Annotated in this window: 51 protein-coding genes, 1 tRNA gene and 1 riboswitch (1 of these 53 cut by a window edge); of the genes, 20 read left to right on the forward strand and 32 right to left on the reverse strand. The window is 57.7% G+C overall.

The features are described from left to right. The coding region (locus ACE1BR_RS11965; RefSeq protein WP_374870525.1) for a PepSY-associated TM helix domain-containing protein at positions 1–393 on the forward strand (393 nt) is incomplete at its 5' end. 443 nt (positions 394–836) lie between these two features. On the opposite strand, the gene exuR is transcribed toward ACE1BR_RS11965, so the two are convergent. From exuR to ACE1BR_RS11985, 4 genes are all read right to left on the reverse strand, one after another. Continuing rightward, entirely contained in the window at positions 837–1,625 is a 789-nt protein-coding gene (gene exuR / locus ACE1BR_RS11970) for a transcriptional regulator ExuR (RefSeq protein WP_374870657.1), read from the reverse strand. A 123-nt stretch (positions 1,626–1,748) separates the two neighbouring features. Continuing rightward, entirely contained in the window at positions 1,749–3,050 is a 1,302-nt protein-coding gene (locus ACE1BR_RS11975; RefSeq protein WP_234662672.1) for a TRAP transporter large permease, read from the reverse strand. Then, on the reverse strand, positions 3,050–3,571 hold the full coding sequence (locus ACE1BR_RS11980; protein WP_101325412.1) for a TRAP transporter small permease: 522 nt from the start codon (positions 3,569–3,571) through the stop codon (positions 3,050–3,052). The genes ACE1BR_RS11975 and ACE1BR_RS11980 overlap by 1 nt, the downstream gene beginning before the upstream one ends. A 45-nt stretch (positions 3,572–3,616) precedes the next feature. Continuing rightward, positions 3,617–4,606, reverse strand: coding sequence for a TRAP transporter substrate-binding protein (locus tag ACE1BR_RS11985; RefSeq protein WP_374870528.1), 990 nt, complete (start codon positions 4,604–4,606; stop codon positions 3,617–3,619). A gap of 428 nt (positions 4,607–5,034) precedes the next feature. On the opposite strand from ACE1BR_RS11985, the gene uxaC reads away from it, so the two are divergent. The 6 genes from uxaC to ACE1BR_RS12015 all read left to right on the forward strand — a co-directional run bounded on the left by uxaC (position 5,035) and on the right by ACE1BR_RS12015 (position 11,698). Next, positions 5,035–6,447, forward strand: a complete 1,413-nt coding sequence (gene uxaC, locus ACE1BR_RS11990) for a glucuronate isomerase (protein ID WP_374870530.1) — start codon at positions 5,035–5,037, stop codon at positions 6,445–6,447. 119 nt (positions 6,448–6,566) lie between these two features. Then, positions 6,567–8,030 (forward strand): tagaturonate reductase, encoded by a 1,464-nt coding sequence (locus ACE1BR_RS11995; protein WP_374870532.1) that lies wholly within the window; start codon positions 6,567–6,569, stop codon positions 8,028–8,030. Between the two features lie 12 nt (positions 8,031–8,042). Then, positions 8,043–9,530 (forward strand): UxaA family hydrolase, encoded by a 1,488-nt coding sequence (locus ACE1BR_RS12000; protein ID WP_374870534.1) that lies wholly within the window; start codon positions 8,043–8,045, stop codon positions 9,528–9,530. Continuing rightward, positions 9,527–10,075, forward strand: coding sequence for a YgjV family protein (locus ACE1BR_RS12005; RefSeq protein ID WP_101325417.1), 549 nt, complete (start codon positions 9,527–9,529; stop codon positions 10,073–10,075). The genes ACE1BR_RS12000 and ACE1BR_RS12005 overlap by 4 nt, the downstream gene beginning before the upstream one ends. Positions 10,076–10,095: 20 nt before the next feature. Next, the gene (locus ACE1BR_RS12010; protein WP_374870536.1) at positions 10,096–11,085 is read left to right on the forward strand and encodes a sugar kinase; all 990 of its coding nucleotides are present in this window, start codon (positions 10,096–10,098) and stop codon (positions 11,083–11,085) included. Continuing rightward, positions 11,078–11,698 carry a bifunctional 4-hydroxy-2-oxoglutarate aldolase/2-dehydro-3-deoxy-phosphogluconate aldolase gene (locus ACE1BR_RS12015; RefSeq protein WP_374870538.1) on the forward strand — a complete coding sequence of 207 codons (621 nt, stop codon included), beginning with the start codon at positions 11,078–11,080 and terminating at the stop codon, positions 11,696–11,698. The genes ACE1BR_RS12010 and ACE1BR_RS12015 overlap by 8 nt, the downstream gene beginning before the upstream one ends. Before the next feature lie 222 nt (positions 11,699–11,920). On the opposite strand, the gene ACE1BR_RS12020 is transcribed toward ACE1BR_RS12015, so the two are convergent. The 7 genes from ACE1BR_RS12020 to hsdR form a co-directional block, all read right to left on the reverse strand. Then, the gene (locus ACE1BR_RS12020; RefSeq protein WP_374870540.1) at positions 11,921–12,139 is read right to left on the reverse strand and encodes a hypothetical protein; all 219 of its coding nucleotides are present in this window, start codon (positions 12,137–12,139) and stop codon (positions 11,921–11,923) included. Between the two features lie 94 nt (positions 12,140–12,233). After that, complete coding sequence (locus ACE1BR_RS12025) at positions 12,234–12,836, reverse strand: hypothetical protein (RefSeq protein ID WP_374870542.1); 603 nt, start codon at positions 12,834–12,836, stop codon at positions 12,234–12,236. Positions 12,837–12,856: 20 nt separating this feature from the next. Beyond that, positions 12,857–13,639: a hypothetical protein gene (locus ACE1BR_RS12030; RefSeq protein WP_374870544.1), complete on the reverse strand. Its 783-nt coding sequence runs from the start codon at positions 13,637–13,639 to the stop codon at positions 12,857–12,859. Positions 13,640–13,856: 217 nt separating this feature from the next. Then, positions 13,857–14,825: an Abi family protein gene (locus tag ACE1BR_RS12035; protein WP_374870546.1), complete on the reverse strand. Its 969-nt coding sequence runs from the start codon at positions 14,823–14,825 to the stop codon at positions 13,857–13,859. Continuing rightward, the gene (locus ACE1BR_RS12040; RefSeq protein WP_374870548.1) at positions 14,825–16,594 is read right to left on the reverse strand and encodes a restriction endonuclease subunit S; all 1,770 of its coding nucleotides are present in this window, start codon (positions 16,592–16,594) and stop codon (positions 14,825–14,827) included. The genes ACE1BR_RS12035 and ACE1BR_RS12040 overlap by 1 nt, the downstream gene beginning before the upstream one ends. Continuing rightward, positions 16,594–18,096, reverse strand: coding sequence for an N-6 DNA methylase (locus ACE1BR_RS12045; protein WP_374870550.1), 1,503 nt, complete (start codon positions 18,094–18,096; stop codon positions 16,594–16,596). Before ACE1BR_RS12045 ends, ACE1BR_RS12040 begins: the two co-directional genes overlap by 1 nt. Positions 18,097–18,205: 109 nt before the next feature. After that, a complete protein-coding gene (hsdR, locus tag ACE1BR_RS12050) occupies positions 18,206–20,671 on the reverse strand; it encodes an EcoAI/FtnUII family type I restriction enzme subunit R (RefSeq protein ID WP_374870552.1) in 2,466 nt (821 codons plus the stop codon). A 484-nt stretch (positions 20,672–21,155) separates the two neighbouring features. Between hsdR and ACE1BR_RS12055 the strand changes: the two genes are divergently transcribed. After that, a complete protein-coding gene (locus tag ACE1BR_RS12055) occupies positions 21,156–22,964 on the forward strand; it encodes a hypothetical protein (protein WP_374870554.1) in 1,809 nt (602 codons plus the stop codon). 1,069 nt (positions 22,965–24,033) lie between these two features. Here the strand turns inward: ACE1BR_RS12055 and ACE1BR_RS12060 are convergent. From ACE1BR_RS12060 to ACE1BR_RS12085, 6 genes are all read right to left on the reverse strand, one after another. Further along, positions 24,034–24,528 carry a hypothetical protein gene (locus tag ACE1BR_RS12060; protein WP_374870556.1) on the reverse strand — a complete coding sequence of 165 codons (495 nt, stop codon included), beginning with the start codon at positions 24,526–24,528 and terminating at the stop codon, positions 24,034–24,036. Between the two features lie 339 nt (positions 24,529–24,867). Further along, positions 24,868–26,379 carry a helicase RepA family protein gene (locus ACE1BR_RS12065; RefSeq protein ID WP_374870558.1) on the reverse strand — a complete coding sequence of 504 codons (1,512 nt, stop codon included), beginning with the start codon at positions 26,377–26,379 and terminating at the stop codon, positions 24,868–24,870. Positions 26,380–26,883: 504 nt separating this feature from the next. Next, on the reverse strand, positions 26,884–27,129 hold the full coding sequence (locus tag ACE1BR_RS12070; protein WP_374870560.1) for a hypothetical protein: 246 nt from the start codon (positions 27,127–27,129) through the stop codon (positions 26,884–26,886). Positions 27,130–27,253: 124 nt separating this feature from the next. Beyond that, positions 27,254–28,258, reverse strand: coding sequence for a hypothetical protein (locus ACE1BR_RS12075; protein ID WP_374870562.1), 1,005 nt, complete (start codon positions 28,256–28,258; stop codon positions 27,254–27,256). Positions 28,259–28,354: 96 nt separating this feature from the next. Next, complete coding sequence (locus ACE1BR_RS12080) at positions 28,355–29,374, reverse strand: tyrosine-type recombinase/integrase (protein ID WP_374870564.1); 1,020 nt, start codon at positions 29,372–29,374, stop codon at positions 28,355–28,357. A 112-nt stretch (positions 29,375–29,486) separates the two neighbouring features. Next, positions 29,487–29,572, reverse strand: a tRNA-Leu gene (locus ACE1BR_RS12085). A gap of 143 nt (positions 29,573–29,715) precedes the next feature. Between ACE1BR_RS12085 and ACE1BR_RS12090 the strand changes: the two genes are divergently transcribed. After that, positions 29,716–30,249, forward strand: a complete 534-nt coding sequence (locus tag ACE1BR_RS12090) for an RDD family protein (RefSeq protein ID WP_374870566.1) — start codon at positions 29,716–29,718, stop codon at positions 30,247–30,249. Between the two features lie 67 nt (positions 30,250–30,316). Here the strand turns inward: ACE1BR_RS12090 and lptG are convergent, their stop codons facing one another. Both lptG and lptF read right to left on the reverse strand, forming a co-directional pair. Beyond that, positions 30,317–31,387 carry an LPS export ABC transporter permease LptG gene (lptG, locus tag ACE1BR_RS12095; RefSeq protein ID WP_374870568.1) on the reverse strand — a complete coding sequence of 357 codons (1,071 nt, stop codon included), beginning with the start codon at positions 31,385–31,387 and terminating at the stop codon, positions 30,317–30,319. Between the two features lie 25 nt (positions 31,388–31,412). After that, complete coding sequence (lptF, locus tag ACE1BR_RS12100; protein WP_374870570.1) at positions 31,413–32,525, reverse strand: LPS export ABC transporter permease LptF; 1,113 nt, start codon at positions 32,523–32,525, stop codon at positions 31,413–31,415. 172 nt (positions 32,526–32,697) lie between these two features. On the opposite strand from lptF, the gene pepA reads away from it, so the two are divergent. The 3 genes from pepA to ACE1BR_RS12115 all read left to right on the forward strand — a co-directional run bounded on the left by pepA (position 32,698) and on the right by ACE1BR_RS12115 (position 37,784). Then, positions 32,698–34,206, forward strand: a complete 1,509-nt coding sequence (gene pepA / locus ACE1BR_RS12105; protein ID WP_033138248.1) for a leucyl aminopeptidase — start codon at positions 32,698–32,700, stop codon at positions 34,204–34,206. A gap of 175 nt (positions 34,207–34,381) precedes the next feature. Next, complete coding sequence (locus ACE1BR_RS12110) at positions 34,382–34,837, forward strand: DNA polymerase III subunit chi (protein WP_374870572.1); 456 nt, start codon at positions 34,382–34,384, stop codon at positions 34,835–34,837. A gap of 64 nt (positions 34,838–34,901) precedes the next feature. Further along, on the forward strand, positions 34,902–37,784 hold the full coding sequence (locus ACE1BR_RS12115; protein ID WP_374870574.1) for a valine--tRNA ligase: 2,883 nt from the start codon (positions 34,902–34,904) through the stop codon (positions 37,782–37,784). Between the two features lie 68 nt (positions 37,785–37,852). On the opposite strand, the gene ACE1BR_RS12120 is transcribed toward ACE1BR_RS12115, so the two are convergent. Beyond that, positions 37,853–38,839 (reverse strand): sodium:calcium antiporter, encoded by a 987-nt coding sequence (locus ACE1BR_RS12120; protein WP_374870576.1) that lies wholly within the window; start codon positions 38,837–38,839, stop codon positions 37,853–37,855. A gap of 88 nt (positions 38,840–38,927) precedes the next feature. Then, positions 38,928–39,034, reverse strand: a riboswitch (yybP-ykoY riboswitch). Positions 39,035–39,206: 172 nt separating this feature from the next. Here ACE1BR_RS12120 and ACE1BR_RS12125 point away from each other — a divergent pair. After that, positions 39,207–39,794 carry a superinfection exclusion B family protein gene (locus tag ACE1BR_RS12125; protein ID WP_005336432.1) on the forward strand — a complete coding sequence of 196 codons (588 nt, stop codon included), beginning with the start codon at positions 39,207–39,209 and terminating at the stop codon, positions 39,792–39,794. A gap of 96 nt (positions 39,795–39,890) precedes the next feature. Here the strand turns inward: ACE1BR_RS12125 and ACE1BR_RS12130 are convergent, their stop codons facing one another. From ACE1BR_RS12130 to ACE1BR_RS12140, 3 genes are all read right to left on the reverse strand, one after another. Then, on the reverse strand, positions 39,891–40,745 hold the full coding sequence (locus ACE1BR_RS12130) for a GyrI-like domain-containing protein (RefSeq protein WP_374870659.1): 855 nt from the start codon (positions 40,743–40,745) through the stop codon (positions 39,891–39,893). Positions 40,746–40,749: 4 nt separating this feature from the next. Further along, the gene (locus tag ACE1BR_RS12135; protein WP_374870578.1) at positions 40,750–41,247 is read right to left on the reverse strand and encodes a GNAT family N-acetyltransferase; all 498 of its coding nucleotides are present in this window, start codon (positions 41,245–41,247) and stop codon (positions 40,750–40,752) included. A 405-nt stretch (positions 41,248–41,652) separates the two neighbouring features. After that, the gene (locus ACE1BR_RS12140; RefSeq protein WP_374870580.1) at positions 41,653–41,970 is read right to left on the reverse strand and encodes a DUF1496 domain-containing protein; all 318 of its coding nucleotides are present in this window, start codon (positions 41,968–41,970) and stop codon (positions 41,653–41,655) included. Between the two features lie 222 nt (positions 41,971–42,192). Between ACE1BR_RS12140 and ACE1BR_RS12145 the strand changes: the two genes are divergently transcribed. Together ACE1BR_RS12145 and ACE1BR_RS12150 are read left to right on the forward strand one after the other, a co-directional pair. Next, on the forward strand, positions 42,193–43,239 hold the full coding sequence (locus tag ACE1BR_RS12145; RefSeq protein WP_374870582.1) for a hypothetical protein: 1,047 nt from the start codon (positions 42,193–42,195) through the stop codon (positions 43,237–43,239). 110 nt (positions 43,240–43,349) lie between these two features. Beyond that, positions 43,350–44,126, forward strand: coding sequence for a substrate-binding periplasmic protein (locus ACE1BR_RS12150; RefSeq protein ID WP_374870584.1), 777 nt, complete (start codon positions 43,350–43,352; stop codon positions 44,124–44,126). Between the two features lie 28 nt (positions 44,127–44,154). On the opposite strand, the gene ACE1BR_RS12155 is transcribed toward ACE1BR_RS12150, so the two are convergent. Beyond that, positions 44,155–44,988 carry a helix-turn-helix transcriptional regulator gene (locus tag ACE1BR_RS12155; RefSeq protein WP_374870586.1) on the reverse strand — a complete coding sequence of 278 codons (834 nt, stop codon included), beginning with the start codon at positions 44,986–44,988 and terminating at the stop codon, positions 44,155–44,157. Positions 44,989–45,145: 157 nt separating this feature from the next. On the opposite strand from ACE1BR_RS12155, the gene tyrS reads away from it, so the two are divergent. After that, positions 45,146–46,411, forward strand: a complete 1,266-nt coding sequence (gene tyrS / locus ACE1BR_RS12160) for a tyrosine--tRNA ligase (RefSeq protein ID WP_374870588.1) — start codon at positions 45,146–45,148, stop codon at positions 46,409–46,411. 107 nt (positions 46,412–46,518) lie between these two features. Here tyrS and ACE1BR_RS12165 read toward each other — a convergent pair whose 3' ends face one another. From ACE1BR_RS12165 to sgrR, 3 genes are read right to left on the reverse strand one after another with little or no spacing between them, the layout of a single operon-like run. Continuing rightward, the gene (locus ACE1BR_RS12165) at positions 46,519–47,232 is read right to left on the reverse strand and encodes a hypothetical protein (RefSeq protein WP_374870590.1); all 714 of its coding nucleotides are present in this window, start codon (positions 47,230–47,232) and stop codon (positions 46,519–46,521) included. Between the two features lie 30 nt (positions 47,233–47,262). After that, positions 47,263–47,658 carry an acyl-CoA thioesterase gene (locus tag ACE1BR_RS12170; RefSeq protein ID WP_374870592.1) on the reverse strand — a complete coding sequence of 132 codons (396 nt, stop codon included), beginning with the start codon at positions 47,656–47,658 and terminating at the stop codon, positions 47,263–47,265. Positions 47,659–47,708: 50 nt separating this feature from the next. Continuing rightward, positions 47,709–49,427: an HTH-type transcriptional regulator SgrR gene (gene sgrR, locus ACE1BR_RS12175; RefSeq protein WP_374870594.1), complete on the reverse strand. Its 1,719-nt coding sequence runs from the start codon at positions 49,425–49,427 to the stop codon at positions 47,709–47,711. Between the two features lie 100 nt (positions 49,428–49,527). On the opposite strand from sgrR, the gene ACE1BR_RS12180 reads away from it, so the two are divergent. The 3 genes from ACE1BR_RS12180 (at position 49,528) to ACE1BR_RS12190 (ending at position 51,857) form a co-directional block, all read left to right on the forward strand. Continuing rightward, positions 49,528–49,704 (forward strand): hypothetical protein, encoded by a 177-nt coding sequence (locus tag ACE1BR_RS12180; RefSeq protein WP_374870596.1) that lies wholly within the window; start codon positions 49,528–49,530, stop codon positions 49,702–49,704. A 151-nt stretch (positions 49,705–49,855) separates the two neighbouring features. Next, entirely contained in the window at positions 49,856–51,124 is a 1,269-nt protein-coding gene (locus ACE1BR_RS12185; RefSeq protein WP_124241464.1) for an O-acetylhomoserine aminocarboxypropyltransferase/cysteine synthase family protein, read from the forward strand. Between the two features lie 106 nt (positions 51,125–51,230). Then, on the forward strand, positions 51,231–51,857 hold the full coding sequence (locus ACE1BR_RS12190) for a glutathione S-transferase family protein (protein ID WP_374870598.1): 627 nt from the start codon (positions 51,231–51,233) through the stop codon (positions 51,855–51,857). 66 nt (positions 51,858–51,923) lie between these two features. Here the strand turns inward: ACE1BR_RS12190 and ACE1BR_RS12195 are convergent, their stop codons facing one another. Next, entirely contained in the window at positions 51,924–52,823 is a 900-nt protein-coding gene (locus ACE1BR_RS12195) for a DMT family transporter (protein ID WP_374870600.1), read from the reverse strand. A 72-nt stretch (positions 52,824–52,895) separates the two neighbouring features. Then, a complete protein-coding gene (locus ACE1BR_RS12200; RefSeq protein ID WP_374870602.1) occupies positions 52,896–53,336 on the reverse strand; it encodes a DUF2214 family protein in 441 nt (146 codons plus the stop codon). 83 nt (positions 53,337–53,419) lie between these two features. Between ACE1BR_RS12200 and ACE1BR_RS12205 the strand changes: the two genes are divergently transcribed. Then, positions 53,420–55,048 (forward strand): diguanylate cyclase, encoded by a 1,629-nt coding sequence (locus ACE1BR_RS12205; RefSeq protein ID WP_374870604.1) that lies wholly within the window; start codon positions 53,420–53,422, stop codon positions 55,046–55,048. Positions 55,049–55,156: 108 nt separating this feature from the next. Here ACE1BR_RS12205 and ACE1BR_RS12210 read toward each other — a convergent pair whose 3' ends face one another. The 3 genes in view from ACE1BR_RS12210 to ACE1BR_RS12220 are tightly spaced (at most 39 nt apart) and all read right to left on the reverse strand, a layout consistent with a single transcriptional unit that may run on beyond the window. Next, positions 55,157–55,810 (reverse strand): HAD family hydrolase, encoded by a 654-nt coding sequence (locus ACE1BR_RS12210; RefSeq protein WP_374870606.1) that lies wholly within the window; start codon positions 55,808–55,810, stop codon positions 55,157–55,159. Positions 55,811–55,849: 39 nt separating this feature from the next. Continuing rightward, complete coding sequence (locus ACE1BR_RS12215; RefSeq protein WP_374870608.1) at positions 55,850–56,857, reverse strand: ABC transporter ATP-binding protein; 1,008 nt, start codon at positions 56,855–56,857, stop codon at positions 55,850–55,852. Between the two features lie 6 nt (positions 56,858–56,863). Further along, positions 56,864–57,259, reverse strand: the 3' portion of a protein-coding gene (locus ACE1BR_RS12220; RefSeq protein WP_204382471.1) for an ABC transporter permease. Its footprint extends 381 nt past the window's final position; 396 of the gene's 777 nt are visible here — the last part of the coding sequence; its start codon lies beyond the right edge, outside the window — the gene reads right to left on this strand; its stop codon occupies positions 56,864–56,866.

The following is a 57,259-nucleotide window of genomic DNA, read 5'->3' on the forward strand; positions in this document are numbered from 1 at the left end:
CACTATCACGATACCTTTGTCGACGGGCGAACCATGATCACCCCGGCCCAGACCCTGCCCACCCCGAACGGCCCACTCACCCTGCCCGCCAAATGGGAGATGCGCGGCGTCACCCTGAGCCAGAGCGTCGCCGCCAGCTATGTCGATGGCACCTTGCTGGTGCGCACCGATCTGCAGCAAGCCAACTTTGCCGCTAGCCTCAACCGGCTGCATCGCGGCATGGGCACCGGCCTCGGCTGGCAGCTGTTTGGCGATATCGCCGCCCTGGCCCTGCTGCTGCTCGCCCTCACCAGCCTGTTTATGTGGACCAAGCTGCACGGCACACCCAGAGCCATCATTGCCCTGACACTCGCAGGCACCCTCGGCACCCTGCTGTTTGCCCTGCTGGGATAGCGCTTCAGTGCGGCAAGGCATGAAAAAAACAGCAATAGAAACAGTCAGCTGGCGGTGATGCCGTCAGCAACCACATCAAGAAAAAGAAATAACGGAAAGCGGGAAAAGAGAAGGGATACCAAGAGGTAACGGGAAGTGCGGCCTGTTCAGCAGTAACGCACCAATGCGCAAGAACGCCAAAAAACAAAAGGCCATCATTGCTGATGGCCTTTTGTCATGAATTTGATGGTGCCCGGGGTCGGACTCGAACCGACACGGTTATTCACCGGCGGATTTTGAATCCAGAAACTGCGGTTTCCTATGGATAGTACAACTCGTAAGTCATTGAATCAAGTTAGGTTGAGTTGTTTCAGGTTGGATCAAGTTGAGGTGGGTTTGCACACTTTGCACATTTTTACCCACCAAAATCACACGCCCGCAACTAACAAAACTCGGTAATCTTCTCACGCTACTCCGTTGATAGCTTCCATTGTCAAATGAACGACAGGATTCTCGCAAAAAAGATAACGATCATCATTCATCTCATCGTCAAAGGTGGTGGCCTGGAAGAGCATGTGCTTAGTGTTCTCTAGGTGCTGCCACATGGCGAGCTTAGCTGCTTGGGGATCTTTCCGCATTAAGGCCTTGAGGATCTGATCGTGATCGTCGCACCAACTGGCGATAGCCTTGTCGTCGATATGCTCGTGCAACTTACGCCAGTAGGGGTTGCGCTCGCGGTGGAGCCAAAGCTGCTCTGTCAGGATCACAAGCACCGAATTCTGGGTCGCTTTGGCGACCTGGATATGAAACTGCTTGTCCCATTCAGAGTCACGGGCCCTGTCCTCGTTGCGAGCCAAGGCCTGGATCTTAAGCAACTCCATTATGTCCTGCTTGGTCACCTGGGTCGCGGCAAACTCAGCGATGTTGCTCTCCAGCAATTGGCGAGCCTGCAGCAGCTCGAACGGGCCTGCAGTCAGCAGGGCATCATCTAGGGTCGGAGCAGGTGTGTCGATCTGGCTCTCTTGGGCAATCACGTGGATGCCCGACCCTTTCTGCACAGCCACCAGCCCTTCGACCTCCAGCATGATAATGGCCTCGCGCACCACGGTGCGACTCACCTCCATCTCTTCGGCGATGAGTCGCTCCGCCGGCAGCCGTTCGCCAACCTTGTAACGCTGACTCGCAATCCGTTGTTTCAGCTCGGCGGCGACTTTCTGATAGAGCCGTTTCGACTCGAATACATCCACATTCATGTCACTCACACCCAGACCCCTTTGCCGCAAACGCCAAGCATAGTGCTCGACGCAATAACCTGTTATACCAATTTAACTCAAAATGAACAGATGAGCCAGAGACTCACCTGCTCAACGCACGTATCAATGCATGCCGAATAGGCCCGGCAAGAAGAGGCTCAGAGACGGTATATAGGTCACAGCCAACAGGCTCAAAAGCAGCACGAAGAAGAAGGGCAGCATGGGCTTGATGAGGGCTTGCAATTTGACGCCCGAGACAGAACAACCAACGAACAAAGCACTGCCGACCGGGGGCGTACAGAGGCCAATGCAGAGGTTGAAGATCATCATGATGCCAAAATGCACCGGATCCATGCCCAGTTCAGTGACGATCGGTAGGAAAATGGGGGTGAAAATCAGCACCGCTGGGGTCATGTCCATGAACACACCAACAATCAACAGTATCACGTTGATGATAAGCAAGATAACCAGCGGGTTATCAGACACATTCATCAAGGCATCGCTGATGGTATAAGGGATGTCGGCATTGGTCATTGCCCAAGACATGCCCACCGAGATGCCAATCAGCAGCAGCACTATGGCTGTGGTGATGACGGAATCGAGCATGATGCTAGGTAAGTCCTTGAGCTTGACCTCGCGGTAGATGATCACCGAAAGCACGAAGGTGTAAACCACGGCGATGGCAGAAGCCTCGGTGGCGGTGAAGATGCCGCCGAGTATGCCGCCCATTACCACCACGACCAGCAGCAGGCTGGGAATAGCATCCCAGAAAGCGCGCATCACCATGGTAAATGAAGGACGTTCGGCAATCGGATAACCACGACGCTTAGCGATGATGGCACCCACCACCATGATGCTGACCCCCATCAGGATGCCAGGTACATAGCCCGCCATGAACAGGGTCGCCACCGAGATACCGCCAGCGGTCAGGGCATAAATGATCAACACGTTGGAGGGCGGAATCAACAGGCCGGAGATACAGGACGTAACGTTGATGGCAGCAGAGTAAGCCGGGTCATAACCCGCCTTCTTCTGCATGGGCGCCATAGTGCCGCCCACCGCTGCGGCGGCCGCCACCGCAGAGCCGGAGATGGAACCAAACATCATGTTAGCCATGACGTTGACATGACCAAGGGAGCCCGGCATGCGGCCCACCAGTACCTGGGAAAAGTTGATGAGGCGCTGGGCGATGCCGCCGCAGTTCATCAGGGTGCCAGCCAGGATGAAGAAGGGGATCGCCAGCAGGGAGAAGCTATCGAGGCCAGTTGCCATCTTCTGGCCGATCACCGCCAGTATGGTCTCCAGCGGCAACATCATCAGACCGGAGGCCAGAGTTGCCAGACCGATGGAGAACGAGATGGGCACGCCCGCGAACACCAGCACGAAGAAGGAGCCGAACATGACTAGGGCTATGGTCCAATCCATCAGATGTTCTCCTCAGAGGGGGCAAGAACGGGGGTAGGAGCCAGGCTGTCGAGCAGGGTCTCCAGTATGTAGAGCACGCAGTAGTAGCTGATGATGAGACCGCTCAGCGGCAACACCATATAGACATAAGCCATCGGCAACTGCATGGCCGGAGAGACCTGGCCTGTGCTGTAGACCTTGGTCACCAGGGTCAGACCGCCCCATACCATAGTGCTGCCGGCAAACAGCAGTACGCAAAAATCAACAAACACCTGATTAATGAGCTTGGGAGCACCTTTCAAATTAGAGACAAACAGGTCGATACTGAGGTGGCGGCGCTTGCCGGTGGCATAGGCCGCCCCCAGCAACCCCACCCAAATCATGCTGAAACGGGCTATTTCATCGGTCATGGTGCTAGGCTGCGACAACACGTAACGGCTGAACACCTGCCACACCACACAGACCACCAGCATAGCCATCACGGCCACGGTGAACCCAGCGAGCAACCTGTCGATCGGTCGCCTGAACATTTCAAGACGCATTGCAATTCTCCCGGGAGGACAGCCAGGGCCGCCCTCCTCTAATAGTTACTGAGCGGCTTCGTTCTCGATCTTGCTGAGCCACTCGCCGCGCACCGGATCCTTGCGGAAATCGTCATACAGGGGAGCCAGTGCCGTGCGGAAGGCCTCCTTGTCGACCTTGATGAAAGTGGCGCCCGCCTCGGTTGCCAGCTTGCGCGAAGCCGCCACCTCCTTGTCCCATAGCTCCTGCTCATAGGTTTCTGAATGCTTGGCCGCCGTATCCAGGATCTGTTTCTGCTCGTCCGAGAGCTTGTCCCACACCTTGCTGGAGATCACTAGGAAATCCGGCACCGAAGTATGCTGATCCTCGGCGTAGAACTTGGCCACCTCCACGTGGCGCGTCTGCACATAAGATGGTTCGTTGTTCTCGGCGCCGTCGATCACACCTTGCTGGAGCGCGGTATAGACCTCACCGAACGGGATGGGAGCTGGCGCGGCGCCTAGCAACTCGATTAGTTTGATAGTGGTCGGGGTCGCGACGACCCGGATCTTCATACCTTTCATGTCGGCCGGAGTATGGATAGGTTTGTTGGCATAGAAGCTGCGGGTCCCGGCCACATAGGCTGCAATAGAAACGAAGCCCTTATCACGTGTATCAGCCATCATGGCATGACCGACCGGGCCATAGATCACTTTATTGAAGTGGGCCTGATCCTTGAACAAATAAGGCAGGCTGAAGATGGAAAAGGCCTGTGAGAAAGGTTCCATTTCGCTTGCACTCGCCTTGGTCATGTCCAGTGCACCGTTTTGCAGCAGCTCCAGGGTCTCGCGCGGACCGCCCATCTGACCACCCGGGTAGATGCGCAGCTTCATCTTGCCATCGGAGGCTGTACTGATTTCCTTAGCCATCTCAGCCAGGGCCTGGTGCACCACGTGATTGGTATCCAAGTTATGGGCCAGCTTCAGGGTAACCCTGTCCATGGCGTGGGAAGAGAAGGAGGCCAAGGCCAGCGGGGCGGCCATAAGGATGGCGGCAGTGAGCGTTTTCATCTTCATTGGAGCGGGACCTCAAGTGTGTGTGTTGTTATCTGTTAGACCTATTTCCTGAGGAAGCCAGTCTTAACGTCCTACATCTTCGAGGTGACAACTGTAATTGGTATAACATCTATGAATATTGAGAGCCATCACAAAAAATGAATACCCTCACAGAGTGGCTGTAATAAACCCAACCAAGGTCACATTTAATGACATTGAAAGCAGATTAAAGGCGCCCAACGAAGCCCCATTATCTTTAAGCTGCTGCTTTGTCCGCCACTGGGCCACGAAAACAACGCAAACAGAAACCCGGTCAACACAATCGGGGAATTTTTGTGACCCAGCCAAGGTTTTTGGCTCAAGGTGACTGGACGAGATGTCTACCAAAGCGAATAATTGGTCCAACAACTAATTTCAGCCACAGAAATACCTCGTACGGAGCAAGCCGAATGACCGCTTTCATGACAGATGACTTTCTGCTGGATACCGAATTCTCTCGCCAGCTTTATCACGGCTTCGCAGCTGGGCAGCCGATCTTCGATTATCACTGCCACCTGCCTCCGGCCCTGATTGCCGAAGACCACAGCTTCGCAAACCTGTATGAGATCTGGCTCAAGGGCGATCATTACAAGTGGCGGGCCATGCGATCCAACGGGATCGACGAGCGCTTCTGTACCGGCGATGCCGATGACTATGCCAAGTTCTTGGCCTGGGCCAGCACCGTGCCCCACACCATAGGCAACCCCCTCTACCACTGGACCCACCTAGAGCTCAAACGGCCCTTTGGCCTAACTGGCAAACTGCTGGGGCCGCAAACGGCGCGGGAAGTGTGGGATTTTTGCAACGACAAGCTGGCCCAGCCCGAGTTCTCAGCCCGCGGCATCATGCGACAAATGAACGTCAAGATGGTGGGCACCACGGATGACCCCGTCGACGATCTGAGCCACCACGCAACCATCGCAGCGGACAGCGGCTTCGGCATCAAGGTGCTGCCGAGCTGGCGACCGGACAAGGCCTTCAACATAGAGGCCGACGGTTTCATCGACTACCTGGCCCAGCTTGGCGAGGTGAGCGATATCGAGATCCGCCACTTTGCTGATCTCACAGGGGCGCTGGGGCTGCGCTTGGACCACTTCGCCGCCCACGGCTGCAAAATAGCCGACCACGCCCTAGATGAAGTGCTGTTCGGGCAGGCCAGCGAGGCTGAACTCGACGCCATGCTGGCCTGCCGCCTACGAGGCGAGTCCCTGGGTCAAGCCGATGTGGCGGCCTTCAAGACAGCTGTGCTTATCTATCTGGCGGGGGAATACAAGCGGCGGGACTGGGTGCAGCAATATCACATCGGTGCCCTGCGCAATAACAACAGTCGCCGCTTCCTGAGCCTGGGGCCGGACACCGGCTTTGATTCCATCAATGATGCCCCCATGGCCCGGGCGCTGTCGCAACTGCTCGATGCCCAGGACAGCCAGGACTCGCTGCCCAAAACCATTCTCTACTGCCTGAACCCACGGGATAACGAGGTGCTGGGCACCATGATCGGCAACTTTCAGGGTGGCAACATCCCCGGCAAGATGCAGTTCGGCTCCGGCTGGTGGTTCAACGATCAGAAAGATGGCATGGAACGCCAGCTTACCCAGCTAGCCCAACTCGGTCTGCTCAGCCGCTTCGTCGGCATGCTGACAGACAGCCGCAGCTTCCTCTCCTATACCCGCCACGAATATTTCCGCCGCATCTTGTGCCGCATGATCGGTCGTTGGGTCGCCGAAGGAGAGGCCCCGGCCGATCTGGCCCTGCTCGGCGCAATGGTCGAGAACATCAGCTTCAACAACGCGCGAGACTACTTCGCCATCGAGTTGAACTGACCCCCATAACAGGCAGTGAGGGATCCCTAGCTGCCAGCTGGCACCCATCCGAGTCAAACCGTGCCGCACTCATACCACCCAACCGGGGAGCCTGCGCCCCCATGAGGAATGACAACAAGATGCAACGCCTGAATCGTGACGCCTTCCCGGGGGCCCAGTATCCGGACCGAGTGATCCAGTTTGGCGAAGGAAACTTCCTGCGCGCTTTCATCGACTGGCAGCTCGACCTGCTCAATGAACACACCAGCCTTGATGCCGGCGTGGTGATAGTGCGTCCCATCGACAGCGATTTTCCACCGAGCCTTAGCACTCAGGATGGCCTCTACACCACTGTCATTCGCGGTTTGGATGAGGCAGGTGAAACGGTCAGCACCCAGCGCCTTATTCGCAGCGTCAATCGTGAGCTCAACTGCTATAGCCAGTTCGACGAGGTACTGGCTCTGGCCCGTAACCCCGATATCCGCTTTCTCTTCTCCAACACCACAGAAGCGGGGATCAGTTACCACGAAGCAGACCAACTCAGCGACGCGCCGCCGATCAGTTTCCCTGCCAAGCTGACTCGCCTCTTGTTCGAGCGTTTCACCCACTTTGATGGCGCCGCCGACAAGGGTTGGGTGTTACTGCCCTGCGAACTGATCGACTACAACGGAGAGGCCCTGCGCGAGCTGGTGCTGCGCTACGCCGCAAAGTGGCAACTGCCCACAGCCTTCCAAGCCTGGTTGCGTGAGCACAACACCTTCTGCTCGACCTTGGTCGATCGCATCGTCACCGGCTTTCCCCGGGATGAACACGCCGAGTTGCAGGCGCACTTTGGTTATCAGGATCAGTTCGTGGTCACAGCCGAGCACTTCTATCTACTGGTGATCCAGGGGCCAGCCTGGCTCGAGCAAGCTCTCTGCCTCGACCAGATGCCCGCCGAGCATGCCCTCAATATCCGCATCGTCTCCGACATCAAACCCTACAAGGAACGCAAGGTCGCCATCCTCAACGGTGCCCACACAGCCCTGGTACCGGTCGCCTTCCTAGCAGGTCTGGATACGGTCGGCGAAGCAATGGCCGATGAGCAGGTCGGCAAATTTGTGCTGAGCATCATGAGCGACGAGATAGTGCCCACCCTGGACTTGCCGAAGGATGAGCTGCTCTCCTTTGCCCATGATGTACAGAGCCGTTTTCGCAACCCCTTCATCAAGCATCAACTGCTCGCCATCGCGCTCAACGGCATGACCAAGTTCCGCACCCGTCTGCTGCCGCAACTGTTGCGCTACCAGCAGCAACAAGGGGACTTGCCACCGCATCTGAGCTTTGCGCTGGCCGCCCTACTTGCGTTCTATCGCGGCGAGCGTGAGGGTCACCCCTATCCACTGCAAGACGATCAACCCTGGCTCGATGCTTACGCACGCCTCTGGCCGGCGGTCGATCGCGGCGAGCTGGCCCAGCGCGAGCTGGTGTGCGAGATCCTAGCTAACACCGAGCACTGGGGTCTGTCCTTATGTGACGTCCCAGGTCTGGTCGAGCGCGTAGATCACTGCCTGACCTCCGTTCGTGAACTGGGGCTGCGTACGGCGCTGGCCACCTGCTGCTAAGGAGGAGCCCGAATGCAAGCCGTAATCCGTATTCATCCCACTGACAATGTGCTGGTCAGCCTGCGCGATCTCACCGCCGGCGAGGTCATCGAGTATCAAGGCAGCACCCTCACACTGGGGCCGCCCCTCGCCCGTGGCCATAAAATCGCCCTGGCCCCCTTGGCCCAGGGAGACCCGATCATCAAGTACGGCCTGCCCATCGGCCACGCCACCACCACCATCGCGCCCGGTGAGCACGTCCATCACCACAACTTGGCCACCAACCTCAACGAGCTGGACGAGTACAGCTATCAGCCGGAGCTGGCAGAGGTCAGCACAACGCTGCCGGACAGGGAGATCCAGATCTACCGCCGCGAGGATGGCCAGATCGGCATTCGCAACGAGTTGTGGATATTGCCGACCGTGGGTTGCGTCAATGCCCTGGCCAAACAAATGAAACAACAGATAGAACGAGACGCCAATCTCGGCGACATTGATGGCGTTCACCTGTTCAGCCACCAGTACGGCTGCTCCCAGCTCGGCCAAGATCACCTCAACACCCGTACCCTGCTGCAAAACCTGGTACACCACCCTAATTCGGGGGGCGTGCTGGTGGTGGGCCTGGGCTGTGAAAACAACCAGATTGCCGCCTTCAAGGAGACTCTCGGCGACTTCGACGAGTCTCGGGTGCGTTTCATGGTGTGCCAGCAGCAAGATGACGAGGTGGAACATGGAGTGGGGCTGCTCAACGAGCTGCTCACCCGAATGAAAGAGGACAAGCGTCAGCCGGGGCGCCTAGGCGAGCTCAAGTTCGGTTTGGAATGTGGTGGATCCGATGGTCTGTCAGGCATCACGGCCAACCCGCTGCTTGGGTGCTTCTCCGACTATGTTATCCAGCACGGCGGTACCTCGGTACTGACTGAGGTGCCCGAAATGTTCGGCGCAGAGCGGATCCTGATGTCCCGCTGCCAAAATGAGCAGACCTTCGACAAGACAGTTCTGATGGTCAATGAGTTCAAGCAGTACTTTATCGACCACCACCAACCCATCTACGAGAATCCCTCCCCCGGCAACAAGGCGGGTGGCATCTCGACCTTGGAGGAAAAATCCCTCGGCTGCACCCAGAAGGCGGGCCAGAGCCAGGTGGTAGATGTTCTGCCCTACGGCGCTCGCCTGCGGCGCCCCGGCCTGAATCTGTTGAGCGCCCCCGGCAACGATGCCGTAGCCACCAGTGCCCTGACCGGAGCTGGCTGCCACATGGTGTTATTCAGCACGGGCCGTGGCACCCCCTATGGCGGCCCGGTCCCCACAGTCAAGCTGGCCACCAACAGCGATCTAGCCAGGCGCAAGCCGCACTGGATCGACTTCAATGCTGGCACTCTGATAGAGGGTACCCCCATGGGCAGCCTGCTCGACCAGTTCGTCGACCTCATCGTCGAGATTGCGAGCGGCAAGCCGACCTGCAATGAACGCAACGACTTCCGGGAGCTGGCCATCTTCAAGAACGGAGTTACCCTGTGACGGCCGAGCTAAACCTACTGGCCCCAGTCTGGCTTCTGCTCCAGCAGCACCCCCTGGCGCAAGGCATCGGCCTTGCTGCCATGCTGGTCGGGGTGAGTGCCTTCCTGCAGCGGGACGACAAGCACTTTCGGCTGCAACTTTGCCTCTACCAGGCCGCCATCGCCTTCCACTTTTTCCTCATGGGTGCGAGCACGGCAGCGCTCAGTGCTGGACTCAGCTGTGGTCGCACCATCGCCTCGGGGCGCACCCGTAGCCCCTGGGTGATGCTGTTCTTCCTGGTACTGGTCTGGGCGCTGGGCATTCCCAGGATCACAGAGACAGTACAGTGGCTACCCATCATAGGAACAACCATTGGCACCTGGGGGCTGTTTCGTGCACACGGCATCGCCCTGCGGCTGTGCATGCTGGTCGGTGGCCTGTGCTGGACCAGCCACAACATCTTGATTGGCTCCATCGGCGGCAGCCTGATCGAAACCACTTTCCTGTTCGTCAACTGTCACACCATGTACCGCATGTGGCGACATCCCTTGACGATCACCCCCTAACTTTGAATGGAGTCGTGACCATGACCCGACAGATAGCCGTGATCGGCGAATGCATGGTGGAGCTGCGGCGCGCCGAGCAGGGCCTTCTAGCACAGGGCTTTGGCGGAGACACCCTCAACACCGCCCTCTATCTCGCTCGTTTGGGCCGGGCAGCAGGAAGTCAGCCCCTTGACGACCAAGCGCTGCAGGTGCGTTATGTCACCGCGCTGGGGCAAGATGGGCTCAGCAGCCAGATGCTCGCAGCTTGGCAAGCAGAGGGCGTCGACACCGACTGGGTGCAGCGCCTAGATGACAAGGCCCCCGGCCTCTATCTCATCGACACTGCTGCAAATGGCGAGCGCTCCTTTACCTATTGGCGCAGTGATGCTGCCGCCCGCTATTGGCTGGAACGCGAACCAGCTGATGCCATCCTCGCCGCGCTCGGCCAATGTGAACTCATCTACCTGAGCGGCATCAGCCTAGCGATCCTACCCACAGCATCACGCCAGCGCCTGATGACAGCCCTAGCCCGTGCCCGTGCTCTGGGTGCCAGGCTAGTATTTGACAACAACTACCGCCCCCGGCTCTGGACCGATCAGGACACGGCAAGAGCGGCCTACGCTGCCATGCTGGCCCAGACCGACATAGCCCTACTGACCCAGGATGACGAAATTTCGCTCTGGGAAGATGACTCCCTGGAGCAGACCATCGCACGTACCCAGACCCTGGGCGTGGCAGAGATCGTCATCAAGCGTGGTGCAGAGCCTTGCCTCATCGTCACGACGCAGCAGCGCAGCGAAGTCGCCGCCACCCCGCTTGACCCAGCTCTGATCGTAGATACGACAGCAGCTGGCGACTCATTCAGCGCAGGCTATCTGGCTGCACGCCTGCAAGGTGGCAGCACCACCGAGGCGGCCCAAGCCGGCCATCGCCTCGCCGCCGCCGTCATTCAATACCCGGGGGCCATCATCCCCCCATCTCACATGCCACAGCGCCCCATGCCACTGAGTAAGGAAATCGACCATGTCTGATCTCATCGCCCGCCTCGAAGCCCTCAAGGTGATCCCCGTTATAGCCCTACAAGACGCCAAGCTAGCTGCCCCCCTCGCCCGCGTGCTAGTCGAGAACGGCCTGCCCGCCGCCGAAGTGACGTTCCGCACCCCGGCCGCAGCCGAGGCCATCCGCCAGATGCGGGTCGCCTATCCAGATCTGCTAATTGGTGCTGGCACAGTGCTCAACCGCGAGCAAGTGGATGCCGCCATCGATGCAGGGGCGGATTTCATCGTCAGCCCGGGATTCAATCCCAGCACAGTGCAGTACTGCTTGGACAAAGGTGTTGCCATCATCCCGGGGGTCAACAACCCCAGCCTGGTCGAACAGGCCATGGAGATGGGGCTGCGCCAGCTCAAGTTCTTCCCAGCCGAACAATCCGGCGGCATCGCCATGCTTAAAGCCCTCGGCGCCGTATACCCTGTGCGCTTCATGCCTACCGGCGGTGTAACCCCTGCCAACCTGCAAGATTACCTGGCGCTGGATTCGGTGATCGCCTGCGGCGGCACCTGGATGGTACCAACTAATCTAATTAACGAAGGCAGATGGAACGATTTGGCTCAACTTGTAAAGAATACGGTTGCAGCTATCTGATGGGATGTCATATCTAATAAGGCATTAAGCAAAATGCTGCGTCCGGTTCCATTATCTTTTTGACCTCAATAATATACCGGCCGAGCAAGGTAATGCTGCGCTAGTAATTCCTACGACGCCATACTAGCTCTTGAAGAGCTGATGGTCACAAGCGCTCACATAAAGATGGGGCCAATCTTCTCAGAAGCCAGGCCCCATCGATGACCGTTTTATTAAAAACGACTACATGAGGAAAAGCTCATAGCCCTGCGCCTCAACCTCTTGATAAAACCATGACTGGAGAGCATGAATTTCATCATTCGTCCGCTCCGCAGGAATACGCGCTAGATAGGCCATCCAGAGATCTTCAACCGAGGGTTTTGAGCTCCATTCCTTCGCCTGAACAACTAAAGAACCGATATCATGGATTCGGTTTGGCAACTCCAAATTAGTCTGTGTCATTACATACGCTCTCAAAGCCTGTGGTGATGGCCATTTAAACATCAGATTATTGCATGCCCTTGGCTCGTGGCACTGTTACCTGCCAACCACAGGCTCAACGATGGTTCATTTCTTTGATCCAATCGGCAACGCCATCAGGGTCAGCAAGCAGTTGGGCGAGCGGTACATGATTGGAGCAAACCTCAAGCAAACCGCACTCCTCACTCAGCTTCCAGTTCGGTTGATGGAGAGGCCAAGGGAGCGGGCGCCATAATTCGCCAAAATGTTTATCACTATCCTGCAAGCAACAAAAGAGACTAACCTCCACTACTGCTTGACCATCCAGTTTTAGCGCATCTGGCTGCCCTTTTACCCCAGAACGGCTGGAAGAATCATGGCGAAACTCATGGTCAATATAGAGGCGAAAAACTAAAGATGTATCTCCCTTCTTTGCCGTCTCACTGTCCCAATTTCGGTAGCCATGATCAGATGCAAACAGTGGCAGATAGTCCCATGCCCAACTGCTGGATGGGCGGGTTCCCGAGCGGCAGGGGCGGCTATTTTCGCTGGGTTCCCAAAACCAGAACTCGGCGTCCAACGCCTGACTGGCGATCTGATCGAATAACGGGAGGATACGCTGGTAAAAACCGGCGGCGAGTCGATGAGCTTGTTGCAGTTGGGTAACCAGCTGAGTGGTCTGTTCAAGATCGTATTGCATGACGGCATCCTTATCCAGAGTCAGTGATTCATAAAGGAGAAATCGGTGCGAGAGAGGTGCAATGTCCCGGCATAATCGAGCAGAGCAGCCCAACCAGCAGGCTCAGCCGGTGGGGGCGTTTCCCATTCTGACATCACCCCGCAATCCAGATCCAGCAGTCCAGCGTAGGCAAATAAGGGCGTCCACTCGGGCACCACCGGGGCCATACCAAACAGCTCAAACGCCTGCAGCCACTCATCGCGAATGGCGCGATCCTGTCGGCAGGATTCAAACTCGGGGGCGGTTTGCAGGTAACGACGTAGTGGCTCCCATTCACGCAAGGTCATCTGGACAAAGCGTTCAGGCAGATCGGGGCGAGACAACGGAGCGACAGGGATATTGCCGAGTGCCACGTAATAGAGCTGGTCTTCATAGTCATCAAACTCGGCTTCGCTGACCACAGCATTGACCTGTGCCAGCCACTGCTCCCGATACTGGTCACCACCGAACGGGGGCTTCACCTCGATAACCACCAGAGCTTCGTCAAAGTGGAGCAGCACATCAGGCTCGACATAGCGGCGATCCTGCAGCGATGCCAGTTTTGGCCACAGCTCCAACCGTTGAAAGGTGGCCGGGTCTAGCGGATTGTCACCGAGTAGAAAGCGCAGCACGGCACCCAGAGCACCGTCCGAGAGGTGGGGCAGACGGCCGAAAACGGTGGCAGTCAGCAGATCTTCGCTGCCTTTAAACAGGTCGCGCCAGCGCAGGGATTCCCCTTCCCGCTCGATACGCCCAGCCTTGCCATGCAGGATTGCATGTAGCATCGCAACTCCTTGTAATATTGATATTTCAAGCAGGCTCTCACGTAGCTGAAGAGCCTTCGAGATCCTGCTTTAATACCCACTCGACTACCACTCTATCCGTCACAAAATGGGGTAAAAAAGTTTGACTGAATGGAGGTTCCCCCCTATTCTTCTTCGCAACACGACCCCGGCCTCTTGGTTGCTTTGCAACTTACGCTGGGGTTCTTATTTGGTGGATTTACCACCACTCCTGCCAGTTCTCTATGTACCCCATATTTGCCAACCCCAGCTTGCGCACCGACTTTTGTGTGGGGAACGTCAGCAGATGATCCCGCAGGCGCAGATGCCACTGGGTATTCGGGCAAATCACCTTGAGTAGATGCCGAGTGATGGCCAGCAACACGAATGGCTTGGCAAGCCGCTCATCGTCTCTTGCCAGGAAATCGCACCACTGCACCTCTCTTGGCTTGGGCAACTTCACCTGCGTCGTCACGTTGCGGTTCCAGAGGCGGCTATGATGGGCGCAGATATTGCGCAGATAACTGAGGCCGTAGATCCAGCTGGCAAACACCTGCCAGTCCAGACCGTATTTGCTGGCGATATGCTGCTGATCAGATACCTTCATCATGCCGATCAACTGCGAGATGGCGCCAAAATCAAATACCTCCACCGCCACCCAGATCGGTAGCTCCTCACCATGGCGCTGATGGTAGTGGCGCACAAAATCCTCTTTTGAGCGCTTTACCAGCCCCCGGTATTTATCCATCCACGCCTCAAAGCGGGTCTGGTGACTCCCCCTGAATGCGGGCTGCCGGATAAAGCTGGGGTGGAAGTAGCTGCGATCGAGGTGAGCAAAGGTATTTCGCTTGCCAAGGAGATAGGCAAGATCGACCCGCAAGGCCACCTCGATCCGCTCCAGCGCATCCACTACCAACAGGCGTAGCTTCTTGTCGAACAGATAGAGCTCCACCGCATCCAGCAGATGGGTGTCGGGGCAAAACTGGTCCGTCGCCCGGGTCTCCCGTTTGCTTTCCCCCTCAGCCGCGGGCTCAAAGCGGCGAAATGGGTACCAATAGCCGCTTAAACGGTAATAGCCGATCCGCTCCAGATAGCTCAGTGCGGCATCCCGGTCTGTGACCGTGATACCGCGCCCAATCAGCTGATCCAGTTGCTGTTGATAGCTAAGCCAGGGGCGAGCGTAGGGCATTAGGCAAGTACTCCTGCCACCAGCGACTCGGCCAAGGCAAGTTGGGTTTGCTGGCTGGTTTGCAGGCGGGATTTCAGTTGATCGCAGAGGGTCATCAGTTCATCGACTTTGGCGACGATGCGATGCTGTTCTGAAATTGGAGGGCATGGGAAGGCATACATCATTACGCTATTAGCTGATAAATTAGGCTGTGCTGAGCCATTATCGAAACGAAATATTTGAGCTCGACCAAACGGGCTGATTAGATATATGTAAATAAACTCTCTAAGTGAGATGTTGTATGGCCTAATAATCATCAACGATGATGCAATAGCCCCCTCTTTATAGGGCGTTACAAATGCAGTTTTGCCGAATGTTGCTCCTCGCAGGCAGTACACAATGTCTGTTTCAATTATCTTCCCACTTCTTAATGAATCAAATTTCTCCTTGGTTATAAAGTTCATATCACTAGACGTTAATATACCTGAGGGCTCAATATGACCCGTATTTATCCAAGGCATACCTTGAGCGACATATTCATTTTTATTAGGGTAGTTTTTACTTCTATCACCATTAATAAATTCTGAAAGCTCGCCAAACTTCACCCACACCCATCCATGTGGTATTTCAAATGATTTTTCATCCTCACTGATAACTGGTAGCTGTTTCTCTTTTTTAATTTTCTTCTCTTTGACCAGTTGCGCTTTTTCGGCGACGATGCGCGCCAGCAGGGCGGAGGCAGGTTCATCGCTGGGGTCTTGCGGTACCAGCTTGCCCATCACCGCCAGTTGCAGGATGGTCTGCTTCAGAGCTTCGATGCTCGCCTCGGTGGTAAAGAGGGTATCGAAGTGAGTGCTTAGCCGCGCCCAGTTTTGCGCCAGTTCGTCGGCGTCGGCGCTGTCGGTCAGGGTCGCCAGCAACACCTCTACCAGCGTCTGCTGTGCCGCCAACTGCGCTTCGCTTTGCAGCTCCAGCTGGTCGCAGAGGGCCATCAGCTCATCGACTTTGGCAACGATGCGGTGCTGTTCTGCAAATGGCGGAATTGGCAATGGATAGAATGAGAAAAAGTCCTTGGCAAGTCGCTTTTGACCTGCGGTTCCGGTCATTCCTGCCTCACCTTTTTTGAGATATATAGGCGATTTTATATTTAATAATATAAAGAATGCTGAAACATAATCTGTATATGGTCTAGCTATATGAAGCTCTGTCGTTCCTGCGCCTATTCCATTAATTAAACCACGAAAAACAGCAGCCTTACTATTCTCAAAGCATGGTGTTATTTTTGCTATGCCAATATCCCCATTAGAAAAATGGGTAAAACCTTTCTTTATCTCGCCCCACTTCCTTGCTTCAAATTCATGCTGCCCGTTATATGCGGTGCTGATTAAAGACATGGGTACAAATGATGCGTCAACAGTATCATCGCTTTCATTACGTGGATTGATCTCTGCGATCTCTGCAAGCATTGACCACTCCCACCCATCCGGTAATTCAAACGGCTTCTCTTCCTCACCAATTTCTGGCAAGGCTTTGGGCTTTTTAATCTTGCCCTCTTTCACCAACCGCGTCTTTTCGGCGGTAATCCGTTCCAACAGCACGGAGGCGGGTTCATCGCTGGGGTCTTGCGGCACCAGTTTGCCACGCACGGCCAGCTCCAAAATCAGCTCGCGCAGCTTTTTGATACCGGTGAGATCCAGCTTGCTGTTGCTGCCGCGCCCGGCACTGCTTTTGGGGCGCACCGCCGCAGTCCAGAGATCCAGATGGTCGGTAATCAGATTCTCGATCGCCATTATGCCTGTCCCTCCTGCTTGGCCGTGCCCTTGCCTAAGGCATCACCGAGAATGGTTTTAAGTTGGTCACGCAGGGTCTGGATCTCGGCCTGTTTTGTGGCATAGCGCGCCAGCAGCTCGTCGGGGTCATGGCTTATCTGCTCGCCGACATGGGGGTTTTTGATATCGAGGTTAAAGTTGCGCTCAATAATGGTGTCGATACTGACCTTCCAGGCTTGTTCGTTCTCAACCCGGGCAGCAAAGCCGTCCGCCTCATCGCCCCACCAGGCAATCTCGGCTTCAAACTCCTCGAACTTCATCGGCTTGGTCTTGCTGTAGCTCTTCACCCCAGCCGGATAGGGGTGCTCGTAGAACCAGACATCCTTGGTGGGCTGGCCCTTGGTGAAGAAGAGGATATTGGTCTTGATGCCGGTATAGGGGGCAAACACGCCGTTGGGCAGCCGCACTATGGTGTGCAGGTTGCACTCAGCAGTGAGCAGTTGCTTGATCTTGGTTTTGACCCCTTCGCCAAACAGGGTGCCATCAGGCAGCACCACGGCGGCGCGACCGCCCTTGCCATTTGTTGCCGGGGCAAGAACTTCAATGATCAGCTGCAGGAACAGGTCGGCGGTTTCACGGGTGCGCAGATCGGCGGGGAAGTTCTGCTCGATGCCATCCTCTTCGGTACCGCCAAAGGGCGGGTTGGTGAGGATCACATCGATATCGCTATCCCAGCTCGACAGCGGCTTGTCGAGGGTGTTGCCGTGGCGGATCTGCACCGGCACCTCGATGCCGTGCAGCAGCATATTGGTAGTGCAAAGGAGGTGCGGCAACTGCTTCTTCTCAACCCCCAGGATCTGCTGCTGCAGGGTCTGATGGTCGGCTGAGGTCTCGACATAGCGCTCTTTGACATGATCGAAGGCGCAGGCGAGAAAGCCGCCGGTGCCGCATGCCGGGTCCATGATCCGCTCGCCGAGCTTGGGGTCGATACGGTTGACCATAAAGCGGGTGACGGCGCGGGGTGTATAGAACTCACCCGCGTTACCGGCACTTTGCAGGTCACGCAGGATCTGCTCGTAGATATCGCCAAACAGGTGACGCTCGCTGCTGTCGGTAAAGTCGATCTCGTTGAGCTTGTTGATCACTTGTTTGAGCAGGGTGCCGTTCTTCATGTAGTTGAAGGCATCAGAGAACGCCTCTTTCACCACATAGCCACGGGGGTTGAGATTGATATTGGCTGGCTGGTTTTTCAGGCTGTCGAACAGGTCATCGTTGACGAATGAGAGCAGGGCATCGCCGGTCAGCCCTTCGCTATCGGCCGCCCAGTTGCGCCACAGGAAGCGCTCGGGGATGGGACAGCGGTAGTTATCCTGCTCAAACTCCAGCTCCTCTTCCTGGGCGTCGAACACTTTCAAAAACAGCAGCCAGGAGAGCTGGCCGAGGCGCTGGGCATCGCCGTCGATACCGGCGTCCTTGCGCATGATGTCCTGAATGGATTTGATTACTGAGCTGATGGATGACATGAGAATCTCTGCTTTTTACAAAAATGGTGACGAATACAGGGGCGAATGCGCCTAAAACAAGCGGCCATCATTGGAATGGCCGCATGGTAGTTCAGAAGTAGTCAGGTCGTCAGGCGCTCTGCTGCTCACGGTAAATTTCTTGCTCCAGTTCGGTGATGGCCTGCTCGAACTGTTTGGCGCCACCAAACCCCTTCTTGGCCAACTCCAGCGGGCGACCCAACTCGGTAAAGGGGGCGACTTTTAGCGCATCCTTGGTCTCAATCTCGGTCACCCCCTGATCGGCATACTTGTCGAGCAGGCTGGTAAGCACCTGCTGGGCGGTGTCGTTGTACTTGGTGAAGTAGTTGCGCTTTTTGACGTTGTTCGCCCGCTCGCGGCGGGTCAGTGGCGGCTGATCGTATACCACATGGCAGATAAGGTCGAACGGGTCGAGCTCCTTACCCACTTCCTGCTCCAACACCTCCCACAGCACGCCCGCCTGAGCCAATTCATCCATGATGGCTTGCTTGCGCTGCGCGGCTTGCCAGCGTTTGGTGAAGGCATCGAGGGTGGCAAACTCTTTGAGCAGGGTCTTCTTGGTGTAGTCCTTGAAGGATTCGGTCACCAGCTTGCCATCGGCATCGTAATACTGCACCCGCTCGGCGATGACGCTGACCGCCACGCCGTTGACATAATACTTGCTGACCCCGGGCTCGGGGCCACCCAGCGGGCCTGCGCCTTTACCCCCTGCTCCACTCTGGCCACCATCACTACCGCCTGTGTAACTGCCGGGTTGTTCATCGGCCCCAGGGGCAAACGGATCGTCATTGTCGCCGGGTTCATCGGCTGGCATTGGATCGGTGCCGTCGATGATATCGCCCAGTCCTTCATCCGGATTGTTGATGTCTGCCGGTTTGACCACCATGACGCGCTCCGGCTCACCGTCGAAACGGGGATCGGCAAACAGCTCGGTGGCCTTCTTGAAGTCGAGAATGGTGAACCAGAGCTTGCCGTACTTGTCGTCGATACGGGTGCCACGGCCGATGATCTGCTTGAACTTGGTCATGGACTGGATGTTTTGATCCAGCACCACCAGCTTGCAGGTCTTGGCATCGACGCCAGTGGTCATCAGCTCGGAGGTAGTTGCGATGACCGGATAGGGCTTTTTCGGGTTGATGAAGTTGTCGAGCTGGGCCTTGCCAAGGTCATCATCGCCAGTGATTTTCATCACATAGCGCTCATCCTTGGCCATCTGTTCCGGGTTGAGATTTACCAAGGCACGGCGCATCCGGTCGGCATGATCGATGTCGTTGCAGAACACGATTGTCTTAGCCATCGGGTCGGTTTTCTTGAGGTAGTTGGTGATGGTCTCGGCCACCAGCTGAGTGCGCTCGTCAATCACCAGAGTGCGGTCAAAATCCTTCTGGTTATAGATACGGTCTTCAATCAGGTTGCCCTGTTTGTCCATCTGCCCTTTGGTGGGACGCCACCCCTGCAGATCCACATCGATATCGACCCGCACCACCTTGTAGGGGGCAAGAAAACCATCTTCGATCCCCTCTTTGAGGGAGTAGGTATAGACAGGGTCACCGAAGTAATCGGTGCTGGAGACGGTTTCGGTCTCTTTGGGCGTAGCGGTGAGACCAATCTGGGTGGCCGATGAGAAGTATTCGAGGATCTCGCGCCAGGCGCTGTCTTCGGCGGCGCTGCCCCTATGGCACTCATCCACCACAATCAGGTCGAAGAAGTCAGGTGAGACCTGCAGATAAGCTTTCTGCGACTCTTCCGGCCCGGTGAGCGCCTGATAGAGGGCAAGGTGGATCTCATAGGCGGGGTCGATCGTGCGCCCGGTGACCTTGGTCATGGCCGAGCCAAAGGGCTGAAAATCATTGATCTTGGTCTGATCCACCAGAATGTTGCGGTCGGCCAGAAACAGGATGCGCTTCTTGGCGCCAGCCTTCCACAAACGCCAGATGATCTGAAATGCGGTGTAGGTCTTGCCGGTGCCGGTGGCCATCACCAGCAATACCCGATCCTCACCTTTCGATATGGCTTCTACGGTCTTGTTGATGGCCTGCAGCTGGTAGTAGCGGGGAGATTTGCCGCTGCCATCGGAGTAATAGTCCTGGCTGATGACAGGCAGCTGAGCCTGGGTGTAGCCCTTCCAGGTGCAGAGTTTGTCCCAAAGCTGGCCCGGGCTGGGGAAGTCCTCCAGCGCGATCTCGGATTCCAGCTTGGCCGGATTGGTCTTGTCATGAAATACGAAGCCATCGCCGTTGCTGGCAAATACGAACGGCACATCCAGCAGACGGGCATAATCAAGCCCCTGCTGCATCCCCTTGCCAATCTCATGCTTGTTGGCTTTAGCCTCGATCACTGCCAGTGGCAAGCCCATCTTGTGATAGAGCACGATATCGGCCGATTTGACCTTTTTCCGTGCCGCCATCTGGCCGCGCACCACCACTTTGCCATCCCGCAGCTTCACCTCTTGGCGGACCTGAGTCAGGTCATCCCACCCCGCCGCCTTGATGGCAGGCAGCAGGTATTTGGAGATGATGTCGGCTTCGGTGAGGGTTGCTTTGTTGATGGGCGACACAGCGCACTCCGGTTTGAAAGAGGACTGGTGCTGATGTTCTCATGAATACGGGGATGTATGGGAGAGTTATGAGTCCAAAACTTGAACAAGAACATACCTAAAGCATTATCAAAGGAATAAGCACCTACACAGATGGCTAATTACGCAGACCGACATGCTCGTTTCACACTGGCGGGTCTTGATGTTCGAACGCTCCAGTTCTGCAACAGCGGCCAACATGGTCAGCATGGCTTTGCCGATGAGAGTGGAGAGGTCGACCACAGATCAACTTCGCCTCGTTGACTCTCGTTGGTCTATTAGTTTAACCTTCATCTCAAGGGCTCGGAGACGCCCTGCAGGGTCGTCGGCGCCGCCAACGCCGAAAGCAAGTTCTCCTCGCTTCGAAAATCAGAACGACAAGTTATCAACACACTAGCAAACCAACTTAATCACGATCCCATACTGGCGGCCTTGGGGTAGGGGATGATTTTGTTAGGAGAACATAGTGTCTGATAACCTCAAATTTGCCGAGCGCCGACTCGGTTATCTCCTTCTGCGCGATGGCCATGCAATCCCTCTGCGCGGAATCTCACCCGAAGACATCAAAAAAGGCGCGAGGTATCGCGTGCTTCATCCCGATGCAGACCCCTTGAAGCATCGACAGACGCTCAACGCCATTGTCGACCGTTTGGGCTTCGCCGGAGACTTCGGGACTTATCAAAATAAAGGCTGGCCAGAGTTTCAAGCCTTCCTCAAAAAGCACCGTTGTACCAAGCAGGTTGGCACCTTTCCGATAGATCATGGCGGCTGCATCGATCTTTATTTTGCTGACCATAATGGACCCAGCCCTCGCGACCTGGCCGACCGAATTTTCTTTGGACCCCAAGAGCAACGGCCTCGTCGGGTATTTCTTGGATACGGCGTGGACTGGTCCGCTTGGGATAACGGGAATGGCCATCAAGTTCCAGCCGCTGCAATCAAATCCATCAATGCGTTGCCAGAAGTTGCTGCCCAGCTTGGCAAAGACCTGTTTGCACGACGGCTCGATCTGAGTGGCCAGTGGGGCTTTCTGGATAACAAATTGGTTCATGGCCCGCTTAGCACCATAGTCGACAAACGCTACTGGGAGCTAAAGTACGGTCCCGAGGACCGGGCGGCACAACATGCAAAGACTTTTGCCGCAGTCCGTGCGTTCCGTGCCGTTTTTGACGCTCAGCCCGAAGGATGGGTTGACGTACTTCCTTACAACAACCGACTCACCGTCCTGCGTGCTCATGACGGTTGCTGGGACCTGTTGTGGCGTGACTACAGGGAACATGAACCGCCCAAGCCGGACAAGTTGCCTATTGCAGATTTGCCATCAAGGTTGATGAGTGAAAGCGACTTACGTCGAGCCATTCATTTCCGCCATGAGTTCTGGGACGAATACGAAGCCCACAAAGCGGAACAAGCCTTCTACGACCGAGGCGGAAGCATGATGGAGATGCAACTTACAGCGCCCGTCGATGTGCGCCGCACATGGCTGACAGAGCAAGGCATTTGGCCATCACCAGAGTGCGCAAAATGGGCTGGGCCGCTACCAAACGGCTTCCATCTCGTGGAGATTGGAGACCGCAAGCTGGCTATCAGCGATCTGATAGACCTCGCTTCATTCCGGCAGATGCTGGAAGAAACTGGCTTCCACGAACGACAGGGCGAACGTCGCGAGCCTTGGGATCGCGCCAATGAAGGAGCCTCTGATGATGCTCCCGTCGGCGCGTCGTGGGTTGATGCTCAGGCCTATTGCGCTTGGCGCGAGCAGCAACTCGGCGTCAGCCTTAGGCTACTCACCCAGAAAGAGCTTCGCACTATTCGACCGGCTTACTCCAAGCACTACGAATCGATGGCATTTGGTGATTTTCCGTGGGAAAACTGGCCACCTCGTCCACTGGTAGAAGCAAGCGAACAGGCTATCCGCCAAGATGTGCCATCAGCAGTCAAGTGGTCTGAGCCAAGGTTTCTGGAGCCCAGCCCGGACGTCCCTGAATTCCCGGATCTCAGCGGAATTGAGCTCGGCAGCACCAAAGGCATCTACGGTGGAATTCGCAAAAACTGGATCAAGGACTTTCCTCCTCATGCGGTATGGAAAGAGCAGATCCCATGGGCAGAACATCAAGGCCTCAAGTTCATTGATGCGTGGGACGCCTACGAATGGTGCCAAGAAAAGGGCCACATTAGCGGCCGTTTTTGGGAGGGCTTCATAGGCTCAACGTCTTGGGGGGCCAACAAAAACATCAAGGTCTCTTTTCGAGTAGCCATGGATATCGAGGGATGAAGCGATGTTCAAAAACTCAATCTGTCTCAACGCCAAAGGAAAGCCTCGTCGCGCCTACCCAAATCAGCAATGTGCCGAAGAAGGCGCGCGACATGCTCTCGTATCATATGGCAACCGCATGATGCCATACCATTGCGGCCGATGCGGATCCTGGCACTTGTGCCCGGCAGATCGGCACACGCCAGGGCATCACTGCTATGACTGTTTGAAGCAGGCCTACGCCTCAGAAAGTGCAGCGGAGCGACGTGCGCTCATTCTGGAACGAGAACAGGGGGCATTACTTCGTGTATATGAATGTCCCTATGGCGAGGGATGGCACCTGACAAGTAAGCTTTAAACGGCGTATAGCGGGGCGGGGCTTACGTGGCCCGCCCCACCCCCAAAACTTTGCTTAGCGCGAACCTTCATCCCCGCTTTCCAAGCGCTGGTAGATCGCATCACCCCGCCCTTCTTGCGGCAAGTCCTGGCAGACACACCTGTAGCTACCGCGCGGCTTCCAGACTTGTGATTCGAAGGCGATTGTGGCGATCAGATCATCACCACCTCCTCAGTTAGCTCTATTTACCTAAACGCGGCCCCATAACAACCCGGCTGCCATCCACTACCACTTTTCGATACAGCAAGGTTCAAGGGCGCTCTACAAATGATCTCTCGTAACGAGACAAAGGATTTTGTATTTTTTTTGGCGAGGCGAATGTGCGTGTGCGCTCCCCCCTACCAGCAATCCCTTGTCAGAACTGGCCTGGGGGCTAAGAAGGAGGGGCTATTAACCATAAAAAACGATCCTGGCTAGCCAGAAAAGGGAGCGCCGATAGAAAGAAAATGGATCGTTATGCAAAACGATCCATTTTTTAAAAAATCTTTATTTTACTAATAGTTACCACTATTTCGACGCGAGTAAGCGATCCTTTTTTTCGCCAGAACCGATCTGCCAAAAGTGATCATTTTACCGCATGTGGGGGCGTACGCAGGGCTGTAGCCCGCATTATCATTGGCTTATAACAACCATATGCTCGCACAAGGCAATAATGATCGCCTGTAACACAAAAAGTGATCATTTTAGGGACGATCACTCCGGGATGATTTCCAACTCCCAACCCCATGGCTCATTTGGTGCGCCCCTAGGGTATGAGGCGAAACGCCAACCCAACGGCTTCAACACAGTGTTTAAGCGACGGAACACCATCCTGTGATTTGAATGGCTCAGGTTGTAGAAGTCAGTCAGCTCCTCACAGGTCACGCTGGGATCTGTTGCGACGACCAGAATGTAGGCATGGTGCGGGTGCCACTCCATTGCAACGACAAGAGCAGCCAAGTGATTAATCGGCCCCAGCTTGGATATGGCATGGTCTCGCTCTGCTCGTTCCATCAATCTACGGTTAGACTGCCCGACATTCCGAGCCCAGGCATTACGATACCGGAAAATGTCTTCGACTCCTGGCGCAGGCTTACATAATCGTTCTAACTGCTTGCGTTGGCGCTCTGCTCGTTTTTTCTCCTTTATCCGCTGCTTTTCCTCTTCCGCCATCTCTTTGGCGAACATTTTGTTAATCTCCGCGAACACTCGCCTTTCCTCCAAGTTGTGGCGTGCAGGGCGAGAACATTCTTCCTCGTCACTCAGATGACTCGCCTAATCACAATGCTGAGATGCCCCATGGTCGACTGCGGCATTCGGTATCATTTTGCTTTGGTTGCACCTCATCCCCCTCAATCAATCCTCACTTACTGGCACACCTCACCAGTCGGCGTTAGCGTTGCCCAGTGAGGATGCAGCAAAGCCTGTATTGACGCGGACATGCAGGCGAACATGGACGTATATCGTCACTTTTTCTGCCTATAGAAAAAAAGTGAGGATAAAGAGCCCCCGCCTCACGCTCCTCACCCAGCCTTCACTTTTTACTGGTTAGTCACCTGATTTTACTAACCAGATAACGTCGCCCTCTTGCTCAATTAGGCGGTCTGCAATCAATTTGTTTCTATGGCGAGTACGGTTCCTGCTGTCATCCGTATTTGCGGCCTTCATATGATCGATCACCCGCCGCCAAGTAGTCTTACCCCCATGGGCATTACACAGATGACGAATAGCTCCAAACATTGCTTTGTGGTTCGCAGTCACGTTGGATACGTTACCCAGTTCATCAGATTCTATGGGCTTTCGGCTTATATCCACCAGCACCATACTGGTGACATCATCACCGTCTGCATCTGAGCCAATAACCCGTTGTTTAAGATCATGAGCCCGTAGATCGGGTTCTTCATCATCCTTCATCTTGGTACATGTCAGAATGATTGATGCGTCCTCCTTGTTTTCACGTTTCAGCAGATACTCGGCATCTAATGCTGCTCTGAATGCGCTACTCCCCCGGGCTCCATTTTCTTCGTTCTTGCCGGTGTGGTGTATCAGCAAAATAGTGGCCTCGGTTTCCGCCTTAATACGATCACAACCGGCAATAAACGCCCCCATATCAGCAGCACGATTTTCATCGCCACCGCCAAAGCAACGAGCCACTGTATCGACCACAATCAGCCTGACAGGCAATCCTGTATCCGCTTTGATCTGGATAGCTGCTAACCGCAACTCATTGACCTGAGCATCATCAGCCATAAACACTGGCTGGTTAACGCGATATAAATTGGGAACGTCTTTCTGTCCGTGATACTCATCGGCCCACGCCTTAATGCGACGCGGCACACCAACCCCACCTTCACCCACAATGTAAAGCACTGCACCTTGTTGGACTGGCCTTCCATCCCAAGCAAGACCGGTGCTTATATGGCAAGCAATTGAGACAGCTGTAAAACTCTTAAAGCTACCACTGGGACCATAGATACTGCACATGCTAGATGCGGGCAACAACCCTTTGATTAGGTAGCTTTGTTGGTGGTCATAGCCGCTGAAGCCAATCGAAAGAGACAGATTGGTTTGCCACCTCTCCTGAGACTCGAATTGCTGGTGGATATTCACAAGCGCCCATGGCTCAGCATTCCGACCTGGATGACCAAGATAGAGCTCAGCACCAGGAGCTTGTTTCAATAGCTCATCTATTAGCCGGTGCTGTTTGTTTACATGAAGCTGACCGCAGATATGAACAATCACCTTTTCCGTCGCGTCTCGGTCAACCATCCGATATAGCTTCCCACCTTCATCAAGCTGGGTGGGTGAGACATAAAGACTCATAACCGGTTGTTCATCAGGATCAATGGGATTATCTACGGCAATTGCATGATTGAGGGCTCGCTGCAAGACCTCCCTATCACTCCCATAAGATGGCGCTTGAGAACCTGTATAAATAACAACCGTCCTTTGGTCTGGGAGATCTCTAAATGTCACCAAACCATGTACTGGTGAGCTAGCAACCTGAACATTCACAGCCATAGAGGAAATTCGCGCTATTTGATGGGGATGTGCGTTCATCGCTCGCCCCCAACCAGAGCGGCTACCAGCTCATTGAATGCCCGTTCGTCTAAGCCTGCCTTCATTTGGCGAGCATAGGGGCGAGTTACAACAGCCGCGGCCCCTTGGCTTTGCTCTATAAAGGCGGATCTCGCTTTTCGGCTGGAGAAGGCACTTAAGACCCCAACACGGGAGCGTTTGCTGGTTCTGGGATTGAGTGGCCCATAGAAGGTTTCAGTCTGGCTATCAGCGGCCCATGCAAAATAGATCATCGCTTGCCCGCCGAATTAGAAGAAAGAGCATGGATCTCGGCCAGCAAGACTTGATGGCCTTTATGGATTAATAAGTGAACTTTCATGTTAAAATTACCTCGCACTCACTGGCGCCTTGGTCGCCAAACTGTCAGAGCCAGCGAGTAATCCGAAATGCCCTTACTGTCGCAGGTAAGGGCTTTTTTTCATGTTTTCCCCATGGGTTTGCACACCATGTTTGCCTATATCCGATAACAGATGGGTTCCCTGCGGTTTAATCATCCGTCGGGCGCTGTTCAGGCAGTCCACCAGCCATCCACAAGCCGAAGAGTTTGGTATTCACAAACATCCGCTTACCGACCATTCGGCAACAACGTTCCAAGCCAGGCTTTTCAGCTCGCTTCCAAAACATGGCTTTGAGTGTGAGATAGTTAAATTGGGGGTAGTGCTTGGGGATTTCGGTCACAGGCAGCCAGTTGTTCAGATCTTGGCTGATTGCGATGAGGTTGAGGTCTTGCATACTGCTTATACTCCCTTTCCTGTTGCTCTTGGTGTTCTGCGGTTTGGTCAGGGAGTATTTAACGCGATGCGGTAGGCATTCTTTTAGAACAGAAGTTCGCGAACTTCTGTTCTTGACTTTTTCATTAGTCTATTTGCTTAGCAGCACTGACGACGTTTGAGGGGGTTACACCCCAGGCTTTGGCAATAAATTGAGTCCACTCCTGAGCCATCGTTTTTGTCTCACATTCTATTCCTAAGGCCATTAACTTAATCTTCGCGGCCTTTACTGCATCTGGCTGTGCCATTCGATTAATTGCTTCAATCTCGATATCACGCCGAATTGATGCGATTGAAATCTCTAAACTCGAGATCTCATCTCGATACCATTCATCATAAAGGTCATTACATTCTTTTTGGCAAAACAAGTCTGTGTGCCTGTCCTCCAACGACTCCAAAGTCATTTCCAGAGCAGTCTTAGGACGCTCGCTATAACGTTGCCCCTGCCGGGTGTACTGCTTCCCCCAAGGCCTTCCCAGACACGGATTGATCAGAGCAATGTAGAGGGCTAATCTCATCACTGTATCTGCAAGCTCCCCCTCATTTATCTTTTTTAGCGGTACTTTAAAGCCCTTTCTCGGACCGAAACCTTGGTAATGCTCATAGGCGTCCACAGCTAACAATGGGATGTCATCTTGCTGGGGAGAAATTCTATTTCTCGTACAAATAGCAGCCACCAACTGATCCGTAGCACTAGGGTCAGTTATACTCTGAGCAAGGCAGCTCAATTCCAACTTGAGGCGTTCATCAGTCCACCCGATTTTCCTTAGCTTTGCGCTATACCCCATCGCCCTCTTAATCGCCTTCCGGGTGACCATCAGACGAGGAGTTTTATTCTCCCAGCTCCCAATATGACATTGGTCATTTTGGCGCTCGACCTCATCATCGGACGTTACTTTTTTGGTTGTGATGTCGATTGATACGGAGTCTATTAATTGACCATCTTTTGTAATGGCCAACCTCGATCGGCCATTTGGGGAGAAGTACGGAATTCCTTCCTCTCCATCAACAATGATGGGTTCGTCATCTGGTGATTTTTGCCATACGACTAAACCCTCCAGAAAATCACTGTTCATATATTGTTCACTCATCTACTACATCCCCAGATAAACAAAAGCCCCCGCATCCATAGATGCGGGGGCTCAGGCTAACATGTTCATTATATCTAGGCTGCATGGCCGAATTGATTAACCACCCATCAGATTCCCAAATACCCGCTCTGTGAGCTTTGCCGTGTGGGCATTGCACAGATGGGAATATCGTTGAGTCATGGTGATCGACTTATGCCCTAACACCTCTGCGATCTCCAGAATGCTGGCACCATTCATCGCCAACAAGCTGGCACAGCTATGTCGAAGGTCGTGAAAATGGAAATCAGAGAGCAACGCAGCTTTCTTCGCTGCCTGCCAGTGGTAGTCAAACTCGGTAAACGGTCGATTGAGGCCAGAGGGATGAGGGAAAACAAAGCTGGCACCAATCTCGCGAAACCTAGAGAGCTCAGTCAGCAATTCCTCAGTCAGCGACAGAACCCTCTGACTACCATTTTTGGTCACCGCCAAATGAGCTGTTCGCGTGTTGAAGTTGATGTCTGACCATTTGAGGCCTATCAGCTCGCCCCTCCGCGCTCCTGTAGTCAACGCCATATGAACCAGCATATGAAGCCGCCCCCACTTGCTCGACTTGGTGGCCTTCATCAATCGAGCCAATTCATCTTCAGACAAGAAGCGCGTGCGGGCATTGTCTTCCCGCTTCTGTTTCACTTCCAGGCAAGGGTTCACTTTGAGGTCATAGCGATCGCACATGTAGGCAAAAACCGCCGACAACGCCGCTTTGTACCGATTAAGAGTCGCAGGTGCTTTCCCTTCGGCCTCCAGAATCGAGATGGCGTTCTTGATCCGCTGGCGGTGGACCTTGTTCAATGTCTTGTCGCCGATATGCTCAGCCCACCAGCTCAGACGCTGGGGCACAGACTTGTCTCGTCCCTTGTGCTGTTCAAGGTACTCATGGATAGCTTGTTGAATAGTGGTACTGGTGAGGGTGACGTTGGTTAAGGCATCTGCCAGCTCGTCAGATACAGTGATCTGAGCTAGGAACTGCTCTGCGTCTTTTTTGCGGGTAAAAACTTTGGATACGCGGTTGCCGTTACGCATGAACTGAACGCGATAGGACTTGCCGGTTTTTCGAGTGAGAACTTGGATGCTTGCCATTGGTTGAAACCTCTTGCACATATTTGCACATGAATGAGAGTTATCAACCGCAGAAACTTTGAGCAGGAGCGCTCTTGAGCGCTGTAACCTGTTGACCAAACAGGGAAAAGAATGGTGCCCGGGGTCGGACTCGAACCGACACGGTTATTCACCGGCGGATTTTGAATCCGCTGCGTCTACCGATTTCGCCACCCGGGCAACTGCGAGGGATTATACGAATGGCTGGATGCCATGCAAGGTGTTTTTCAATTGAACACACCCGTTTGCTCATTTATTCAACGCCTTGCCGATGCAAAGCCAGTTACATAGAATGCCGCCATCATCTTAATGGAATAAAAACGATGGCCAAGCGTAAACAAGTCCAACCAAAACCCTCCTCTCCCGCCACTCCGCAATACCCGTCAGCGGGCCTGCTACGGCGCCTCGGTGCACTGATCTATGATGCACTGGTGGTGACTTCCCTGCTCATCATCGCTGGCTTTATCGGCATGGGCATCGCCAAGCTGCTGCTGGTCACCGGTATGGCCAGCGTACCGGAGGGCGAAGATACCGTCTGGTTACTCACCCGCCACCACCTGAGCCTGATTTATACCTTGTGGCTCGCCTTCGTTATTTGCGGTTTCTACACCTGGTTCTGGACCCGTGCCGGCCAGACCATTGGCATGCGAGCCTGGCGGCTGCGCATTCAAAACGAGGATGGCAGCCATATCCGCGTAACCCAAGCGCTGATCCGTCTCGCTACCGCCGCCTTTGGTCTGGGCAACCTGATGTGCCTGTTCAACCGCCAGCGCCCACGGGCGTTTCAGGATATCTGGGCCGAGTGCGAAGTGATTGTGCTGAGCAAACAGGAAAATCTGGAATTGCTGAACAAGTAATACCGGTTTAATGCAGCAACAAAAGAGGGCACCAACCGGTGCCCTCTTTGCATTCCACGACCGCGTCTTACTGCTTGCGATTGAGGATGTAGAGCGAGATACCGCCAAACAGCAGGCTGGGAGCAATGGCCGCCAGAATAGGCGGTACCGCATAAACCAGGCTGATGGGGCCAAATACCCGATCACTCACATAAACGGCGAAACCGGTCATGATCCCCATCAGCATTCGCGCCCCCATGCTCACCGAGCGCAGCGGACCGAAGATGAAGGAGGAGGCCAGCAGGATCATCGCCACCACCGAGAAGGGGGACAACAGCTTGCGCCACATCTCAAGCTTGTAACGCCCCGCATCCTGCTTGTTGGCATCCAGATAGCCGATGTAATCGCGCAGACCGGAGACCGAGAGGTTTTCCGGATCGATGCTCACCACACCCAACTGTTTGGGTGTCAGCTCCGAGCTCCACTCAATCTTGTCGAGCGACTCGCTCTTGATCTGCGCCGGATCGTCAAAACGGGTAACCAGTGCCTGCTTGAGCAGCCAGTGATGCTGTTCGAACACCCCCTCCTGCGCCTGCACCACATCGATCAGTTTACGCTCGGGAGTGAAACGATAGAGGGTAATACCAGTCAGGGCGCCGTCGTTGCGTACACCACTGATATTGACGAAGTTTGCACCGTCCCGGGCCCAGACGCCGTAAGCAGAGACGGTCAGTCGCCCCTCGGAGATGGCACCGGCACGGATATCATCCGCCATCCGCTTGGCAATGGGGGCGACGTACTCACCCATCATGCCAACCAGGATCATCAGCGGGATAGCAGTTTTGAGTGCTGCCATCACGATACTGATCTTGGAACGGCCTGCCGCCTGCATAACAACCAGCTCGGAGCTGGTCGCCAGCTGGCCCAGACCGATCAGACCACCCAACAGGGCCGCCAGCGGGAAGAAGAGCACCGCCTCCTTGGGCATGGAAAGCAGCACATAGTAGAGGGCATTGACCATGTCATAGTTGCCCTCCCCGACTGACCTGAGCTGCTCCACATACTTGATGAGCGCAGCAAGGCCAACCAGCGTGATCTCACACAGCAGGATCGACATAAAAATGACCCTGCCGATATATCTGTCGAGAATGCCAAACATCAGCAGTAGCTCCTATGTGGCAGCATCATTTTGATTTACTTATAAAATATTTGCTCTTCACCCCATTCCACCAGCTGGTGCCCTGCAGATTAAGGGGCAAGCCGATAAACAGCAGGTAACCGAGCGGAACCAGGAACATCCCCGGCCAGTAGGGCAAACGACCACTGTCAATGCCCGAACGGGCGGCACTGAGCAGCAGGAAGTAGGAAAGATAGAGCATGATGGCTGGCAACAGCTTGGCATAGCGCCCCTGACGGGGGTTGACCCGCGCCAGCGGTACCACCAATAGGGTGAGTACCGGAATGGAGAGAGGAAGCGACAAGCGCCACTGCAACTCCGCCATCATGGCATTGTCCTTAGTGCCGAACAGTTCCATGGTCGGTTTGGCCGCCGCCTTGCGGTTGGAACGCTCCAGCTCCTGCTGGCGGATCACCAGACCATACTCGCGAAAATCGGAGATCTGGAACTGTTTGCCGGAGAAATTACCCTCGTAGCGAGAACCATCCTTCAGCGTCAGCCACTGCAATCCGTTGTCATCTATGGTCACCACCCCTTCGGTCGCTACCACCACGGAGGGGGGATTGTTGCCCTCGGCACGCTGCAGCACAAAAATCTTCTGCAGTTTCGAGCCGCTGTCATTCAAATCCTGGATGTAGGCAACCAGACGCCCCTTGTCGAGCTCCATAAAGCGGCCAGCCTGCAGGAAGGAGATACCCGGATCGGCCTTGAACTCGTCGATCACCTGATACTCGCGCTCCTTGGCCTGCGGGGCGATCCAGCCGGTGTTGAACGCCGCGACGGCAGCAGTCAGCAAGGCCAGCAACATGGCACTGCGCATTACGAAACGGTGGCTGAAACCGACCGCATGCATCACCGTCATCTCGCTTTCGGCATAAAGACGACCATGGGCAAACAAGATGGCTAAAAAGAGGCTGATAGGCAGCATCAACAGCGCCATATTGGGCAAGTTGAGCAGCAGCAGGGTGGAGACCAGACGAGTCGGCACCTCACCCTCGGCGGCATCGCCGATGATCTTGATAAACTGTTGGCTGACAAAGATAAGCAGCAATACGAATAACACTGCCAGCTGAGTTTTCAGGGTTTCCCTGAACAAATATCGGAAAACGATCACAGTCATTCCCAAGTAAACTTGTGTTTTTAGTCGAATGCCTGAAAAATAGGGCCGTATATTAGATTTTTACCAGTTTGAACTGCGGAGCCAGTGGCTGTTCGCTCCGCCTCTGATACCCCAACAAGCACCGCATTATTCAATAAAAGGTGCCTTTTGTCTTTAGGATGTAGGAGATTCCATGGAGTTCAGTGTAAAGAGTGGCAGTCCTGAGAAGCAACGTAGCGCCTGCGTCGTAGTCGGCGTATTTGAGCCTCGTCGCCTCTCTCCGGTTGCCGAACAACTGGACAAGATCAGCGATGGCTATATCAGTTCGCTGCTGCGCCGTGGCGACCTGGAAGGGAAACCAGGCCAGATGCTGCTGCTGCATCAAGTACCGGGCGTGCTCAGCGAGCGCGTACTGCTGGTCGGTTGCGGCAAGGAGCGGGAACTCGACGAACGCCAGTACAAGCAGATCATCAACAAGACCATCACCACCCTGAACGAAACCGGCTCCATGGAAGCGGTCTGCTTCCTGACCGAGCTGCACGTCAAGGGTCGGGATACCTATTGGAAGGTGCGCCAGGCGGTAGAAACCACCAAGGCGGGCCTCTATAGCTTTGATCAGTTCAAGACCAACAAGGCCGAGCCACGTCGCCCGCTGCGCAAGCTGGTGTTCAACGTGCCGACGCGTCGGGAACTGACCATTGGTGAAAAAGCCATCGCTCACGGTCTGGCCGTGGCCAAGGGTGTGCGGGTCTGTCGCGACGTGGCGAACATGCCGCCCAACGTCTGCAACCCGGCCTATCTGGCCTCCCAGGCCCGTCGTCTGGCCGATGCCTTCGACAACATCACCACCAAGGTGGTGGGCGAGCAGGAGATGGCCGAGCTCGGCATGAACTCCTATCTGGCAGTGGCCCGCGGCTCCGACAACGAAGCCATGATGGCCATCATCGAATACAAGGGTCATCCGGATGCCAAGCCCATCGTGCTGGTCGGCAAGGGTCTGACCTTTGACTCCGGTGGCATCTCCATCAAGCCTGCTGACGGCATGGACGAGATGAAGTACGACATGGGTGGCGCCGCCTCCGTGCTCGGTACCATGCATGCGCTGGCCCAGCTGCAACTGCCGATCAACGTCATCGGCGTGCTGGCAGGCTGCGAGAACATGCCGGGTGGCAACGCCTATCGCCCGGGTGACATCCTCACCTCCATGTCCGGCCAGACCATCGAAGTGCTCAACACCGATGCGGAAGGTCGTCTGGTGCTGTGTGATGCGCTGACCTATGTGGACCGCTTCGATCCGGAAACCGTGATCGACGTGGCGACCCTGACCGGTGCCTGCGTCATCGCGCTGGGCCACCACACCTCGGGTCTGCTGGCCAACCACAACCCGCTGGCCCACGAGCTGCTCAACGCCTCCGAGCAGGCTGGCGATCGCGCCTGGCGTCTGCCGCTGTTTGACGAGTATCAGGAGCAGATCGACAGCCCGTTTGCCGACATGGCCAACATCGGTGGTCGTCCGGCCGGTACCATCACCGCAGCCGCCTTCCTGTCACGCTTCACCAAGAAGTACAACTGGGCCCACCTGGATATCGCCGGGACCGCCTGGAAGAGTGGCAAGGATAAAGGCTCCACCGGTCGTCCGGTGCCCCTGCTGACCCAGTTCCTGCTGAACCGGGCTGGCGTCGATATCGAAGAGAAAGAGTAACTCTCCGGCCCCTGCCGATGGCTGCATCGGAAGGGTTGGCGTTACCCTGAACCACAAGGAAGAGGCCCGCCTCTTCCTTGTTTCATTCTTGAATCAGTGAGTTGCGAGCGGGGAAACGCCCCGTCAGCCTCATGAGGCGGTCAACAGTCCGTCACTGCAACACGGGATCAACCTGATGAGCCAAGTGACCTTTTACCTGATGAGCGAACAGGATGACGCACAGGCCTCCGCGGTCGAGCGACTGGCCTGTACCCTGGCGGCCGAGTCGTGGGGCGCGGGCCATATCTACCTGTTGTGCGATGATGAAGCGCAGGCCCTGCGCCTCGACGAGCTGTTGTGGCAACTGCCGCCGGAACGCTTCGTGCCGCACCAGCTGCAAGGCGAAAGCGGCATGGCACCGGTGGAGATCGGCTATCAGCCGCCACGGCGGCGCTACGCCCGCCTCATCAATCTGGCCAAACAGACACCTTTGTTTGCAGGACACTTCGCTCAAGTGGTAGATTTTGTCCCCACTGACGAAACACAAAAGCAGCAAGCCCGCGAGCGCTACAAGCACTATCGCCAGGCAGGCCATACCCTCGAAATGAGGGATCAGCCCGTCCTTGCCGCACCGGATCCGGCGCAGCCATGACTGCAACCTATTGATCCAAAAAGAATCAACACCAGAATCCATCCATCCAGATTACGGCGAGACCATGGAAAAGACTTTTAATCACAACGCCATCGAACAGGCGCTCTATCAGCACTGGGAAGCCCAGGGTTACTTCAAGCCCCACGGCGACACCAGCAAAGACTCCTTCTGCATTATGATCCCGCCGCCGAACGTCACCGGCAGCCTGCACATGGGTCACGCCTTCCAGCAAACCCTGATGGATACCCTGATCCGCTACAACCGCATGCAGGGCAAGAACACCCTGTGGCAGGCAGGTACCGACCACGCCGGTATCGCCACCCAGATGGTGGTTGAGCGCAAGATCGCAGCAGAAGAGGGCAAGACTCGTCACGATTACGGCCGTGATGCCTTCATCGACAAGATTTGGCAGTGGAAGGAAGAGTCCGGCGGCACCATCACCCGCCAGATGCGCCGTCTGGGCGACTCCGTTGATTGGGAGCGCGAGCGCTTCACCATGGATGAGGGTCTCTCCGCCGCCGTGCAGGAAGTGTTCGTCCGTCTCTACGAAGATGGCCTGATGTACCGCGGCAAGCGTCTGGTGAACTGGGATCCGAAACTCAACACCGCCATCTCCGATCTGGAAGTGGAAAACCGCGAGATCAAGGGCCACATGTGGCACCTGCGCTATCCGCTGGCCAACGGCGCCAAGACCGCTGAAGGCAAAGATTACCTGATCGTCGCCACCACCCGTCCGGAGACCATGCTGGGCGATACCGCCGTGGCTGTGAACCCGGAAGACCCGCGCTACAAGGCGCTGATCGGCCAGCACATCCTGCTGCCGCTGGTGAACCGTCTGATCCCCATCGTCGCCGATGAACACGCCGACATGGAGAAGGGCACCGGTTGCGTTAAGATCACCCCGGCTCACGACTTCAACGATAACGAAGTGGGCAAGCGCCACAGCCTGCCGATGATCAACATCTTCACTCTGGACGCCCACGTGCGTGCCGAGGCCGAAGTGGTCGACACCAACGGCAACCCGAGCACCGCCTACGACGCCGCCCTGCCAGCCGAATTCGCTGGTCTGGAGCGCTTCGCGGCCCGTAAGGCGATTCTGGCCAAGCTGGACGAGCTGGGTCTGCTGGACGAAATCAAGGATCACGTGCTGCAACAGCCTTACGGCGATCGCGGTGGCGTGCCCATCGAGCCGATGCTGACCGACCAGTGGTACGTGCGCGTCGCACCGATGGCCAAGACCGCCATCGAGGCGGTGGAAGATGGCCGCATCCAGTTCGTGCCCAAGCAGTACGAAAACATGTACTTCTCCTGGATGCGCGACATTCAGGACTGGTGCGTCTCCCGTCAGCTGTGGTGGGGTCACCGCATCCCGGCATGGTATGACGACGCTGGCAACGTCTACGTGGGCCGTGACGAGGCGGAAGTGCGTGCCAAGCACAGCATCCCGTCCGTGACCACCCTGCGTCAGGACGAAGACGTGCTCGACACTTGGTTCAGCTCCGCCCTGTGGACCTTCTCCACCTTGGGCTGGCCGAACAACACCGAAGCACTCAAGACCTTCCACCCGACCGACGTGCTGATGAGCGGCTTCGACATCATCTTCTTCTGGATTGCCCGGATGATCATGATGACCATGCACTTCATCAAGGACGAAAACGGCCAGCCGCAAGTCCCGTTCAAGACCGTCTACATCACCGGTCTGATCCGTGACGAAGAAGGCCAGAAGATGTCCAAGTCCAAGGGCAACGTGCTGGATCCGCTCGACATGATCGACGGCATCTCGCTGGAAGATCTGCTGGAGAAGCGCACCGGCAACATGATGCAGCCGCAGATGGCCGAGAAGATCGGCAAGCGTACCGCCAAGCAGTTCCCGGAAGGGATCGAGGCTCACGGTACCGACGCCCTGCGCTTCACGCTGGCGGCGCTGGCCTCTACCGGTCGTGACATCAACTGGGACATGAAGCGCCTGGATGGCTACAACAACTTCTGCAACAAGTTGTGGAACGCCTCCCGCTATGTGCTGATGAACACCGAAGATCAGGATTGTGGCTTCAACGGCGGCGAGATGCAGTTCAGTCTGGCGGATCGCTGGATCCAGTCCCAGCTGCAAGTGGCCATTCGTGACTTCCGTACTGCCCTCGATACCTATCGCTTCGATATCGCCGCGGGCGTGTTGTACGAATTTATCTGGAACCAGTTCTGTGACTGGTATCTGGAACTGACCAAGCCGGTACTGGGCAAGGGTTCCGAGGCCGAGCAGCGCGCTGCCCGCCATACCCTGGTGACCGTGCTGGAAAGCCTGCTGCGTCTGGCACACCCGATCATCCCGTTCATCACCGAGACCATCTGGAAATCGGTCGCTCCACTGGCTGGCGTACACGCCGACACCATCATGATTCAGGCCTTCCCGGAGTTCGACGCCGCCAAGGTGGACGAAGCCGCGATGGCCGATCAGGAGTGGGTGAAGGAGTTTATCGTCGGCATCCGCAACATCCGCGCCGAGATGAACGTGGCCCCGAGCGTGGCCCTGAACGTGCTGCTCAAGTGCGATGCCAAGGATAGCCAGCGCGCCGGTGACAACGAGGCCTTCCTCAAGTCCCTGGCCCGTCTGGAATCCATCCGCGTACTGGCGGACGGTGAAGTGGCTCCCCTATCAGTGAAGAAGCTGATCGGTGCTACCGAGCTGATGATCCCGATGGCCGGTCTTATCGACAAGGACGCCGAACTGGCCCGTCTGGCCAAAGAGGTTGCCCGTCTGGTGGGTGAGTGCGGTCGTATCGAAGGCAAACTCGGCAACGAGGCCTTCGTTGCCAAGGCGCCGGAAGCGGTCATCGCCAAAGAGCGCGAGAAGCTGGAAGATTACCGTCTCCAGCTGACTAAGCTGGAAGATTACCGTCTCCAGCTGACTAAGCTGGAAGCCCAGCAGGCCGAGATCGCCGCGCTGTAAGCACCGCGACCAACCGCTACAGCAAAGCCCCCTGCCAAGGGGGCTTTTTCATATCCGCGCTTCCCGTTTCAGCTCACCAGCAGCCAGCCGCAGAAGCCGAGATAGAGCAGGCCGACCAGCGCCAACCGCCCCGCAGTCATGGCCCCCTTTCTGAACCCCCACCAGAGCAAGCCCACTGCCAGCAGTGTCACCAGCGAAGAGGCTATCATGGTGCTATCGAGCAGCCAGGGGGTAAACAGCAGACAGAACGCCTTGGGTATGGTGCCCTGGATCATCATGGCCCCGGAGATATTGGCCAGCGCCAGTCGGTTCTTGCCCTGCCGTACCCAGATCAGCACGTTCATCAACTCCGGCATCTCGGTCGCGACCGGGCTCAGCAGCAGGGCCGCCAGCACCGGCGAGAGGCCAAACAGCCCGCCCATGCTCTCCAGCTGATGAACAAACAGCTGCGCCGCCAGCGCAACCACCACCAGCGCACCCAGCGTCTGCAGCAGCACCTTGCCAAGGGGTGGGATCCCCGCGTCGGGAGCCAGCTTGAGGTGCTCCGGCAGCTCGACCTCGTGACTGTCGCTCTGCTTCAGCTCGCGCCGCACATAGATGAGGTAGACCAGCACAAACAGAGGAGCCAACCAGCTCTTGCCGGTAAAAGCAACCAGACCCAGCGCGGTCGCCACCAGAAAGATCCCCATAAACCAGCGCTGATCCCGACCAATCTCGCACTGTACCTCGCCATCGATGGCCCGTTCGGTACGCCCCATGCAAAGCAGCAGGGTAAGGCCAACCGCTGCATAACCGATGGTCGCCAGCACCAGCGGCCCGCCGAGGGCGGCACCGATGCCGATCTCCTGCTGAGCGGTCGTGTTGCCCATCAGCAGGGCGGTGAGGGTGACTATGCACTCGGGCAGCGCCGTACCCAATGCCGCCAGCAGGGAACCGGTCGCGCTTTGGGAGAGTTTGAAGTGGTGGCCGGTCCACTCGATGCCGTTGACGAAGTATTCGCAGGCAAGGTAGATGGTGACCGCAGAGACGAGAAATAACAGCAGGGTAATCAACATAATGGATACCGCCAGGCGAGCAGAATAACCGATGGACCCGACATGGCTCGCCCGGCTGGCGTGCATATCGAGGCCAAAGGTCTTGCAGAGCGATAGTGCCTATCGCCGCCCATGCCATGGATGCGAGGATCCAAGAGTGTTGACATGGGCCCGGCCCGGAATGCGGGCGGGTTGCTACTCCCCAATGACTGAGGGGACGTTTTACCAACTCGACCGCCGCCGAACAAGGCAAATTAATGGCAACTTATTCAATAAGTTGTAAGGGAATGTAACCTCGCCAGCGCCCCCGCCCCGCCGCCATTGCGCTGTTGGCACACCGATTGCTGTAGGTAGTTCACTATCCACAACAGTTTGGGAAGGATGAACAATGAAACGGTGGATCCAACATTTCTATCAACTGAACCGCCTCAATTGGCTGATGGTCTGGTTGTTGCTCTGCTGCAGCATCATTCTGCTGTTTCCGGCCGGGCTGATGAAAGGGGCCGTCAGCCAGTGGGCTGCGGATCATGCGGCCTGGCTGGGGGTCGGCATGCTGATCGCCATCTCCTACTTCTGCAGTCAGGGCTTCCTGATCGCCTGGGAGTGGGCTTGCGAAGAGTGGCAGGCGCGCCGTCAGCAGGACCAGCTGGCCCAGATGATCGGCTTCCTCGACTTCAACGAGAAGGCGGTGCTGCGCGAGTTCGTACTGCAGCGCAAAAGCGTCATAAACTTGCCGATCACCGAGCCCGCCGTCAAAAACCTGATGGATGCCGGCGTCCTCACCTATGCCTACGGCAAGCCGACCCGGGAGAAGGATGACGAGAACCAGATCCGCGCCCTGATGATCGCTCTGCCCGCCCGACCGCTGCTCACCTACAAGGTGCTGGGGCTGTCGCGTGGCAAGATGAGTGACGAGCAGGTAGAGCAGATCATGAACGCCCGCCCCAAGTTCGCCCAGAAGGGGTTCCAGCGCTAAACGTCGCCCACCCGCCAGATGCAAAAGAGCCGGACACTGTCCGGCTCTCTCGTTGCTGCGCGATGTTCTGCACAGCCTCTTCCGTCTTGTGGTGCCCTACCCCTTGAGGCTGGAGCAGAAGCTGACATCCGCGATCTTGGTCACCGGATCAACGTTGTGATAGAGCTCGAAACAGGGTCGATCATCAAATTCGAAACCGGCCGCCACTACCTCACCGATATGCTGTTGCCAGAGCGCGGGATATTGGGCCGGGTCGGTCACGGTGAAACGTGACTGGCCATAACGGCCGCCCGCCAACGACTGGATCTCCACATTGCCGCTGCCCTTGGTGCCAGCCGGAACGGTGACGCAGATGTCGGTGCGGCACTGCTGGGGGGCGGTGATTTCGGGGTTGTCGTGATAGATAAAGATCCACTCCCCTTCAGCCAGCCCCTGAGCGGCCGACCACTGGTAGAGCTGGTCACACACCGGCTCGTAGCCAGTGCCGTAAGGGCCGGTTACCCGGATATAGGCCAGGGTACGCGGCGCCATCTGTTCGGTTTTCATCGGTTGCCTCCTTTCATCTGAACGGCTTTCAGCATAACCAGCCTCACGGGCAACGGCGTGTCCATTCTTGCTCAATTGCAGCAGTGAGGGTTGCTGGCGCAGCGTCCCCGGCGTCATGGCAAACTGCTTGCGAAACGCCTTGGCAAAGGCTTGCGAACTGGCGAAACCAGCCGAAAAAGCGATCTCGGTGACCGGGTCGCGACTGTAGCAGAGGGAGCGGGCCGCCCGCTCCAGCCGCAGGCGACGCTGCATCTCGGCCGGGGTTTCGCCGGTGACGGCGGTAAAGACCCGATGAAAGTGATAGCTGGAGAGCGAGGCGAGACTGGCCGCTTCGCGGAGGCATAGCTCGGGATTCTGCTCCAGCGCCCGGATCACCGGGCGCAATCTGGCCTGATAATCGACCATGCCGTTAGCGACTGGCGCCCCCCGCGACTCTGGCCATATAGAACACATCCACATAGCGCCCCTGGCGGAAGGCATAGTCACGAGCCCGCCCCTCCTCCACAAAGCCGAACTTGCGATAGAGCGCCAATGCCGCTTCGTTATCGACGAAAACCGTCAGCTCAATCCGGTGCAGGTTGAGCCAGTTATCTGCCAGATCCAGCGCCGCAGCCATCAGGGCAGAGCCAACCCCCTTGCCAGCCCAGTCATCCCGTACCCCCATGCCAATACCGGCCACATGCTTGCGTCTCGGATTGGGCTCCACATGCAATGAAATCTGGCCCACCAGCCCCCCATCGCTCTCCGCCACCAAGGCGACCACATCACCATTCTCCAGCCGCTTTTGCCACTGGCTAAGGGGAGGTGTGGGCAGGTGCAACGTGCCCGCCTGGGCATTGGGCATGGCGTAAAGATCCCGCAAGGCGGGGGCATCGGCGGGTTCGGCATGACGAATAGTAATCGGCATATGAGGCTCCTTCTCGAAACGTCCATCATGCAATATCCGGCTCATTTGCACACCCCTCGCACGACTCAATTTGCACGAGCCTTCCAAAACAGGAGAGACGGCCAGAGCGGACTCTTGCAGTCGCCTAATCAAAACATGGGGAATGGCCAGAACAGGCCATGAGACGTCAGAAAACAAAAAACGGAGCCAAGGCTCCGTTTTCTACTTCTGCATCAATCCCGGACGGAACGCGCTTCACGCTCTTCCCGCTCCCTTGCCAACAAGCGTTTGTACCACCAGCTACTACGACGACGTTGTGCATTGGAAGAGCGACGAGCCATTTCTTAGGTTCCAGCCATGAGAAGAAAGGACCTGCATTATGCGACAGGGATCACGTCCATGTCTTTAGCTGGATCAAGAAAAGCCTCACTGACTCACCGAAATTACCTGCCCCTTGTTCAGCTCTCTGGTAGCTGGCAACACGGTCGCAGAAGAACGCCAAACAAGGGATCCATATTCCTCCAACTCATTTTGCGGACCACACTCCAACCAGATATCACCCCGTAAAATCCGGGCCCCTTCGGCATATTTCTGCTCTGCAAACCAGCAGACCCGCTCCGGCAGAGAACCGGGTGACATAGCCCGCTCAGTGCGAGCCGCATCCTCTGCTGCTGTCGTGGTGGGTGCCGCCCATACGGGCACCAGCCAAAGGGATGCCAACAGGCAGAAGAAGATATTTCTCATGGAATCATCCTGTGTTGTAGCGGGCAATCTCGACGAATCGACTGCCCCTTGCGTTAACTTGAGCGACAAACAGAGTGCCGACTGGCATTCCGGAGCGGATATGGTAGCCTGCCTGCGCCTGTGACGCAGCATCTCACTGCCACGCACAAACTTTCGGTAAATTTGTCACCTTCAGACAAAATATAACCTTATTTATCAAATCGTTATTTGGATATTATCCCAATGCGTATCATGCCGTTGCTCAAGGCGGCCTGCCTGAGCCTGATGTTGTCCGCCTGTGTTGCCCCCCTGCTGATGATGAGCCCCACCAGCCAGCTGATGTGGGCCCTGCTCAAACCGCTGGTTGGCTTTGACCCGAACGAGGTCAACCTGTTCGAACAACCCCTGATCAAGGATCGGATGACCGCCATCCTTGGCCCCAACTACGACAGCACCATGCAGTTGCTCAAAACGGCCGACAAACTGCAGCAGGAAGGGCCGCTGTTCTACGTGGTTTCCGAATATGCGCCTGTACCCGACCTCGCCAAACAGGCAGGCATGGTGTGGAACTCCCAGACCAACCAGATGTCTGTACTGCTGCAAAAAGGGGATGGCACCACCCAGACCTTTGGCGAGAATCTGGCAGGCACGGCACCGGTCTGGCCATCCGCAATGCAAAGCTGGCAAAACCCGACCAACCAGCTCACCCCGGCAACCCATGCCCTGACCGGCGCGGCAGCCAGTCAGAGCGGCGCGGCCCCCTTCTCCCTTGGCGGTGCGCTGGGCACAGTTACCCGCAGTGTCACCGGTTCGCTGGCCGACAGTGCCAGCCAGACCATCAACGGCGCAGCCGCCAACGCAACAGGACAGGCCACCAAACAGGCCACACAAGCCGTTAGCCAAAGCACGACCAACCTGACCCGTAGTGCTACCACGGCAGTAACCGTCCCTGCTAAACCGGCAGTCAGCAGCGCAGCCACTACCGTCACCCAGGAAGCGACCAAGGCCGTTGTCGCCCCAACCAAACAGGCAGCCAACAGTGCCGCCGCTACCGTCACTCAGGAAACGACCAGGGCTGTTGTTGCCCCAACCAAACAGGCAGTCAGCAACGCGGCCGCTACCGTCACTCAGGAAGCGACCAAGGCCGCTGCAGCCCCGACCACACAGGCAGTCAGCAGCGCCAGTGCCACCTCGCACACGGCAGGCGAAAGCATCGCCGATGCTGCCAGAGCCGCTGAAGCCAAGGCCCGAGCCAAGGCTGAGGCGGAAATGGAAGCCCTGCTCAAGTAAAACAACAGGCCACCGCAAGGTGGCCTGTTGTTTTATCCCGCAACCGGATCATGAAGTTATGGCAAAGGCCACATAGACTGATAGGTAATCCCCAGCACAAGGAGTGCATCATGCGTCGTCTGCTCCCTGCTCTTGCCTGTTTCGCGCTGCTTGTCGCCCCCCAGGCTTCGGCGTTTATCTACTATTCAGAGCAAAACATGCCGCTCAATGGCCAGGATAAAAATGGTCAGCCTGTCGGGCTGGCCGTCGAGTTGCTGCGCCTGATGTGGCGTGAAATGGGGGAGCCGGAACAACCGATCCACTTTCTGCCCTGGGCGCGCGGCTGGTATCTGCTGACCCAGCAGCAAGAGGCGGTGCTCTTTACCACCGCGCATACCAAAGAGCGAGACCCCCACTTTCTCTGGGTCTGCCCCATCAGCCACTCCAGGGTCTCGCTGGTCGGACGCAAAAAAGATGCCCCAAAAGTGGCTAGCACCGAGGATCTCGCCAAGCTGCAGATCGGCGTGATGCAGGCGGATGTGGGGGAGCAGTTACTGCTCAACCGCGGGGTCAGCCCGAGTAACATGATGTCGGTGGAACGGATGGAGCAGGTGGTACGCCAGCTCATCATGGCCCGTACCGATCTGGTGGCAGGCAACGAGGTGATGCTTCGCCATCAGGCCAGGGAGCTGGGTTTTCCCAACGAGGACTTTGTCACTGTGGCCATTCTGGAGGAGCAGGACAACTGTTTTGCCTTCAACCTGGCGGCAGACAAACAGCAAATAGCGCACCTGCAACAGGCTCTCGACAAGGTCAGAGAGGGGGATGAATACAAGCAGCTGATGGCTCGCTACCAGCAGTTCAGCATCCTGCCCGAGACCAATCCCCCCATCCCGCGCCTCGAGTAACTCTGGCCCGCCCTATGGCGGGCTCGCGTTATCTATCTCCCGATGACGCCTGCGATATCTCTACCTGTGTCGTAATGAGGTGGTTCAGAAAGAGATTGAACAGCCCGGCCCGCGAGCCGAGCCGCAGCTTGGCGTAGAGGTGCTTGCGATGATTCTTCACCGTACCGCTGCCAATCCTGAGCTCCACGGCAATGGCTTCGGTATCCAGCCCCTGCAGCAGCAACCCCGCCACCTGCCGCTCGCGCCGGGTGAGCCGATCGCCCCCCACACTCGCCATCGCCTGCTCCACCGCACTCTTGAGGCTGGCGCTGTCCGGCAGCATGGTGCTTTGGGCCAGCAACGGCTGGCTCTGCTGCCACTGCTGACGACAGAGAGAGTGCACCAGTGGAAACAGCTGCTCCAGCTTCACCAGCTCGCTCTGGCTCAGGGTGCTGCGCTTGTCGAGGCGACCGAGAAACAGCATCAGCGTCAGTCCATCCCGCACCGGCAGGATCAGCCCCACCTCCTCCTGCCAGCCAGTGGCCTGATAGAAGTGATGGCGATATTCGGGGTCAAGCCGCCCTTGGGAGACCTGCGCCAGGGTCCAGACGCCAGCAGGCAAGCCCTGCTCCAGCGCCAGCATAAAGGGATCCTGACTGAAGTGGCTGGTGAGGTAGCGATCAAACAGCAGAGCCCGCTGATGGCTCAGGTTGTCGTAGAGGTAGACAGGGCGCTGCCCCACCCCGAGCAACAGGGCACAATCAAACGCCACCTGCTGCTGGATCAAGCGCACCAGCGCCGCCGCAAAGGCACTGCTGTGCAGGGCATCAACCACCTCGGTCATGCTGCGGGTCAGGGCATCAGTAGAGAGTGGCTGGGTCATGATAGTTGAGTCATGGCGGTGGATTTCCGGTGGCGGGGCATCGCCCCACGATAGGTTGATGCTAGCACGAGAGTGGCAAAACTGTCCCTCAGGGGACATATCCGCCACCAGCTAGAACGGCGAGGATGACGGCTTTCACCCTGCTGTTGGAGAACCCATGATCAACCCCCACCTGCTCGATGAGCTGAGCCAGCGCGGCCTTGTGGCCCAGAATTCCGATCCGGCGGCCCTGGCCTCCCACCTCGCCACGCCGCGTACCGTCTATTGCGGGTTCGATCCCACCGCTGGCAGTCTGCATATCGGTCATCTGGTGCCACTGCTGATGCTGCGCCGCTTCCAGCTGGCGGGCCACACCCCGGTGGCACTGGTGGGCGGGGCCACCGGCCTTATCGGCGATCCCAGCTTCAAGGCGACCGAGCGCAGCCTCAACAGTGCCGACACGGTGCAAGGTTGGGTCGCCAGCCTGTCGGCCCAAATCAGGGCGCTGCTGCCCGCCGACGACGGCCTGTCTGCCCCGCAACTGGTCAACAATGGCGACTGGATGGGGCAGATGTCCGCCCTCGATTTTCTGCGGGATATCGGCAAGCACTTCTCGGTCAACGCCATGCTGGCGCGGGAGTCGGTGCGCCAGCGACTGGCCCGTCCGGATCAGGGCATCTCGTTCACCGAGTTCTCTTACGCCCTGCTGCAATCCTACGACTTTGCAGTGTTGCACCAGCGGCTCGGCTGCACCCTGCAGATTGGCGGCAACGACCAGTGGGGCAACATCATCAGTGGCATGGATCTCACTCGCCGCCTCCATCAGGCGCAGGTGCATGGCATGACCCTGCCCCTCATCACCAAGGCAGACGGCACCAAGTTCGGCAAGACCGAGGGTGGCGCGGTCTGGCTCGATCCGGCGCTCACCTCCCCTTACGCCTTCTACCAGTTCTGGCTCGGCACCGCAGATGAGGATGTCTACCGCTTCCTGCGCTACTACAGCTTTAGGTCGCTGACCGAGATTGCCGAACTGGAAACGGAAGATGCCGAGCGGCACGGGCGTAAACAGGCGCAACAGGTATTGGCGAACGAGCTGACCGAACTGGTGCACGGCAAAGGGGCGCTTGCAGCGGCGCGGCGCATCAGCGAGCTGCTGTTCAGCGGCGATGTGGCCCGCCTTGGTGAGAGCGATCTGGCCCAGCTGGCGCAGGATGGCATGCCGAGCAGCACCGTCAGTGGCGAGATCGATCTGGTGACCCTGCTAGTGGAGAGTGGTCTGGCCAACTCGAAGCGCATCGCCCGCGAGCTGCTGGCGGCGGGTGCTATCAGCCTAAACGGCGAGATCCGGCAGGATGAGCAACTGACTACCGCTGATCGGCTGTTTGACCGCTACCTGCTGCTGCGTCGGGGCAAAAAGCAGTACCGGTTGGTGACGTGGCAATAAGCCGCAACTGGCCAGCGAGCTGGGTCTCTGGCTCGCGGAGCAGAATCGGCAGAGGTCCAAGAGCAGAATGAGAAGGGGGCCCGTCATGGGCCCCCTTGCTGCTGCGCTTATTGCGGCTTGTTGGCTCCCGGCAGCGGCTGCCAGGTGACGCGGGTCACCTGAGTGCCCTGCACCTCGCACTTGAGGCTCAGCTCCTGCCAACCCTTCTCCTGGCGCAAAGAAACATCACCCGCGATCCCCTGCTCACCAATCTTCAGCTTCTCCTGCTCGAAGATCACCTTGTCGCCACCAGCCAGCTCCATCAGCTTGCTGTTGCAGAGCCAGTGGGCGAGATCCGCCCCCTTGAGCTTGACGCTACCCTTGGCCGCCTGCTGCTCGGCAGCGCCAGGAGCAAAGAGCTTGCTCAGCTCGGCGGCCCGCTTGGTGAGCCACTCCTGACGCTGCTGCATGCTCATCTTGCTGACGAACTCGGCTGGCTGACCCTTTTCGTCCAGCCACCGGGTCAGCTTGCCACTGTCGTCAAAGGCGAACTGGGCAGCGGGCTCTTTCACCCCGAACAGCTTGCCCCCCTTGAAGTAGTAGCGGCTCTCTCCCTCCAGTTTGCCCAGTTCGTTCATGATGGGCACGGCGATGATGACGGGGGCGCCATCGACCCAGGCCTTAATGTCAACGCCGTCGTGGCTGAAGAGACGGGTATCGAGAGCACTGGCGGCCCCCTTTTCCATCAGGGAGAACTGTTCGGCGAGCGTTGCTGCCACGGAAGGCTGGGAGCAGAGCCCCAGTCCCAAGCCGAGGCTCAGGGCGATCACGGTATTGCGCATATGTGTCCTGTGTTGGCCGAAAGGCCAGAGTTAACTCTCTATCAACCAGGCTCGCAGCCCCTCCCGGTGAGCCTCGCTCAGGGGGAGGGATTGCCGTGCCCGATAGTCAAAATGGATCAGGGTCGTCTCGCCGGTGACGGCCAGCTCCCCCTGCTGCCAGGCTTCCTGCCAGATGGTGAAGGAGCTGCTGCCAATGCGACGCACGCAGGTCTTGATAGTGACCGGCTGGCCGTAGAACAGCTCCCGTTTGAACTGCACCGTGTAGCCCGCGATGATCAGGTGCCAGTTGTGCACATCCAGCTCGGGCGAAAAGATCCGGAACAGGGGATCCCGCGCCGACTCGAACCAGACCGCCGGTACCGTGTTGTTGATGTGACCGAGGGCATCTGTCTCCTGAAAGCGGGGTTGAATCTGCATTTCCAGCATGGCTGGTGACTCCTTGTCGTGAAACCGCGCTCAGGCTAACGCGCCCGGCATCAGGACTCAAGCTCCCCGCCATCGCTCTGTGCCGGACTAACCAGTTCGGGCCGCAGCCAGGCGCTGCGAAAATCGAACCAGCCGAGCGCCGTCATCCGCACCCCGTGCACGCCGGTGCGGCTCTCCAACTCCAGCCAGTGGTGAAACAGCGGCATAAACCAGCCCTGTTGCTGCGCACTTGCCAGCAGGGCGCGCGGCCCCGGATCCTCGCCGCAGGCACGCCACTGCGTCAGTCCCTGCCACAGTTCATACTGACTGGCCCACACCTTGCGCAGCAGCGGGGTGCCCTGCAACCAGGCGTAAGGGGCAAAAGGTCCCTCATGCTCAAGGTTGAGGGTGCCGAGCCAAAGATCCACATCCTCATCCTCGCCGCTCACCCAGCGGCCGTAATCGAGGGTACGCACCTCCAGCTCAATTCCCTGCGACCCTAGCAGGCTGCTCATGGCGTTGGCACACTCGTTGAACTCCAGATGCTGGTTGAAGCAGGCGAGCACCAGTCTCCTCGGCAACTGCGCCGGTGTGGGCAATGGCGCGGGCAGCGCTTCGCGCCAGTGGGGGAGCAGGCCGAGGGCGCTGGTCCAGCCCCGTTGCAACTCGGGGGCGACCCGCCCCATCAGGGCCACCGGATTGAGCAACTGGCCAAGCCACTGCCGCAGGGCGGGATCCTGCAAGGATCCGGAACGATCATCCTGCAGCAGGAAATAGCAGCCCGACTCCAGCTCCGACTCGCCACGCATGGTGCCCAGCTCCGGGCTGTCGCGCCCCAGCTGCAGGTGGGTCTCCAGTCGCTCCGCCAGCTCAGGCAACATCCAGATGTCGATCTCGTCGAGCAGAGCCCGTAGGCCGAAGTAGTCATCGAATGCCGCAAGACAAAGATGCAGCGGATCGTTGGCTGCGACCCGGTAGGGGCCGGTACCGACCGGTTGCAGGGCAAAGCCCGCCTCTTCCTTGAGCTCCCGCGGCAAGATGGTCGCCACCGGTTCGGCCAGCAGGTGGGGCAACCAGGGATCCGGACTGTCGAGATAGAGATCCAGCGTGCGCGGCCAGGGGCTCTCCAGCCGATCCAGATGGGAAAACAGCGGACGATCCCGCAGGGCCAGCAGGCTCTCCATCACATCCTCCACCACCAGCTCGCGGCCGTGGTGGAAACGGACCGCCGGACGCAGATAGAAGCGCCAGTGGCAGGGGCCCAGACACTCCCAATGGTGGGCGAGATCCCCTTCGATTTCCCCATTTTCCTCATTTCGCCGGGTCAGGCCGTTGAAGATCTGGCGACTCAGGTGGATTTCGGAGCGGCGCATCGGGCCAGTGGGCAGCAGCTGTGGCAGCGGCCGATAGTAGGGCACCCGCAGGATCTGGCGCCCCTCGCGGGTGGCCTGACCGAGCTGCTCGATCAGCAGCGGGGTGAGCAGATCGAGGCGATCTTCCGCCAGCCGCACCGCCTGCGCCAGCTGGCCCTGACTGAGCAGATCCCGCAAGCGGCGCCGAGTCAGGCTCTCCTGACTGTCGAGCAGAGTGAGCCGGGAGCGCCGCCCCCGCCCCGCTTCCGCTGTCCAGTTGAGCCAGCCCTGATCCTGCATCCGCCGCAGCAGCAGACGGGCGTTGCGCGGGGTGCAGCAGAGCAGATCCGCCACCTCGGCGAGACTGATCTCCCGCTCATCGCTGCCAAGCAGCTGGGCGAGTCGTTGAAATTGCTGGTAGAGGCGACCGGTCGGCATAAAAGAGGAAATCCTGTTGCTGTAAGTCATCAGTTTTTACTTCCTCATTTTAGCTCAATACTGCTGGCGAACGTGAGAACCACCGCAGAGGAGTACCATCATGAGCCACGCCAACCCCCGCAAACCGAACCGGATCCAGCAGACCTTGCGCCGTTACTTCAAGCGGATCCTGCAACGCCCGCTGCCACTTATCGAAGATCCCATGAGCCAGCTCAACCGCCTGATGCAGTGGGATATGAACCAGATCGACGACAAGGAGTATCGCCGTCGCCTCTAAGTGCGACAGACCTGCCCGCCATCGGGACACGCATCCCCTGCGGGCGACATTGCTTTGCCGGATCTTGCTGTTTACATCGGCCACGGGCCTGATAGATTGGACGTCTATCCATCTATAACTGCCATAAGCAACATCCAACAAGGAGTGTGTGATGAAAGATGCGACCCTGGCCCTGCACCACGGCTTTACCAACGACCCCACCACCAAAGCCGTTGCCGTACCCATCTACCAGACGGTGGCCTACGAGTTCGAGAGCGCCCAGCACGGGGCGGATCTCTTCAATCTGGCGGTGCCGGGCAATATCTACACCCGCATCATGAACCCCACCAACGATGTGCTGGAGCAGCGGATGGCCGCGCTGGAAGGGGGGATCGCCGCACTGGTGGTCTCGGCAGGTTCTGCCGCCATCACCTATGCCATTCAGGCGCTGACCGCAGCCGGTGACAACATCGTCTCCACACCTCAGCTCTATGGCGGCACCTACACCTTGTTCGCCCACATGCTGCCGAGTTTCGGCGTTGAGGTGCGCTTCGCCAAGGATGACAGCGCCGAAGCCATCGCCGCCCTTATCGACGACAAGACCAAGGCGGTCTACTGCGAGAGCATCGGCAACCCGGCGGGCAACATCGTCGATCTGGCCGCGCTGGCCAAGGCAGCCCATGCCCGCGGCGTGCCGCTCATCGTCGACAACACGGTCGCCACCCCGGTGCTCTGCAAACCCATCGAGCACGGCGCTGACATCGTCGTCCACAGCCTCACCAAATATGTCGGCGGCCACGGCAACTCGCTGGGTGGCGTCATCGTCGACTCGGGCAAGTTCCCCTGGGCGGATCATGCCGAGCGTTTCCCGCAACTGACCAAACCCGAGCCCTCCTACCACGGGGTGGTCTACACCGAGGCCTTTGGCCCGGCCGCCTTTATCGGTCGGGTACGCACCGTGCCGCTGCGCAATACCGGCGCGGCGCTGGCGCCGATGAACGCCTTCCTGCTGCTGCAGGGGCTGGAGACCCTGAGCCTGCGCATGGAGCGCCACGTCGACAACGCCCTGCGGGTCGCCAACCACCTCAAGCATCACCCCAAGGTGGCCTGGGTCAGCTACGCCGGTCTGCCGGGGCACCCGCACTACCTGCTGGCGGAGAAGTACATGGCCGGTCGCCCCTCGGCCATCCTCTCGTTCGGCCTGAAGGAGGGTTATGAAGCAGGCGTGCGCTTCTACGATGCGCTGAAGATCTTCAAGCGACTGGTCAACATCGGCGACGCCAAGTCGCTGGCCTGCCACCCCGCCTCCACCACCCATCGCCAGTTGAGCGAAGAAGAGCAGGCCAAGGCAGGCGTGAAACCGGAGATGATCCGGCTGTCGGTCGGGATCGAGGCGATCGAGGACATACTGGCGGACCTGGATCAGGCGCTGGAGGCATAAGTCAATCAACGAGGGAGCGGGCATCAGCCCGCTCTTTTTTAGCTACCGGTGAACCGCCCCCCTCGCCCGCTCGTACACCCCATCCTGCCACCGAATCGAGGTCGTTATGATAGTCCTGCACCACCTGAACAAATCCCGCTCCCAACGCATCATCTGGCTGCTCGAAGAGCTGGGCCAGCCCTATGAGATCAAGGCGTATCAGCGCGATGCCACCACCTTTCTGGCACCGCCCAAGCTCAAGGCTATTCACCCCCTCGGCAAGTCGCCGGTCATCGAGCTGGAAGGCCGGGTGCTGGCGGAGTCGGGCGCCATCACCGAGTATCTGATCGCCCGCTACGCCGCCGAGCGGCTGGCTCCGACACCAGATAGCCCGGAGTATCCCGAATACCTGCAGTGGCTCCACTTCGCCGAGAGCTCCGGCATCCTGCCGCTGCTGCTCGACATGTTCGTGCGCAAGGACGGCAGCCCGATGCGCTTCCTGCCGGACTACGCCAAGGCCGAGTGTGCCAAGGTGTTGGGCTACCTCAACGAGGTATTGGCAACCCGCCACTATCTGGTGGGGGATCGCCTCTCCGGCGCCGACATCATGAACTCCTTCCTGGTGGATATGCTGGCGCAGAGCGGCCAGCTGGCCCACTTCCCGCACCTGCAATCCTATTGGGAACGCCTCAATACCCATCCGGCCCGCCTGAAGGCCGTAGAGCTGGAGCGCGAGCTGGATCAACGCACCTGACCGAACCACCACCATGCAAAACGCCCCGACAGTCGGGGCGTTTTTGTTATGCAGACAAAGCGCTGTTTACTTGGTCACTGGCACCTTGTCCCTACGCGCCTTCCACCACCAGCGCAGCCGGATCTGGGAGATCAGCATCCCCGCCAGCATCAGCGAACAGCCCGCCACCGTCTGCTCGTCCAGCGTTTCACCCAGCAGCAATACGCCCCCGACGGCGGCGAATACCGTCTCCAGACTGAGGATAATGGCGGCATGGGCCGGATGGGCACCGCGCTGCCCCAGCACCTGCAGGGTGTAGCCAACCCCCACCGAAACCAACCCGGCGTAAAGCAACGCCTGCCAACCGGCTACGGCACCGCTCACTGTCGGCGTCTCGATGATGAACGCGGTGACAAGGCTGAGCAGACCGCAGACCACGAACTGCACGCAAGCCAGCTTGATGGGGGCCACCCGGTTGGAGTAGTGATCCACCAGCAGCAGATGGATCGCCCAGAACAGCGCGCCGATCACCTGCAGCAGATCGCCAAAACCGATGGAGAAGTCGTCGGTCACACTCAGCACATAGAGACCGGCCAGCGCGATAAGGGCGCCAATCCAGGTGTTGGTACCGGTCTTATGGCGCAACAACAGCCCCAGTACAGGCACCAGAATGATGTAGAGCCCGGTGATGAAACCCGCCTTGGCGGCCGTGGTATAGAGCAGCCCGACCTGTTGCAGGGAGGCGGCACAGAACAGCACCAGCCCGGCCAGCACACCACCGGTCAGCAGTTGGCGATGATCGCCCGTGACAGCAACAGGTTGTCGGGATTTGAGCCACCAGAGCAGCGGCAGCAGAGAGATGGCACCGAGCAGAAAGCGCAGGCCATTAAAGGTATATGGCCCCATGTGATCCATCCCGAGACGCTGGGCGACAAAGCCCATGCCCCAGATGGTGGCAGCCATCAGCAACATCAGATTGGAACGCATGGCGATTCATCCTTAAATCGGCACGTGAGGGGTTATCTTGTCCAAGATACCCGTCTCACCACCCTCTTGTCTTCACAGCGACGGATGTTTTACCAGCAGAGCAAAGAGGGCAAGCAGCAACAAATTGCCACGCAGGATCCAGATCACCCGGAATTGCTGCTGAATGGAGATCATCGGCGCCCGCCCCAACCGCAGGGAGCGACGCCAGCGGTAGAAGAGGCGACTGGGATAATCGAGGGTGCAACCCATCAGTAGAAAGAGTCCGATCTTGAGACCATGGGCAGGGTGGGACAAGAGGAGGGCGACGCTTCCGGCATGCTCGACAGCCAGCAGGCAACCGGTGACAAATATGCAAAAAAGGGCCAACGCAGAGACCCCGTCCACCAGCAACAAACGCCTGACCCGAACCAGCGTCAGGCCGTGGCGAAAAATCATATACTCAACACAGAGAGCCAGGATCAGCACACCTGTGGCACCGTAGTGAGCCATGAAGAGCATGGACTGATTCAGCATCTGAATATTCTCATTTTCTGCCTTTAGACGAGCAGGTCAGCATCATATATGCTGGTGTCACCCGAGCTGAAAAGGATTTATTCATGTCCCCCGGCAAGCCCAAGAACACTTGGTCTTTGATCACCCGCATGCGGCTGGGCCTCCTCCTGCTCTTTATCCCCGTATTGCTGCTCGGTAGCATCTACTACCTGCATATGGAACGCACTCTGCGCCACGAGCAGGAACAGAATCTGGTGGCTCGCAATACCCAGTATCTGCACACCCTGCTCGAACCCTATCTTGAGACGCTCAAGCGCCAGTTTACGCTCATTTATCAGCAGGTAAATTATCAGGACTTTAGCGGCCAGCAAATCCGCAACAGTGAGCACTACCTGCAGGCATGGCAGGCCTACCACAAGGTGATGGAGCTCGATTACGTCTATGTCGGCACCGAGCAGCGCCAGATGCTGATCCACCCCTCCTGGCAGGCAGACGACAAGTTTGACCCCAGAACTCGCCCCTGGTATCTGCTGGCATCCAGCCATCCCGGCCAAATCGTCTTTACCGACCCCTACTACGACTACACCCTCGGCACTCTGACCATGGCCGTCGCCAAGGTGATCCTCAACCCCGAGGGCAAGCGGGTTGGCGTGCTCTCACTGGATACCCAGCTCACCCCGCTCGCCAGCTGGCTCAACAACAAACGCGGTGCGGATTATCATGACGGGCGGGGTTACCAGATGCTGGTCAACCACGAAGGTCTGGTGCTGGCCCACCCGGACCGCACCCGCGTCTTCAAACCGCTGGCCGACCCCACATGGCTGGCACGGATGAAGGGCGATCAGGGCTTCTTCCTCGATGAGGCAAGCGGCCAGATGGTCGCCTACAACCGCATTCCCGAGCAGCGCTGGATCCTGCTCAGCATCGAGCCAACCGCCAGCATGCAGCAGGTGATCGACAGCGTCTCGATCAACGTGCAACTGATGATCGGGCTCGCCTGCATTCTCTATCTGCTGTTAGCCCTGCTCTGGGCACGCTACTTCCGCCGCATGCTGGGGGAGATTACCTTGCTGATCCGCGCCAGCCGCTCCGGCGGTATCGCCTATCACGGTAGCCGGATGCGGGAGCTGGCCAAGGTCTATGAAGAGATGGATGCCGCCACCCAGGACTTTGCCCAGATCCGGCTGCAAGCCAATCAGGACAAGCTCACCGGCCTCTACAACCGCCGTTTCTTCGACGAGTGCCTGCAAAAGCAGATCAACAGTGGTACCCCGTTCGGAGTGGTGATGTTCGATCTGGATGACTTCAAGCGGGTCAATGACTCCTATGGTCACCAGGCGGGAGATGTGGTGCTCAAGCGGGTGAGCAAGCTGGGCATGCAACTGTTTGACCAGTGGGGCTGGTTCTGTCGCTACGGTGGCGAAGAGCTGGTGCTGGTCTTCCGGCTGGAAACGCAAATGAGCGAGATTGCCTCCCTGCTGGAAACGTTCCGGCTCGCGGTCGAAAAGCTTGAGTGGCGCGAACCCGGTCTCACCGTCACCATCAGCGGCGGGGTGGCCTTCAGTCACTCCGGACTCTCGGCCAAGGCGCTGGTGGAGCTGGCTGACAGCGGAGTTTACCAAGCCAAGCGGGAAGGGAAAAACCGCATCTGCTTCCCCCAGAGCCGTGTCAGCGACCTGATGGACGAAGACCCCCCTCCTCACCTCGATCAGACTCGACGGCATGCCCATTAAGTGGAAGGGTGATGCCAGCGGAACACCAAAACAAAGAGAGAGGCCATCGCCTCTCTCTTGGTTTTTATCATTGCTCTTGCCGCGTTTAAGCCGGAGTGATCACGCAGTTCAGTGCTGCCACTCCCATACCGGCCAGCCCAGCTCCTCGGCCTGCTGGCGCAGCGCAGGGGCCGGATTGACCGCATAGGGATGGCTCACCGCCCGCAGCATGGGCAGATCGTTGTGAGAATCGCTGTAACCAAAACTCCCCTGCCAGAGCTGCTCCCGCCCGGCAAAGAGCTGGTTGATGCGGGCCACCTTGCCCTCGCGAAAACTGAGGGCGCCACAGGTCTGGCCGGTCAGCATCCCCTCCTCCTCATCAAGCAGGATGGCGACGCAGTGACCCATCCCCAGCATCTTCGCCATGGGGGCCACCAGATGTTCGCCGGAGGCGGAGATGAGCACCAGCTCGTCGCCGCGCTGACGGTGCCACTCGATACGTGCCAACCCCTCGGGGTAGATGCGCTCGCGCAGCACCTGCTCGGCAAAACGGCTACAGAGCGAGTCGAGCCACTGGCGCGTCTTGCCCGCCAGCGGTTGCAGGGTGAAGGCCATGTACTGGTGCATGTCCATCTTGCCCTGATGGTAGAGGGACATCATCCCCTGCTCCTCGGCGATCATGCCCGCCGGGGCCAGCTCCTCGGCCACCATGTACTCCAGCCAGAGGCTGGCGGAATCCCCCGCAATCAGGGTCTCGTCCAGATCAAACAGTGCCAGTGCCATGAGGGCTCCTTGCGGTAACAACGAAAATGATACGAGGCGTCATGCTACCTCACAGAGTTGATCCCGGGCCACCGCCAGGGTCACGGCACTACCGGTGGCCAGCAGAGCGCCAGCCGAGCGGTTGAGGCAATCCACCGTCAACAGCCCCGCCTCGCACTCCACCTGATAGCGGATCACGTTGCCGAGCAACTGTTGCTGACGAACGATGCCGGGCAGGCAGGGCTCGCTGCTGGTCGCCCCTGCGGGCAGCAGAGTGATGGACTCTGGTCGCAGCGCCAGCTTGCCCTGAAAACGGGGGCCGAACAGCGACTTGCCCTGCTCGGCGCCGAGCAGGTTGTAGTTACCGATAAAGCTCGCCACAAACTCGCTGGCGGGACGGGTATAGATCTCCTCCGGCGTGCCGCTCTGGACGATGGATCCCTTGTTCATCAGGAAGATCCGATCCGACATGGTGAGCGCCTCCTCTTGATCGTGAGTCACGAAGATGGTGGTGAGCTCAAGGCGCTGCTGGATCTCGCGGATCTGCTGGCGCAGGCTGCGGCGGATGCGGGCATCCAGCGCCGAGAGCGGCTCGTCCAGCAGCAGGATCCGCGGCTGTACCACCAGCGCCCGGGCCAGCGCGACCCGCTGGCGCTGACCGCCGGAGAGCTCCCCCGGATAGCGGCGCTCGAAGCCGGTCAGCTCCACCAGCTCCAGCGCCTCTTTCACGCTGGCTGCCAGCTCCCGCCCCGGCTGGGGCTTCATCTTGAGGCCGAAGGCGACGTTGTCCCACACCGTCATGTTGGGGAACAGCGCATAGCTCTGGAACACCATGCCGATGCCCCGCTTCTGGGGCTCCTGCCAGGTAATGTCCTCACCGGCCACCCGCACCTGCCCACCATCCACCGGAGTGAGCCCCGCCAGCGCCCGCAGCAGGGTGGATTTGCCGCAACCGGAGGGGCCGAGCAGGGTCACCAGCTCTCCCTTGCGGATGCCGAATTCGATCCCCTCGAACACTTTGGTGTCGCCGTAGGATTTGTGCAGTTGATTCACTTCTAGATGGAACATGTTGATTCACCGATGAAATCTGTTGGCCGCCCAGGTGAGCAGCAGGGTCAGCAGGAAGTAGCTCATCACCAGCGCACTGGTGAAGTGGCCCGAAGTGGCGCGCATGTTGTAGAGGTAGACCTGCAGGGTCTCGTAACGGGTGCCCACCAGCATGTTGGCAAACACGAACTCGCCGAGCAGGAAGGAGAGCGACAGAAACAGCGCCGCCAGCAGCCCCTTGCGCAGACAGGGGATCACCACCAGCAGGAAGGCGCGGGCGCTGCTCGCTCCCAGCAGGTGGGCGGCATCCATCAGATCCTTAAGCGGCACCCCTTGCAGGCTGTTGGCCAGCGCCCGGTACATAAAGGGGAGCACCACGGTGAACCAGGTGCCGATCAGGATCCACGGCGTGCCGATAATGGG

The organism is Aeromonas sp. MdU4 (assembly GCF_041929505.1).
In the GTDB taxonomy this organism is placed as follows: Bacteria; Pseudomonadota; Gammaproteobacteria; order Enterobacterales; family Aeromonadaceae; genus Aeromonas.

Bases quoted from the DNA above. Each gene is read 5' to 3' on its own strand.
- exuR (WP_374870657.1), bottom strand. From the start codon at position 1,625: ATGAATGTGGATGTATTCGAGTCGAAACGGCTCTATCAGAAAGTCGCC.
- ACE1BR_RS11975 (WP_234662672.1), bottom strand. From the start codon at position 3,050: ATGGATTGGACCATAGCCCTAGTCATGTTCGGCTCCTTCTTCGTGCTG.
- ACE1BR_RS11980 (WP_101325412.1), bottom strand. From the start codon at position 3,571: ATGCGTCTTGAAATGTTCAGGCGACCGATCGACAGGTTGCTCGCTGGG.
- ACE1BR_RS11985 (WP_374870528.1), bottom strand. From the start codon at position 4,606: ATGAAGATGAAAACGCTCACTGCCGCCATCCTTATGGCCGCCCCGCTG.
- uxaC (WP_374870530.1), top strand. From the start codon at position 5,035: ATGACCGCTTTCATGACAGATGACTTTCTGCTGGATACCGAATTCTCT.
- ACE1BR_RS11995 (WP_374870532.1), top strand. From the start codon at position 6,567: ATGCAACGCCTGAATCGTGACGCCTTCCCGGGGGCCCAGTATCCGGAC.
- ACE1BR_RS12000 (WP_374870534.1), top strand. From the start codon at position 8,043: ATGCAAGCCGTAATCCGTATTCATCCCACTGACAATGTGCTGGTCAGC.
- ACE1BR_RS12010 (WP_374870536.1), top strand. From the start codon at position 10,096: ATGACCCGACAGATAGCCGTGATCGGCGAATGCATGGTGGAGCTGCGG.
- ACE1BR_RS12015 (WP_374870538.1), top strand. From the start codon at position 11,078: ATGTCTGATCTCATCGCCCGCCTCGAAGCCCTCAAGGTGATCCCCGTT.
- ACE1BR_RS12020 (WP_374870540.1), bottom strand. From the start codon at position 12,139: ATGACACAGACTAATTTGGAGTTGCCAAACCGAATCCATGATATCGGT.
- ACE1BR_RS12025 (WP_374870542.1), bottom strand. From the start codon at position 12,836: ATGCAATACGATCTTGAACAGACCACTCAGCTGGTTACCCAACTGCAA.
- ACE1BR_RS12030 (WP_374870544.1), bottom strand. From the start codon at position 13,639: ATGCTACATGCAATCCTGCATGGCAAGGCTGGGCGTATCGAGCGGGAA.
- ACE1BR_RS12035 (WP_374870546.1), bottom strand. From the start codon at position 14,825: ATGCCCTACGCTCGCCCCTGGCTTAGCTATCAACAGCAACTGGATCAG.
- ACE1BR_RS12040 (WP_374870548.1), bottom strand. From the start codon at position 16,594: ATGGCGATCGAGAATCTGATTACCGACCATCTGGATCTCTGGACTGCG.
- ACE1BR_RS12045 (WP_374870550.1), bottom strand. From the start codon at position 18,096: ATGTCATCCATCAGCTCAGTAATCAAATCCATTCAGGACATCATGCGC.
- ACE1BR_RS12065 (WP_374870558.1), bottom strand. From the start codon at position 26,379: ATGAACGCACATCCCCATCAAATAGCGCGAATTTCCTCTATGGCTGTG.
- ACE1BR_RS12070 (WP_374870560.1), bottom strand. From the start codon at position 27,129: ATGCAAGACCTCAACCTCATCGCAATCAGCCAAGATCTGAACAACTGG.
- ACE1BR_RS12075 (WP_374870562.1), bottom strand. From the start codon at position 28,258: ATGAGTGAACAATATATGAACAGTGATTTTCTGGAGGGTTTAGTCGTA.
- ACE1BR_RS12080 (WP_374870564.1), bottom strand. From the start codon at position 29,374: ATGGCAAGCATCCAAGTTCTCACTCGAAAAACCGGCAAGTCCTATCGC.
- ACE1BR_RS12090 (WP_374870566.1), top strand. From the start codon at position 29,716: ATGGCCAAGCGTAAACAAGTCCAACCAAAACCCTCCTCTCCCGCCACT.
- lptG (WP_374870568.1), bottom strand. From the start codon at position 31,387: ATGTTTGGCATTCTCGACAGATATATCGGCAGGGTCATTTTTATGTCG.
- lptF (WP_374870570.1), bottom strand. From the start codon at position 32,525: ATGACTGTGATCGTTTTCCGATATTTGTTCAGGGAAACCCTGAAAACT.
- pepA (WP_033138248.1), top strand. From the start codon at position 32,698: ATGGAGTTCAGTGTAAAGAGTGGCAGTCCTGAGAAGCAACGTAGCGCC.
- ACE1BR_RS12110 (WP_374870572.1), top strand. From the start codon at position 34,382: ATGAGCCAAGTGACCTTTTACCTGATGAGCGAACAGGATGACGCACAG.
- ACE1BR_RS12115 (WP_374870574.1), top strand. From the start codon at position 34,902: ATGGAAAAGACTTTTAATCACAACGCCATCGAACAGGCGCTCTATCAG.
- ACE1BR_RS12120 (WP_374870576.1), bottom strand. From the start codon at position 38,839: ATGTTGATTACCCTGCTGTTATTTCTCGTCTCTGCGGTCACCATCTAC.
- ACE1BR_RS12125 (WP_005336432.1), top strand. From the start codon at position 39,207: ATGAAACGGTGGATCCAACATTTCTATCAACTGAACCGCCTCAATTGG.
- ACE1BR_RS12130 (WP_374870659.1), bottom strand. From the start codon at position 40,745: ATGGTCGATTATCAGGCCAGATTGCGCCCGGTGATCCGGGCGCTGGAG.
- ACE1BR_RS12135 (WP_374870578.1), bottom strand. From the start codon at position 41,247: ATGCCGATTACTATTCGTCATGCCGAACCCGCCGATGCCCCCGCCTTG.
- ACE1BR_RS12140 (WP_374870580.1), bottom strand. From the start codon at position 41,970: ATGAGAAATATCTTCTTCTGCCTGTTGGCATCCCTTTGGCTGGTGCCC.
- ACE1BR_RS12145 (WP_374870582.1), top strand. From the start codon at position 42,193: ATGCGTATCATGCCGTTGCTCAAGGCGGCCTGCCTGAGCCTGATGTTG.
- ACE1BR_RS12150 (WP_374870584.1), top strand. From the start codon at position 43,350: ATGCGTCGTCTGCTCCCTGCTCTTGCCTGTTTCGCGCTGCTTGTCGCC.
- ACE1BR_RS12155 (WP_374870586.1), bottom strand. From the start codon at position 44,988: ATGACCCAGCCACTCTCTACTGATGCCCTGACCCGCAGCATGACCGAG.
- tyrS (WP_374870588.1), top strand. From the start codon at position 45,146: ATGATCAACCCCCACCTGCTCGATGAGCTGAGCCAGCGCGGCCTTGTG.
- ACE1BR_RS12165 (WP_374870590.1), bottom strand. From the start codon at position 47,232: ATGCGCAATACCGTGATCGCCCTGAGCCTCGGCTTGGGACTGGGGCTC.
- ACE1BR_RS12170 (WP_374870592.1), bottom strand. From the start codon at position 47,658: ATGCTGGAAATGCAGATTCAACCCCGCTTTCAGGAGACAGATGCCCTC.
- sgrR (WP_374870594.1), bottom strand. From the start codon at position 49,427: ATGCCGACCGGTCGCCTCTACCAGCAATTTCAACGACTCGCCCAGCTG.
- ACE1BR_RS12180 (WP_374870596.1), top strand. From the start codon at position 49,528: ATGAGCCACGCCAACCCCCGCAAACCGAACCGGATCCAGCAGACCTTG.
- ACE1BR_RS12185 (WP_124241464.1), top strand. From the start codon at position 49,856: ATGAAAGATGCGACCCTGGCCCTGCACCACGGCTTTACCAACGACCCC.
- ACE1BR_RS12190 (WP_374870598.1), top strand. From the start codon at position 51,231: ATGATAGTCCTGCACCACCTGAACAAATCCCGCTCCCAACGCATCATC.
- ACE1BR_RS12195 (WP_374870600.1), bottom strand. From the start codon at position 52,823: ATGCGTTCCAATCTGATGTTGCTGATGGCTGCCACCATCTGGGGCATG.
- ACE1BR_RS12200 (WP_374870602.1), bottom strand. From the start codon at position 53,336: ATGCTGAATCAGTCCATGCTCTTCATGGCTCACTACGGTGCCACAGGT.
- ACE1BR_RS12205 (WP_374870604.1), top strand. From the start codon at position 53,420: ATGTCCCCCGGCAAGCCCAAGAACACTTGGTCTTTGATCACCCGCATG.
- ACE1BR_RS12210 (WP_374870606.1), bottom strand. From the start codon at position 55,810: ATGGCACTGGCACTGTTTGATCTGGACGAGACCCTGATTGCGGGGGAT.
- ACE1BR_RS12215 (WP_374870608.1), bottom strand. From the start codon at position 56,857: ATGTTCCATCTAGAAGTGAATCAACTGCACAAATCCTACGGCGACACC.